48 protein-coding genes (1 of these 48 running past the window's edge) are annotated in these 57,649 nt (G+C 42.3%); 21 read left to right on the forward strand and 27 right to left on the reverse strand.

Translation table 11 applies throughout. From position 1 onward, the window contains the following. On the reverse strand, nt 1-411 hold the start of the coding sequence (locus RMY63_RS03440) for a catalase (RefSeq protein WP_322727354.1). 1,083 nt of this gene lie to the left of the window's left edge; the window shows 411 of its 1,494 coding nt (coding positions 1-411); it begins with the start codon at nt 409-411; its stop codon lies off the left edge, out of view. 305 nt (nt 412-716) lie between these two features. Between RMY63_RS03440 and RMY63_RS03445 the strand changes: the two genes are divergently transcribed. Next, nucleotides 717-1,307 carry a hypothetical protein gene (locus RMY63_RS03445; RefSeq protein ID WP_322727355.1) on the forward strand — a complete coding sequence of 197 codons (591 nt, stop codon included), beginning with the start codon at nt 717-719 and terminating at the stop codon, nt 1,305-1,307. A 54-nt stretch (nt 1,308-1,361) separates the two neighbouring features. On the opposite strand, the gene RMY63_RS41685 is transcribed toward RMY63_RS03445, so the two are convergent. The 7 genes from RMY63_RS41685 to RMY63_RS03475 all read right to left on the reverse strand — a co-directional run bounded on the left by RMY63_RS41685 (nt 1,362) and on the right by RMY63_RS03475 (nt 7,768). Further along, nucleotides 1,362-1,502 carry a DUF6887 family protein gene (locus RMY63_RS41685; RefSeq protein ID WP_416212483.1) on the reverse strand — a complete coding sequence of 47 codons (141 nt, stop codon included), beginning with the start codon at nt 1,500-1,502 and terminating at the stop codon, nt 1,362-1,364. Nucleotides 1,503-1,508: 6 nt separating this feature from the next. Beyond that, nucleotides 1,509-1,727: a DUF6888 family protein gene (locus tag RMY63_RS03450; protein ID WP_322727356.1), complete on the reverse strand. Its 219-nt coding sequence runs from the start codon at nt 1,725-1,727 to the stop codon at nt 1,509-1,511. 263 nt (nt 1,728-1,990) lie between these two features. After that, entirely contained in the window at nt 1,991-3,364 is a 1,374-nt protein-coding gene (locus tag RMY63_RS03455) for an alkaline phosphatase family protein (RefSeq protein WP_322727357.1), read from the reverse strand. A gap of 15 nt (nt 3,365-3,379) precedes the next feature. Continuing rightward, complete coding sequence (gene eboE, locus RMY63_RS03460; RefSeq protein WP_322727358.1) at nt 3,380-4,606, reverse strand: metabolite traffic protein EboE; 1,227 nt, start codon at nt 4,604-4,606, stop codon at nt 3,380-3,382. Nucleotides 4,607-4,752: 146 nt separating this feature from the next. After that, the gene (eboC, locus tag RMY63_RS03465; RefSeq protein ID WP_322727359.1) at nt 4,753-5,685 is read right to left on the reverse strand and encodes a UbiA-like protein EboC; all 933 of its coding nucleotides are present in this window, start codon (nt 5,683-5,685) and stop codon (nt 4,753-4,755) included. 120 nt (nt 5,686-5,805) lie between these two features. Beyond that, nucleotides 5,806-6,714 carry a TatD family hydrolase gene (locus RMY63_RS03470; RefSeq protein ID WP_322727360.1) on the reverse strand — a complete coding sequence of 303 codons (909 nt, stop codon included), beginning with the start codon at nt 6,712-6,714 and terminating at the stop codon, nt 5,806-5,808. A 190-nt stretch (nt 6,715-6,904) separates the two neighbouring features. Beyond that, nucleotides 6,905-7,768, reverse strand: coding sequence for an EboA family metabolite traffic protein (locus tag RMY63_RS03475; RefSeq protein WP_322727361.1), 864 nt, complete (start codon nt 7,766-7,768; stop codon nt 6,905-6,907). A 474-nt stretch (nt 7,769-8,242) separates the two neighbouring features. Here RMY63_RS03475 and RMY63_RS03480 point away from each other — a divergent pair, with 474 nt between their 5' ends. Then, a complete protein-coding gene (locus RMY63_RS03480; protein WP_322727362.1) occupies nt 8,243-9,445 on the forward strand; it encodes a 3-dehydroquinate synthase in 1,203 nt (400 codons plus the stop codon). A gap of 119 nt (nt 9,446-9,564) precedes the next feature. Here the strand turns inward: RMY63_RS03480 and RMY63_RS03485 are convergent, their stop codons facing one another. Together RMY63_RS03485 and RMY63_RS03490 are read right to left on the reverse strand one after the other, a co-directional pair. Beyond that, the gene (locus RMY63_RS03485; RefSeq protein WP_322727363.1) at nt 9,565-9,870 is read right to left on the reverse strand and encodes a HigA family addiction module antitoxin; all 306 of its coding nucleotides are present in this window, start codon (nt 9,868-9,870) and stop codon (nt 9,565-9,567) included. 13 nt (nt 9,871-9,883) lie between these two features. Next, entirely contained in the window at nt 9,884-10,177 is a 294-nt protein-coding gene (locus RMY63_RS03490) for a type II toxin-antitoxin system RelE/ParE family toxin (protein WP_416212484.1), read from the reverse strand. 102 nt (nt 10,178-10,279) lie between these two features. On the opposite strand from RMY63_RS03490, the gene RMY63_RS03495 reads away from it, so the two are divergent. Further along, nucleotides 10,280-10,522, forward strand: a complete 243-nt coding sequence (locus RMY63_RS03495) for a type II toxin-antitoxin system Phd/YefM family antitoxin (RefSeq protein WP_416212485.1) — start codon at nt 10,280-10,282, stop codon at nt 10,520-10,522. Beyond that, on the forward strand, nt 10,519-10,827 hold the full coding sequence (locus tag RMY63_RS03500) for a Txe/YoeB family addiction module toxin (protein WP_322727366.1): 309 nt from the start codon (nt 10,519-10,521) through the stop codon (nt 10,825-10,827). The genes RMY63_RS03495 and RMY63_RS03500 overlap by 4 nt, the downstream gene beginning before the upstream one ends. Nucleotide 10,828: 1 nt before the next feature. On the opposite strand, the gene RMY63_RS03505 is transcribed toward RMY63_RS03500, so the two are convergent. Next, nucleotides 10,829-11,527, reverse strand: a complete 699-nt coding sequence (locus RMY63_RS03505; protein WP_322727367.1) for a YdcF family protein — start codon at nt 11,525-11,527, stop codon at nt 10,829-10,831. A gap of 304 nt (nt 11,528-11,831) precedes the next feature. Between RMY63_RS03505 and ctpB the strand changes: the two genes are divergently transcribed. The 3 genes from ctpB (at nt 11,832) to RMY63_RS03520 (ending at nt 16,856) form a co-directional block, all read left to right on the forward strand. Then, the gene (ctpB, locus tag RMY63_RS03510; RefSeq protein ID WP_322727368.1) at nt 11,832-13,172 is read left to right on the forward strand and encodes a carboxyl-terminal processing protease CtpB; all 1,341 of its coding nucleotides are present in this window, start codon (nt 11,832-11,834) and stop codon (nt 13,170-13,172) included. A 137-nt stretch (nt 13,173-13,309) separates the two neighbouring features. Next, the gene (locus RMY63_RS03515) at nt 13,310-14,278 is read left to right on the forward strand and encodes a glycosyltransferase (protein ID WP_322727369.1); all 969 of its coding nucleotides are present in this window, start codon (nt 13,310-13,312) and stop codon (nt 14,276-14,278) included. A gap of 592 nt (nt 14,279-14,870) precedes the next feature. Continuing rightward, nucleotides 14,871-16,856: an EAL domain-containing protein gene (locus tag RMY63_RS03520; RefSeq protein ID WP_322727370.1), complete on the forward strand. Its 1,986-nt coding sequence runs from the start codon at nt 14,871-14,873 to the stop codon at nt 16,854-16,856. A 329-nt stretch (nt 16,857-17,185) separates the two neighbouring features. Here the strand turns inward: RMY63_RS03520 and RMY63_RS03525 are convergent, their stop codons facing one another. After that, nucleotides 17,186-23,230 (reverse strand): calcium-binding protein, encoded by a 6,045-nt coding sequence (locus tag RMY63_RS03525; protein ID WP_322727371.1) that lies wholly within the window; start codon nt 23,228-23,230, stop codon nt 17,186-17,188. A 450-nt stretch (nt 23,231-23,680) separates the two neighbouring features. On the opposite strand from RMY63_RS03525, the gene RMY63_RS03530 reads away from it, so the two are divergent. Continuing rightward, entirely contained in the window at nt 23,681-27,376 is a 3,696-nt protein-coding gene (locus tag RMY63_RS03530) for an NB-ARC domain-containing protein (RefSeq protein ID WP_322727372.1), read from the forward strand. A gap of 88 nt (nt 27,377-27,464) precedes the next feature. Here RMY63_RS03530 and RMY63_RS03535 read toward each other — a convergent pair whose 3' ends face one another. Together RMY63_RS03535 and RMY63_RS03540 are read right to left on the reverse strand one after the other, a co-directional pair. Then, entirely contained in the window at nt 27,465-28,040 is a 576-nt protein-coding gene (locus RMY63_RS03535) for a Uma2 family endonuclease (protein WP_322727373.1), read from the reverse strand. 159 nt (nt 28,041-28,199) lie between these two features. Further along, nucleotides 28,200-28,409 carry a hypothetical protein gene (locus tag RMY63_RS03540; RefSeq protein WP_322727374.1) on the reverse strand — a complete coding sequence of 70 codons (210 nt, stop codon included), beginning with the start codon at nt 28,407-28,409 and terminating at the stop codon, nt 28,200-28,202. Between the two features lie 143 nt (nt 28,410-28,552). Between RMY63_RS03540 and RMY63_RS03545 the strand changes: the two genes are divergently transcribed. After that, nucleotides 28,553-29,248, forward strand: coding sequence for a response regulator transcription factor (locus RMY63_RS03545; RefSeq protein WP_322727375.1), 696 nt, complete (start codon nt 28,553-28,555; stop codon nt 29,246-29,248). A 621-nt stretch (nt 29,249-29,869) separates the two neighbouring features. Here RMY63_RS03545 and RMY63_RS03550 read toward each other — a convergent pair. Beyond that, on the reverse strand, nt 29,870-30,154 hold the full coding sequence (locus RMY63_RS03550; protein ID WP_322727376.1) for an Npun_R1517 family heterocyst differentiation transcriptional regulator: 285 nt from the start codon (nt 30,152-30,154) through the stop codon (nt 29,870-29,872). A gap of 869 nt (nt 30,155-31,023) precedes the next feature. Between RMY63_RS03550 and RMY63_RS03555 the strand changes: the two genes are divergently transcribed. The 4 genes from RMY63_RS03555 (at nt 31,024) to RMY63_RS03570 (ending at nt 36,716) form a co-directional block, all read left to right on the forward strand. Further along, nucleotides 31,024-31,383: an NAD(P)H-quinone oxidoreductase subunit M gene (locus tag RMY63_RS03555; protein WP_094350943.1), complete on the forward strand. Its 360-nt coding sequence runs from the start codon at nt 31,024-31,026 to the stop codon at nt 31,381-31,383. A gap of 544 nt (nt 31,384-31,927) precedes the next feature. Continuing rightward, nucleotides 31,928-34,198: a protein phosphatase 2C domain-containing protein gene (locus RMY63_RS03560; protein WP_322727377.1), complete on the forward strand. Its 2,271-nt coding sequence runs from the start codon at nt 31,928-31,930 to the stop codon at nt 34,196-34,198. Between the two features lie 148 nt (nt 34,199-34,346). Beyond that, nucleotides 34,347-35,921 carry a CHAT domain-containing protein gene (locus RMY63_RS03565; protein WP_322727378.1) on the forward strand — a complete coding sequence of 525 codons (1,575 nt, stop codon included), beginning with the start codon at nt 34,347-34,349 and terminating at the stop codon, nt 35,919-35,921. A 147-nt stretch (nt 35,922-36,068) separates the two neighbouring features. Further along, nucleotides 36,069-36,716: a hypothetical protein gene (locus RMY63_RS03570; RefSeq protein ID WP_322727379.1), complete on the forward strand. Its 648-nt coding sequence runs from the start codon at nt 36,069-36,071 to the stop codon at nt 36,714-36,716. 472 nt (nt 36,717-37,188) lie between these two features. Here the strand turns inward: RMY63_RS03570 and RMY63_RS03575 are convergent, their stop codons facing one another. The 8 genes from RMY63_RS03575 to RMY63_RS03610 form a co-directional block, all read right to left on the reverse strand. Continuing rightward, a complete protein-coding gene (locus tag RMY63_RS03575) occupies nt 37,189-38,571 on the reverse strand; it encodes a PrsW family glutamic-type intramembrane protease (protein ID WP_322727380.1) in 1,383 nt (460 codons plus the stop codon). Between the two features lie 438 nt (nt 38,572-39,009). Continuing rightward, entirely contained in the window at nt 39,010-39,612 is a 603-nt protein-coding gene (locus RMY63_RS03580) for a DJ-1/PfpI family protein (protein WP_322727381.1), read from the reverse strand. A gap of 624 nt (nt 39,613-40,236) precedes the next feature. After that, nucleotides 40,237-40,689, reverse strand: a complete 453-nt coding sequence (locus RMY63_RS03585) for a nitrate reductase associated protein (RefSeq protein WP_322727382.1) — start codon at nt 40,687-40,689, stop codon at nt 40,237-40,239. An 81-nt stretch (nt 40,690-40,770) separates the two neighbouring features. Next, nucleotides 40,771-41,229, reverse strand: coding sequence for a phosphate-starvation-inducible PsiE family protein (locus RMY63_RS03590; RefSeq protein WP_322727383.1), 459 nt, complete (start codon nt 41,227-41,229; stop codon nt 40,771-40,773). Between the two features lie 330 nt (nt 41,230-41,559). Next, nucleotides 41,560-43,842, reverse strand: a complete 2,283-nt coding sequence (locus RMY63_RS03595) for a nitrate reductase (RefSeq protein WP_322727384.1) — start codon at nt 43,840-43,842, stop codon at nt 41,560-41,562. A 112-nt stretch (nt 43,843-43,954) separates the two neighbouring features. Further along, entirely contained in the window at nt 43,955-45,418 is a 1,464-nt protein-coding gene (locus RMY63_RS03600; RefSeq protein ID WP_322727430.1) for a NarK family nitrate/nitrite MFS transporter, read from the reverse strand. Continuing rightward, entirely contained in the window at nt 45,322-45,786 is a 465-nt protein-coding gene (locus RMY63_RS03605) for a hypothetical protein (RefSeq protein ID WP_322727385.1), read from the reverse strand. The genes RMY63_RS03600 and RMY63_RS03605 overlap by 97 nt, the downstream gene beginning before the upstream one ends. Next, nucleotides 45,787-47,457: a ferredoxin--nitrite reductase gene (locus RMY63_RS03610; protein WP_322727386.1), complete on the reverse strand. Its 1,671-nt coding sequence runs from the start codon at nt 47,455-47,457 to the stop codon at nt 45,787-45,789. It lies immediately after the preceding gene. 809 nt (nt 47,458-48,266) lie between these two features. Here RMY63_RS03610 and RMY63_RS03615 point away from each other — a divergent pair. The 4 genes from RMY63_RS03615 to RMY63_RS03630 all read left to right on the forward strand — a co-directional run bounded on the left by RMY63_RS03615 (nt 48,267) and on the right by RMY63_RS03630 (nt 53,169). Further along, on the forward strand, nt 48,267-48,680 hold the full coding sequence (locus tag RMY63_RS03615) for a ubiquinol-cytochrome c reductase iron-sulfur subunit (RefSeq protein ID WP_322727387.1): 414 nt from the start codon (nt 48,267-48,269) through the stop codon (nt 48,678-48,680). Between the two features lie 201 nt (nt 48,681-48,881). Beyond that, nucleotides 48,882-49,979: an aromatic ring-hydroxylating dioxygenase subunit alpha gene (locus RMY63_RS03620; RefSeq protein ID WP_322727388.1), complete on the forward strand. Its 1,098-nt coding sequence runs from the start codon at nt 48,882-48,884 to the stop codon at nt 49,977-49,979. 227 nt (nt 49,980-50,206) lie between these two features. Next, nucleotides 50,207-51,508, forward strand: coding sequence for a HEAT repeat domain-containing protein (locus tag RMY63_RS03625; protein ID WP_322727431.1), 1,302 nt, complete (start codon nt 50,207-50,209; stop codon nt 51,506-51,508). Between the two features lie 857 nt (nt 51,509-52,365). Next, on the forward strand, nt 52,366-53,169 hold the full coding sequence (locus RMY63_RS03630) for a WGxxGxxG-CTERM domain-containing protein (RefSeq protein ID WP_322727389.1): 804 nt from the start codon (nt 52,366-52,368) through the stop codon (nt 53,167-53,169). A gap of 167 nt (nt 53,170-53,336) precedes the next feature. On the opposite strand, the gene RMY63_RS03635 is transcribed toward RMY63_RS03630, so the two are convergent. Beyond that, complete coding sequence (locus tag RMY63_RS03635; RefSeq protein WP_322727390.1) at nt 53,337-53,489, reverse strand: hypothetical protein; 153 nt, start codon at nt 53,487-53,489, stop codon at nt 53,337-53,339. Nucleotides 53,490-53,746: 257 nt separating this feature from the next. Here RMY63_RS03635 and RMY63_RS03640 point away from each other — a divergent pair, with 257 nt between their 5' ends. Together RMY63_RS03640 and RMY63_RS03645 are read left to right on the forward strand one after the other, a co-directional pair. Continuing rightward, nucleotides 53,747-54,694, forward strand: coding sequence for a LysR family transcriptional regulator (locus tag RMY63_RS03640; RefSeq protein ID WP_322727391.1), 948 nt, complete (start codon nt 53,747-53,749; stop codon nt 54,692-54,694). A gap of 232 nt (nt 54,695-54,926) precedes the next feature. Continuing rightward, a complete protein-coding gene (locus RMY63_RS03645; RefSeq protein WP_322727392.1) occupies nt 54,927-55,103 on the forward strand; it encodes a hypothetical protein in 177 nt (58 codons plus the stop codon). A gap of 72 nt (nt 55,104-55,175) precedes the next feature. Here RMY63_RS03645 and RMY63_RS03650 read toward each other — a convergent pair whose 3' ends face one another. Together RMY63_RS03650 and RMY63_RS03655 are read right to left on the reverse strand one after the other, a co-directional pair. Next, entirely contained in the window at nt 55,176-55,355 is a 180-nt protein-coding gene (locus tag RMY63_RS03650) for a DUF6887 family protein (RefSeq protein WP_322727393.1), read from the reverse strand. A 10-nt stretch (nt 55,356-55,365) separates the two neighbouring features. After that, nucleotides 55,366-55,557: a DUF6888 family protein gene (locus RMY63_RS03655; RefSeq protein WP_322727394.1), complete on the reverse strand. Its 192-nt coding sequence runs from the start codon at nt 55,555-55,557 to the stop codon at nt 55,366-55,368. Between the two features lie 185 nt (nt 55,558-55,742). On the opposite strand from RMY63_RS03655, the gene RMY63_RS03660 reads away from it, so the two are divergent. Both RMY63_RS03660 and RMY63_RS03665 read left to right on the forward strand, forming a co-directional pair. Next, nucleotides 55,743-56,159, forward strand: a complete 417-nt coding sequence (locus RMY63_RS03660; RefSeq protein WP_322727395.1) for a XisH family protein — start codon at nt 55,743-55,745, stop codon at nt 56,157-56,159. Next, complete coding sequence (locus tag RMY63_RS03665; protein WP_322727396.1) at nt 56,147-56,482, forward strand: XisI protein; 336 nt, start codon at nt 56,147-56,149, stop codon at nt 56,480-56,482. Before RMY63_RS03660 ends, RMY63_RS03665 begins: the two co-directional genes overlap by 13 nt. A gap of 67 nt (nt 56,483-56,549) precedes the next feature. On the opposite strand, the gene RMY63_RS03670 is transcribed toward RMY63_RS03665, so the two are convergent. After that, a partial coding sequence (locus tag RMY63_RS03670) for a DUF4157 domain-containing protein (protein WP_322727397.1) occupies nt 56,550-57,649 on the reverse strand: 1,100 nt, incomplete at its 5' end.

Raw genomic sequence — 57,649 nt, forward strand, 5'->3', positions numbered from 1 at the left:
GTCGCGGATGAAGAAAATAGGGGTATTGTTGCCTGTAATATCCCAGTTGCCCTCTTCTGTGTAAAACTTAATGGCAAAGCCTCTGGGGTCACGCTCGGCATCTGCTGAACCTTTTTCTCCTCCAACTGTAGAAAAGCGCAGGAGAACTTCTGTTTTCTTGCCAATTTCAGAAAAAAGTTTGGCTTTACTGTAGCGAGTGATGTCATTGGTGACAGTAAAAGTACCGTGAGCAGCCGCACCTTTAGCGTGGACAACTCTTTCAGGAATACGTTCTCTGTTGAAATGAGCCAGCTTTTCTAGGAGGTGGAAATCCTGGATTAATACAGGGCCACGCGATCCAGCTGTGAGTGAATTCTGATTATCAGCAACAGGAATACCGTCAGCAGTTGTCAATTTTTGGTGTTCAGTCATGGGTTAGAAGCTCTCCATTAAGTTACTCAGATTGCCCACAGTATATTTTAGTCAGTAGATTGACGGAAGCCTACTGATAGAACAATCTAATTCATAGTCATAACGAGTTTATATATAAATCATACTCGAAATGACTATGAATTACAAGAACTTTTTTTGTATTCTTTGGGAGTAATATTTAGGCTTCCGTTCCGAACGAGGACGGGTGAGCATCCTCGTTTGGCTTATGAAAAATTTTAAGGGTAAGTGGTTAAGCGTCAGGTGGTTTTGGGCTTTATAAATACAAGCTGTTGAAAAATAGTTAAATGAATTCACAAAGCATACTGGCTCTTGCAAAACAAGGTGACGCAAACGCGATCGCGGCGCTGATAAATAACTCCTTAAAAGGAAAACGTATTGTTGCTAAAGTCGCCAAAAAAGACGACTGCTTACAAATCATCTTGGAATCGTCACAAGTGCTGAACCAAGAATTGCTAGTCAGTACTATCCGCAAAGGCTTAATGTCGTTAGCTCCTGAATCTGTTAATTACATCAAGATATATGCCCGTCCTTCAGTTGCTAGTCCAGTACTCTGGAGCGAAAGATTTAGCTTAACTAATACAGAAACCCCAACGATACCTGACTTTAGTCCACCAATGAGTGCAGAAGCATCTCAGGATCTCAAAAAAGAGGCTCGAAAGAGAGAAAAAGAAATTAGTTTGGTAGTTTGGGGCTTCTTAATTTTCTTGTTTGGCGGATGCACAATTATAGGAGCTTTGTCTAGCAACTCAACCAGTAGCTCTGGTAATTGCTACGAGCAAGCAGGACAGGACATACTCAAACGAGAAGGTAATAAAGCGTTAAACCGTTCTGATGTTGAACGGTATTACGGCGAAATGAGAGGTCGCTGTGGATGAAGGAAATTTGTTGTTTTGTTAAATATCCTGAAAAATTTTTCAGGATGTTTGTCGCTATCTTTTACCTTGGTTAACCCTCCTTTCTAGTTCTGCTTCAGCCTCTTCGATTGACATTAGCCTTGGATTTGGATTGGCTGCGTGCAGGCGATCAACGTATGTATGAAATGCTTCAGTGTTGCTAGGATTTTGCAACACATAGGCTCATAACTCGGTATCGGACATATCCGCAAAGTTGGTTTGTGTCACTTGGTAACTACCTCTCCATTGGGATAAACTTCTATTTCTATTGTCTTCTCCGACTAGCATAACTATGCGTTTTGTCCTTTCGTCTATCCGCACTAAATTAATCGGTCGGAGTAAATTGCTCATCCTCACCGACATTCGGTAAAAACTTCGCAATTGCTCTAATGTTGGTTCCAAAATTTAACCTCTTATTCAATTTTCAAGGTACTGTCACCCAAGGCGAGGAAACGGCAACTGAAGACATCTTACAGGGCAGCTGTGCCTTGAAAAGGCGTATTGATTAATGAGACAGCAGCACACCGTTTTCGATCCTCTGGCTTGGGTGGGTGCGATCGCGTGCGAGTCGTGATTTACTTTAGCACTACCATAGAAATCCGATTTGATTTTTGAATTCAGCCGTTATGGCGCAATCACCCTGACCAGAGTTTCTCCACTCGCTACTACTGATTTAAATGTTTGAGAATCAACGAGCAAACATCTGTCGCCTCGATTTGATGTTCGTCAACTAGGTGAGTTTGATGGGTGATAAATAGAGGCCCTTCAGATGGAGAAGTGGTGATGTTACCGTGAGAACCACGCACTAGAGAACCATTCAGAGGAATCACATCCATTAAGTAGCGAAAACCCAGTTGTTTCTTAAGTAACTTGAGAGCAATTTTTCCTTGGGGGAATTTTATTTGCGGATCGAGGAAAAGTTCTACAGGATCGTAACCAGGTTTGCGGTGGATATCTACAGTTCTAGCAAAATCAGGCGCTTTTGCATCATCAAGCCAATAATAATAGGTAAACCAAGCGTCAGACCTGGCGATCGCCACCAACTCTCCCGATCTAGGATGATTGAGATGGTAGGCTTGTTTACCCTCTTCATCCAATACCTGCGCTACGCCTTCAGTCGCTTCTAAAAGCGATCGCACTTTCGGGATATATGCCGGATCGTTCACATATACATGAGCAATTTGATGATCGGCAACGGCAAAGGCAATGCTAGCACCAAAATCGAGCAGTTCTCGCCCTAATTCTTCTCGCACAGCAATTAAACCATTTTCCCGTAATACGCGGTTTAAATCCACAGCTTTAGAAACTGGGGTAATACCATACTCAGAAAGAATAATTACCTGAGTATTACGTGCTTGAAAATATTCAATTAAATCGCCACAAACAGCATCAATTTCGTGCAAATCTGCTTGAATCTGTGTTTCATTGTTCCCAAATTTTTGCAGACAGTAATCTAAATGTGGTAGATAAACTAGTGATAATGTCGGGCTATAACGTTCCTCAATCCATTTTGCAGAATTAGCAATCCATTGGCTAGAACTAATAGAAGTTTTTGGCCCCCAGAAATCGAATAGAGGGAAATTTCCTAAATCAGATTGAATTTGCGATCGCACATCACTAGGATGGGTATAAATATCAGGTAATTTTCTCCCATCTGCGGGATACATTGGGCGCGGCGTAATCGCATAATCTACTGAAGAATACATATTGTACCACCAAAAAAGGTTGGCACAAGTGAAGTTTGGATCGATTGATTTAGCTATTTCCCAAACTTTCGGAGCCTGTACGAGTTTATTAGATTGTCGCCAAAACTTCACTTCGCATTCATCGCGGAAGTACCAACCATTAGCAACAATTCCATGTTCATCAGGCAACTTTCCTGTTAAATAAGTAGCTTGAACAGAGCAAGTTACAGCAGGTAGCACTTTTTTGATGGGAACCACTTGCCCAATAGTCGCCCAAGAAGATAAAAACGGCGTATTTTCTCCTAGTAAGCTAGGCGTTAATCCCACGACATTTAGAATAACTGTTTTTTTCATAAATTTAGTTTCTTCTTAATTTGCGGCAAATTCTTTTAATACCCACTCATATTCACGCTGAATAGAAGTCAGCAAATCTATCTTCATTTCTGATGGCAATACATCCCAAGTGTAAGTCTCAATTTCTAAATGGGAGCAAGCATCGTTTGTCTGAAGTAGATGCAAAACAGTAGCAATATCATCTTGGGTAGATTGCAAAATTTGATAATCATGAATAAAAATTGGGACATGAAAGTGAGTCCGCCATTCTTCAGCGAGAGATTGCTCTAAATGTGGTAATGCAGTTATTAAATCAGGATAATGATGGAGTGTACCATTGCTGCAACGTTCGATTACTTGGTGAAGATAGGTAGATTCTGCAAAAGGACGTAAGCGTTCAACTATCAAACTTCGCTTCTCAACTTCATCTGGTATTTTTACTTTAATTGCAGCGCTGATTTGAATTTTGCCAATCTTAATACCTGCCGATTGCAAACGTGTAAATACAAATTGTGGCTGCTCATATTCAACTGAAAAATGACAGGTATCATAGCAAATGCGAACGTGTTCTAGCAATTTAGTCTCTACTAAATCCTGTTCGATATTTAATTTCTCTGATAAATAACTACCACCTATTGGCAATAACCAATTTTGATAGAAATCAATTAATTCTGAGGTATTTTCAATTAAACCATCAGGCTCAGGTTCTAAATCAATATGAAGTATCTTGCCTGTTTCTTCGCTGATGCGAATCATTTCTACAACAACTGATGCTATATTCAAACAACTCTTTTTCAGAACTGCCTCAAAAGTTGCTTGGTCTTTTACCCACCAAGGTTTATAGGATAATGGTAGTGTAGAAATTCCGCCATCAAGTCCTTTGGGTAACAGAGCAGCTAAAATTTTCGCTAAGTTTAATGTATAATTAACCCGTTCTTGTGTAGACCAATCTGGTGCATAAACTTGGTCTTTTACCACCTGTCGATGGAATCCGCCATAAGGAAATCCGTTTAAGGTGAAAACATATAAATCTTGTTGAGTCAGCCAAGCTTGAAATTCAGCTAAGTTATTACTTTCTAAAAGTTGTTTTGCGGCAACATCTGCTAACCTCAAGCCAATACCAAAAGGTTCTGTAGGCGATAAACGTGATTTGAGTTTGGGAATATAGTTTTCTAAATTGGTGAAAACCTCTAGCCAACTTTCACCAGGATGAATATTGCTGCAATAAGTTAAGTGAAAATTATTGTTGTTTGTAATTTTCATTTTCTAGCTCTATCCCTTGTATACGTGTAATCTGTTTTCTTTGGCTTAAGCTTCACAAAATACTTGCTACATATTCATGGGTAGGGGCGCATAAATGTGCGCCCCTATAGCCGATTAATGGTACTACTGGGTGTACACATTCAAATTTAAGTAACAGCAAAGACTTTTGCTAACTTCATCGAAACTGGTAGCAAGATTAGAACTAATAAACCGTAATACAAACCAGCAAAACCAGATGCAACAGTTGCATCTAAGACTATCAGAGATAAAACGCCTATTTTCACAGCATTGCGGATATTTTCAGCTATCGGTTCCCGCGCAGCTTTGATAAAGTTAGGCAAGATTCTAATAGCTAATAAAATAGCGAATGGTAGGGCTGCGATCGCTGTATATTCCTCTAATAATCCTAAAGCTAAAACTGCTGTCAAAACTATTGCAATTAGCAGTAGCGCGAGTACTCCCGTAATCTTCTTACCTCCGTGAACTTCACCCTGACTAATTGCAGTGATAGCAGCAATATAAAGAACAGGAATCAGCGCTAAATACCAACGTTCTCCAATAATTTCTGGTACAGCACTTACACCTAATAATAAGTTACTGCCACGGCACAAACCCATATTTAAAGGGCCGAAAAAAGGATGATGTTTGGCGAGTGAGTTATAGAGGAGGCATGAAAGAGTGATAAAAATAGCGATCGCAGCACTCAATAACGATACTTGAAATGCAGCTATAATCCCGATTATAAACAGTATACTTCCCAAGAAAGTAGCATTTTGACGAGATACGCGACCACTAGGAATTGCTCTATTTGGTCGCTCTTTTGCATCTAATTCGGCATCGAAAACATCATTAAAAACTATCCCACCGCCGTATAAACCAGTTGTAGCTAATAACAACCAAGCTAATGGAATTAGTATGGCAAAAGTTGCTTCACCATTAATTAATTTAGTAAAAATTATTCCAGAACCGGAAGCAGCAAAACCTAGAAGAATATCCGCCCAAGCAGTAACAATATTAGCAGGACGCATCAATTCCAGATAACCCCGCCAGCTTTGAAAATTTAAGCTTGCAACATTCACTTATCTGCCTCCATGCCTAGTAATTTCTCAAAACAAACCGCATATTAAAAATTAATTAGATATTTATGCAATTCCTCTTTCCCAGTACAGACGCGATTAATCGCGTCTCTCCCCAATTTTCTACTCAATCAACACAAAATCTGAAACTGATTTGATTCCTGGTTCTTGTCCCCGCAGCACAGAATTACCACTGAACAACTGACGCTGATCGATAGATTGAGGATTGAGCCAATCTGAAGCTTTCATCTGCCCAGTTTGACTGTAAGCAGCTAGGGCATTTTCATAACAAACTGCTCGTACATGTTCTTCAGGAATGCCCCTATCTAACATCAACTGAGCCGTTTTTGGGACTGCCAAAGGATCGCTAATACCCCAATCAGCACTACTATCTACAATGATGCGATCGCGTCCATACTTACGGACAACTTCTACCATTCTGGCGTTACCCATCTTCGTCTGTGGGTAAATTGTGAAAGCCGCCCAAAAACCCCGTCCTAATACTTCTTCAACAGTTTCTTCGTTGTTGTGATCGATAACTACTTGTGAAGGATCTAAGCCATATTCAATACAGCGATCCATACTCTGACTAGCACCCGCCTTCTTATTACGGTGAGGAGTATGAATTAGTACCAAACTATCGAGTTCTTTGGCTAATGCTAACTGTTGACAAAAGTACTTATCTTCTGATTCTGTCATGTCGTCATAGCCAATTTCACCAATAGCAACAACTCCTTCTTTACACGCATAAAGTGGTAGCAGTTCCATAACTTCAGTTGCTAGCGCTTCATTATTAGCTTCTTTCGGATTTAGGCCGATTGTGCAGTAGTGTTGGATACCAAACTGACTAGCACGAAATCGTTCCCAGCCCACAAGACTACTGAAGTAGTCTTTAAATGAGCCAGCGTTAGTTCGGGGTTGTCCTAACCAAAAGGCTGGTTCAATAACAGCGACAATTCCATATTCCCGCATTACTAAGTAATCGTAAGTAGTACGGGAACACATGTGAATGTGAGGATCGATAAACATCATGGTTTTAATAATTGGGGATTGGGGAAGGTGGGGCCCCCTCTGGGGATAAGGGGTAATGGGGATTGGGGATTGGGAATTGGGGATTGGGAATTGGGAATTGGGCATTGAAAAGAGGCAGAGGGGCGGGGTACTCTAAAACTCTTCTCCTTTGCTCCCTGCTCCCTTGCTTCTTCCCCACTCCCCACTCCCTTCATTTGCAGCTAAAACTGCTCCAAGTCAGATTACCTTGTCGAATGGATGACTGTAAATCTGGGTAATGAGAAAGTAATGCTTGCGCTTGGGGTAAAGGAGACTCAGCACAAGCTAAGGCTGCTGCTTCTTGTTCGTGTATATCCCCATTAACTAGCACATTTTCCAAATCTGTGATGATGGCGCTATCGGCAAACCGCCCTACAGGTCGCCAAAGTTCTGGTGTAACTGAGCGTTTAGCTGCCCAACGTTCATGGGCATAGTCTGCCAACATCCTCGCCAATTCTGGGTTAGCACGCCGATCTAGACCCCAAATTAGATGCAGCGGACTGCCGACAAACACAGCCTTCAGCACCATCTGATTCCAAGCAGCATTATCTAAGTAATTTGCTGGATAAGGGTTACGTAATGCTATGGCTTGAAATACATTACTCATATTGCTGCGAATTCCCTCAGCAGTACGATGGCGATGTAACTCTGGATGTGGTAGCAACGGCAAACTTTGATAAAGGACAACTAACTCCCCCATATCGGCAGTGGAGAAGACTCGATCGAGCGATCGCACATAGACCTCAGCATCATCGTGGGGCAAAGCTAAAAGCAAGAGTGTGCGACCTGCTTGATCTACACTCCAATTACCAGGATACCAGCCGGGAATAACATCTTGTGCTGCTTCCAAGTCCTGGAATGTTAGTTGCAAATCCTGTTTACCTAGATAACGCGGCACAGCACTAAAAGCCGTAAAAAACACTCTCTCAGCAGCACCGCCAGCAATCTGTGCCTGCTTCTGTTCCAACCAAGTAAAAGCTTTCTCTGAAACAGACTTTAACAGCCAGTGATGCAGTAATTTGTTTACTTTACTCATGATAAATTCAGGATAAGTTGCCCAACTTTTTTGTGACAACCAAGTATAAAATATAGCACTAATCTTGATATTTTGGGTTTGAAGCAGTTAGATAATATCCTTCTGAAATCATAACTTCACTGAATCTATAAAAATTTCCTGACTTTAAATAAGATACTGTAAAGATACTATTTTGATTAGATAAATCCTAAAATTATCTTACGGAAAAAATTAGAATTTTATGTAATACTGATCCCTATTACTAACCTCAGATATCAAGTATAACCATTAATATAAATTGTGAATTCATGTTAATTTGAATTTTATCCGTTAGGGCAAGATACTTCAAAAGCATATTAATTTAGCAAATAGATTTGTCTATTAACTCATTTCAATTTTGAATGGCGTAATGGATTGGTTTTGCTTATTTTGCGATTAATTTTAATTGCAATAGTGGAATTTATTTACAGTTACTTAAAAAGTAATAATATTCAAATGGCTACTCAACAAAAAAACGCTCTTAATCTACAATCAATTAACCAATGTGTTCGTGTTACTTTCAATTATGATGTTCACTTCACTAAAGGTCTGTTTCAGTTAGATAATCCTTTACTTGCACAAGCGATCGCCGCAGATGGAGAGACAACCCCAAAACAAGTGCTAGCAGTGGTAGATGGAGGATTTTTACAGTATCAAGATGAGCTGTTAAAAAAATTATCAGTCTATGCTCAATGTTATCAAGATGTACTAACACTGAGCGGTGAACCGATAGTAGTTCCGGGTGGAGAAGTAGTCAAGAACGATTCTAGATTTATAGAGCAAATTCATCAGCAGATCAATGCATCTGGATTGTGTCGTCACTCCTACATCTTAGCAATTGGAGGTGGAGCCGTCCTAGACATGGCAGGATATGCAGCAACAACGGCTCACCGAGGAATTCGGCTGCTACGAGTACCGACAACAGTATTAGGGCAAAATGATTCGGGTGTAGGAGTAAAAAACGGAATCAATGCCTTCGGTAAGAAAAACTTTTTAGGTACATTCATGCCACCTTATGCTGTCTTGAATGACTTTGATTTTCTTACTAGCCTCGACGATCGAGATTGGCGATCAGGTATTGCAGAAGCGGTGAAAGTAGCGCTGATTAAAGATGCAGATTTCTTCGATTTCATTATGACTAATGCTGATAAATTGGCTAATCGAGACATGGACATAATGGAAAGACTGATTTATCGTTGTTCTCAGTTGCACTTAGAGCATATTGCTGGTAGTGGCGATCCCTTTGAAATGGGTTCATCGCGTCCTTTAGACTTTGGACATTGGGCTGCTCACAAACTGGAGCATTTAACTAATTACAACCTACGTCACGGTGAAGCTGTAGCGATCGGCATCGCTTTAGATACAACCTATTCATATTTAACAGGGCAACTCTTGCAATCAGAGTGGCAAAGGGTTCTAACTACACTCAAAAAATTAGGCTTTACTTTGTACGTATCGGCATTGACAGAACAATTAGATCAACTAGACCATCCGCATTGTCTGTTTAGGGGGCTTACTGAATTCCGCGAACATTTGGGAGGAAAATTGACAATTACTCTTCTACAAGGAATCGGAGAGGGAATAGAAGTTAACCAGGCGGATTTGTCTTTGTATAAAGATGCTATTTTAATGCTGCAAGATTGGGAACTTTTGCATTGATTCTCCATTAGTAAGCGATGTTTAACAACAAGCTCGGAGGTGGAGAGTAAGATTTTCTTAACCTCCGCCCAATTGCGATTATTTTATGCAAATATACGGCTTAATTTTTCAAGCGATCGCTACTTCGTGGCTCTAAATTGCAAAATACTTTTTAGTTCCTCTCCTTCTTCCTTGAGAACGTGGTAAAGTTCCCAATTTTGTTGGAGGTTTAACCAAAACTCTGAGCTATTTCCGAAAAATTTTGATAACCTTATTGCCGTACTAGGTGTAATACCTCGCTTTTGATTTACAAGCTCATTTATTCGCTGATAAGGAACGTGAAGTGCATCTGCAAGTTCTCTTTGAGTTATTCCCATTGGGTCTAGAAAATCTTTAAGTAATATTTCACCTGGATGTGATGGAGGTCTATACTTTGGAACTCTCATCTGTTGTTACCTCCTAATGGTAATCGACTATTTCAACTTCTGATGCACCCTGGAGTGTCCATATAAAGCAAATTCGATATTGGTCATTTATCCGAATGCTATGCTGACCTTTACGAGCACCTTTTAATACTTCTAACCTGTTACCCGGTGGAACTTTAATATCATCTAGAGATAACGCTGCATTAATTTGATCTAATTTTCTTTGTGCAACTTCCCAACAGGATATAGGACATTGCTTTCGAGCTTCCTTTGAGTCATTGCCATCAAAAATATCTTCGGTTCCTTGATCCTTAAATGATACTATTATAATTAGCATGATGACACGGTTATCATGCTATCAAAAAAACAAAGTGATTTTTTGTAGGATGAGTAAACTAAATTAAAGTTATCGTGAGTTAAAAAAGTTATGATGTCTTCGCTTCCCGTCAACGAGGCTCAAAATAATTTGCAAGAGATCATCGACCAAGTTGCAGAGCAGGGTAAACCTGTGATCATTCGAGGCGATCGCGGTAATGCGATTCTGCTTGCGGAAAAAGATTGGTCTGCAATTCAAGAGACTCTTTACTTATTATCTGTCCCTGGAATGCGAGAATCTATAAAAGAAGGACTAGCAACCCCAATCCAAGAATGTGATGGGGAGTTAGATTGGTGAGTCAGCAAGCTTCTGAGGAGCCACTTGCAAACCCCAAAGGAGCGAGTTGGAGGTTGATTTACACAAAACAAGCCCAAAAAGACGCAAAGAAATTAGCTTCTAGTAACTTAAAGGAAAAGGCCGAGGAATTACTCGCAGTCCTTAAAGAAAATCCTTTTCAAAATCCTCCACCTTATGAAAAGCTGGTTGGTGACTTATCAGGTGCTTATTCTCGGAGGATAAATATACAGCATCGATTGGTATATGAGGTCATTGAATCTGAGCAAGTAGTCAAGATAATTCGTATGTGGACGCATTACGAGTAAATTATCTCTTCAACCCTCCTTGGTGTTCACAATGAAAACCTTGATGCTCCCAAGCTTGCATATCTACATCAGTAAGTTTTGTCACACTTGAGCATTGCGGTTGAATAATTTGACTTAAAATCGCCCAAAATAAGCTGCGTGTTACATCTAATCCAGTTTTAGTCCAAGATTCCCGATTACCAGGAATACCCAATTCTTGAACAATTTCTGGCTCTACCCAAATACCATGAGCGCCCAAAAGAATCTGTGCCATCCATTTAGCTCTAGGTAAATGACTTGGCGAGGTAATCAACATGACTTTATGCACTCCCCAACGGCGCAGAATTGGAATACCATAATAAAAATTTTCAAAGGTAGAATTCGCACAGTTTTCTAACCAAACGTTTTGTAACTCTGCTAATTCCGCCTGAAAAATTAACCGTATACAAGGATCTGGGGAACCATGAGAAATTAAAATTGGGGTTTGTGGGTGTTGTTTTGCTTGTTGGGCAACATAAGTTTCTCGACGAATACTGCCACCTAGCACAAAGAAGGCATCTATTGGCTTTGAAGAAGCAAAAACTAAGGTTATAGTAGTGAAAACCAGCCAAACACCCAGGACAACGGACAATCCACCACTGAGTTTTTGTAACAATTGCCACAGATTAGTAGATTTTTTTTTAATAGAAATTAATGATTTGATGCTAAATTTGCGTTTCATGACTTAAGTAAGAAAAACTGATTTTATCGCTGTATAACAATACTGCAATTCAGTGAGCAAAGTGCTATCTTATAAAAGTAATCTTGAATGCAAACATGACGCTAATAAAAGTGTCACATGCTCAGGATAGCCTTCCGGAGAAGACTAACAAACTGAGAAATGATTGTTAATAACTAATACGGCATTTTTTGCATCATTAAAATGATCAAGGAACATAGTTGATTCTGGGGTATAAAAACTTAAAAATTTCTGGAAAGCCTGATTGCTAAACTGTCAACAACACAATTATTCCAGCTAAGTATACATGAACCAATCTACGAAAAGTTACTCACCGCTCCAAGTAGCCTTGATTGGTGGAGCGATCGCCACAACTGCTACGATGTCCGTGTTTGGCCCCGCTTGGACTCGTGGTGTCCGTGCTGCTCTAGCCCTACAAGACAGCCCAAAAGTGATAGTTGACCAAGTTTGGCAACTGGTAAATCATGAATATGTTGATAGTAAATTTAATCAACAAGATTGGCAAGCAACCAGGCAAAGCCTGTTGAGCAGAGATTACTCTTCTCGCGAAGAAGCATACACTGCCATCCGCGAAGCTTTACAAAAGTTGGGAGATCCTTACACTCGGTTCATGAACCCCCAACAATTTGAAGCTCTGACTAGCCAAACATCAGGGGAAGTCTCTGGTATCGGCGTTCGGATGGAAGTGAACCAAAAAACTCAGCGCCTCACCGTTGTCGAAGCCATAGAAAATTCTCCGGCCCGGAAAGCTGGGATCAAAGCAGGTGATGAAATATTGGCAATTGACGGCAAATCCACTCTCAAAATGAAAGTGGATGATGCTTCTAAGCTAATCCGTGGTAAAGCCGGTACTCCCATCAGGCTACGGCTAGGACGCGCAGGCCAAAATGCCTTTGATTTGAAGCTGACAAGGGCAAGTATTGAAGTCCCAACGGTACGCTATACCCTCAGACAAGAAGGGAATCGCCGCGTTGGCTATATCCGTTTGCGAGAATTTAGCGCCCACGCCGCAGACCAAATGCAACGAGCCATCCGCGATTTGAACACTAAGAAAGTTGATTCTTATGTCTTGGATTTGCGGGGAAATCCTGGCGGTTTGTTGCAGGCGAGCATTGAAATTGCTCGGATGTGGTATGATAACGGCGGAATTGTCAAGACAATAGACCGTTTAGGCAGCAGCGAGGAAACTAAAGCCAATCGCACATCTCTGACAAATCGTCCTTTGGCAGTCTTAGTTGATGGTAATTCAGCTAGTGCTAGTGAAATCCTTACAGGGGCGCTCAAGGATAATAAGCGGGCGGTAGTCGTAGGTGGTCAAACCTTTGGCAAAGCCTTAGTCCAGTCAGTTCATGAACTCGCTGATGGTTCCGGCTTGGCTGTCACCATTGCCCATTACTATACTCCGGCGGGAACGGATATTAACCACAAAGGAATTACACCAGATATCAAGCTAGACTTGACAGAGGCACAAGAGCGTCAATTAGCTTCTAATCCAGATTTAATCGGAACAAAGAGCGATCCCCAATATGCTCGAGCGATCGCAATTCTATCAAATAACAACTTTGCCCAGCCGCCAGCAAATCAACCGACTCGACCCATGAGCCGCGCTGGTGACTTGAAATTTTAGGTGATTGATTTGTTACCAAATATTCACATATTCCCAAATCCAGATTTTTGGAGTTATGGAAACTGCTGGATATTACCGTTCCAAGATTTTGATTTGGGAATACTAGCTAGTAATCCCATCTCTAAAATCTCAGATTTATGAATCATCAGCCAGTTGATACAACCACCAACACCAGCTTTTTACCAATGGTGACGGTGGTTGTTCCTATTTATAACGGTGAGGCGGATTTACCAAAGTTAATCAATTGTCTGTTGTCTCAAGCTTACCCAAAAGACCGGGTAGAATACTTGTTGGTTGACAATAATAGTAGCGATCGCACTCTCACCATCCTGAAAACATCTGCCGAAAATTGCCCAATTACAATTCGCCCGTTGAGCGAAACCCAAATTCAAAGCTCTTACGCTGCTCGTAATACCGGGATTCGCGCCGCTACGGGTGAAATTATCGTTTTTACCGATGCAGATTGTCGCCCACAACCACAATGGTTAAATGCATTAATCCAGCCTTTTGTCAATAAAGAAGTGGTAATTGTTGCTGGTGAAATTTTGGCACTACCAGGCACAACTCTCCTAGAACAACACGCAGACCGTCAAGAAACTTTATCGCAAAAGCATACCCTTAACCATTCCTTTCGTCCCTATGGTCAAACAGCTAATTTGGCGATTCGATGCATTACCTTCGAAAAAGTGGGTTTATTTCGTCCTTATCTGACTACTGGTGGCGATGCTGATATTTGTTGGCGGATTTTGGGGGAAAACATCGGGTGTTTGGAATTTGCCCCAAATGCGATCGTTCAGCACCGCCACCGCGCTACACTTCAAGAACTACAAAGTCAATGGCGGCGTTATGGACGTTCAAACCGCTATCTGCACGAACTATACGGTGTAGATTTAATGCGAGAGATGACACCCAAAGAATATGGCTATCGTTTGGCACGTTGGTTCTTGAAGGAAATACCAAGAGATATTAAAAAGGCGATTGCTGGTCAAGCCACCCTTGTAGATTTATTAAATACTCCCATTGGTTTGTTCACAGCTAGGGCGCGTACTGCTGGACAAAGAGACGCCAAGCTACCAGAGAATGCCAAGATCATTGCTCGACTGTAACGAAGAAAAAGGGCGGCCGATTAGATATATAAATCTTGGTGTAGAGACGTTGCAATTCTTAGTCTCTACAAAGGTTTTGAAATCATCCAAAATCATTTTCATAGCTGAATTCAGTAACGCCTAAGCAAAAATGCTCTTGTAAGTCCAGAAGCATTGACTTAGACCCTTATTCTTTTTTTAGCTCACAAAAGCGAATGTATCTTAAGAAGTATTTTCAAAAATAGGTAAAGCAAATATGCTGTTATTAGTCTTTTAACTTTAGTACCTTGTATTTAATAAAATAAAAATTTCAGTAGGTAGGGTTTGTTGTCACTTAGCACTTTGGTCGTTATTAGACAAGCTTGTGGCACTAAATAGGGCTAAAAGTTGATTAAGGCTACACAAATTTGATTGCTTCCTCATTATTGAGAGATAAGTTAGTAAATCAAAAAACTAAGTTCTGTCAGATTTATTTATAGAGTGTCCGCTCTTTCAAGTAACCTTCTCTCCTTGCCTGCTCAATAGCGTCTGAAGTCTTGAAGAAAGCATGGGGTTTGTTTTCCCTGCTCTCTTCATTCACAGTTACGCTTCATAGTTTTGTGAGTTGAGCAACATGAAAGTAGATGGATTTAATCAACAGATAGATAAATTGTGCTCACAGATACAGGGACTATTAAAATGCGATGAAACTAAACTGAACTCACAACAGGAGATGATCACAGAGGCTTTCGAGAAACTTAACACCGCAATGGAAGAACTATTGACAGCTTCCGAGGAGTTAAAGGTAACACGAGCGGCAGTAGAGAAAGAGCGCCAGCGTTACCAAGACTTGTTCGAGTTTGTTCCAGATGGTTACTTGGTAACTGATACCAACGGGATAATCCAAGAGGCTAATCATGTAGCAGCAACTTTGCTCGGTGTCCAACAAAAATATTTAGTAAGTAAACCATTAGTTCTTTTTATTGCTCAACAAGACCGCCAGTCCTTTAGCTCTCAAATAAACAATTTGCAGGAGATACTGAACTGGGAAATTCACCTACAGCCACGGAGAGGAACGCCTTTCCCTGCTAATGTGAAAGCGTCTGTAGTATACGATCTTCAGGGGAAGTATCTTGGCTGGCGTTGGCTGCTGTGCAACATCAGTAAACGCAAACAGGCTGAAGAAATGTTGTACCGAGCTTACAGTGAATTAGAAATACAGGTGGCAGAACGGACAGCGGAACTGGTAAAAGCAAATCAGAAATTGCTACATGAAATTACAGAATGTAAAAGAGTCGAGTCACAACTACTGCACCTTGCTTTTCACGATGCATTGACAGGTCTGGCAAACCGCGTTGCATTTATGAACCGCCTAAAACATGCGATAAATTATTCAAAGCGGCATTCAGATTATCTATATGCTGTACTATTTATCGACCTAGATCGGTTTAAGGTGATCAATGACAGTCTTGGACACCTAAATGGAGACCAATTGCTGCTTGCTATTGCAAGTAGACTAGAAATATGTGTACGCTCCATAGATACAGCGGCACGGCTTGGGGGAGACGAATTTACAATCCTGCTTGAGGGAATTCAGGATGCATCAGACGCCATCAAAGTAGCTGAACGGATTCAGAAGGAACTGGCATTACCCTTTAAGCTTGACGGACAAGAAGTCTTGATTACAGCAAGTATTGGCATCGCGTTGAGTTCGACAGTAGACTATCAACACCCAGAAGAACTGTTGAGGGATGCAGATACAGCAATGTACCGAGCCAAGATGCTAGGCAGAGCGCGTTATGAGTTATTCAACTCAGAGATGTATGCTAATGCTCTAGCGAGATTGCAGTTAGAAACCGATTTGCGTCGAGCAATTGAACGCGAAGAATTTCGGGTTTATTACCAACCGATTGTTTCGCTCACTACTGGCTCTATTTTAGGTTTTGAGGCTCTGCTGCGCTGGCAGCATCCAGAGCGTGGCCTGCTTAATCCAGCAGATTTTATTCCCCTAGCAGAAGAAAGCGGACTAATTTTCTCCATTGGCAAATGGGTGTTGCATGAAGCCTGCCGCCAGATGCAAGCTTGGCGGGTATGCCATAGTTCCAACTTACTAAAGAAAATTAGTGTTAATCTCTCCGTCAAGCAATTTTCTCAGCCAGATTTGATAGAGCAGATTGAGCAAATTTTGCACTCAACTGGCCTTGATGCTAGCACTCTAATCCTAGAGATTACTGAAAACACAATTGTGGAAAATGGCGATAAGGTAACTGCCGCAATCTTACAACTTCGAGAGATGGGCATTGAGTTATCAATTGATGACTTTGGTACAGGCTACTCCTCATTAGGTGGTCTTTATAACTTTCCGATTAGTGTGTTGAAAATTGACCGTTCTTTTATCAGCCTGATGGGCACTAATAGTAAGAATTTAGAAATTATTGAGATAATTGTCACCTTGGGACACAAGCTAGGTGTGGATGTGCTTGCCGAAGGGGTAGAGACAAAAGAGCAACTATTACTTCTAAGAAAGTTAAACTGTCAATATGGCCAGGGACATTTTTTCTCAGTTCCGTTAAATAGCTCGGCAGCAGAGGCATTAATTATGGAAAATCCTCAATGGTAAGGGTTATTAAAAAAAATCGTAATTGATAATGACACTCTTTTTCTTCTCATAGCAATCATGAATCATTGCTGAGAAACAATATTCCTGACTCTTTAAATAAGTTAGGGTTCTGCGGGTTAAAATTATCATAAATCAAATACGATTGCTAATAGCAACTTACGTTAATTAGTTAATTGCTTATTTTTTTGTATCCAATAATATAACCATTTCCAATTAAATGGAGTAGGAGCGTACAGCTAGCTCTGCGCTCCTACCCGTGTACTTGATTCAAATAAGAATCGCTACAATTCCCTCCTACACCTTGCAAGCAAGCGAAGAGAGAATAATTGTCATCCTAGATTTGCAAAATCCCACAGACCAAGGGTATTTGCTTCTACTCCAATTAGTGTGGCTAAGAGTTCACCATCCTTTTTACTGATTAGAGTATCGTTGAGATTAGTGCCAATGCCTTGGGTAATAGTAAGCTGTTCAAAAGTCAGACCATTCGATAATCCCAGATAATCGCTACCGACTGTAAAGTTGAAAATGGCATCACTTCCAGACTCACTCGCTAGCACAAACAGATCGTGGCCGCTGCCGCCGTATAATGTATCTTCACCTGTTCCACCATTTAGAATGTTGTCACCACTACCTGTAAGATAGTCGTTGCCACCCCTGTTGTAGATCGGCTCCAAGAGATAATTATCTGCATCCTGCTGTGGTATATCAGCATAAAGCAGGTCGTTGCCAGCACCACCCTCTAGTGAGTTATTACCAGCACCGCCGTATATCTGGTCGTCACCGTCATTACCAAAGAGATAATCATCTCCCTCCTCCCCTTTCAGGATATCGGCATTGTCACCACCCTGAAGATTGTCATTACCACTGCCTCCAGCAAGGGTGTCGTTACCTTCTTGACCTAAGAGTTGGTCGTCACCCTCGCCACCGATGAGTTGATCGTCGCCCAATCCACTCTCTAGGTAATCATTATCAACGCCACCATCAAGAATATCGTTGCCTGCGCCACCATAGAGTTGGTCGTTACCTAATCCAGCTAGGAGTTGGTCATTGCCTAACCCGCCTTCTAGGTAGTCATCGCCAGTACCTGCATCGAGAATATCATTACCTTCTTGACCAGAGAGTAGATCGTTGCCATAATCTCCCAAGAGATTGTCATTTCCGACTCCACCATATAAGTTGTCATTATCAGCACCGCCATTGAGGGTGTCACTACCGTCTTGACCGTAGAGGAAATCATTACCGTTGCCTCCGATCAGTTGGTCATCACCCAATCCACCTTCAAGGTAATCATTGCCAACATTGCCATCAAGGGTGTCATCGCCATCCCGACCATATAATTGGTCATTGCCGTCGCCACCATCTAATTGATCGGTGCCAGAGCCACCATCTAAGTAGTCATTACCAGTCTGCCCTAGCAGCTTATCAGCATCACCGCCCCCATAGAGGAAGTCGTCGCCGATGCCGCCATCGAGATAATCACGCCCTTGCTGTCCGAAGAGTTGGTCTTCACCTGTGCCCCCTTCCAGGCGGTCATCGTCATTGCCGCCATCAAGGTAATCCTGACCTGCTTGACCGTAAAGGCGATCGCTACCATCTCTACCATAGAGATAGTCATCTTCAGTACCACCATCCAGGAAGTCAGCGCCAGTGCCACCATCCAAGATATCGTAGCCTTGCTGACCGTAGAGGCGATCGTTACCTTCATTTCCATTGAGTTCGTCATTGTCTAACCCGCCATCAAGGTAGTCATCACCAGTATTACCGTTAAGTAGGTCATCACCAGCTTGACCGTAAAGGCGATCGCTGCCTTCATTGCCATTGAGTATGTCATCGCCCGATCCACCATCGAGGTAGTCATCACCCGCTTGCCCTAAAAGGAAATCTATACCAGTACCCCCGTAGAGAGCGTCATTTCCCGCTCCACCATAGAGGTTGTCATCACCAGCTTGACCGTAAAGTTGATCGTTACCGTCGTCGCCATAAAGTAGGTCATTACTATCACCTCCATCTACGAGGTCATTGCCTAACCCGCCATCTAGAGTGTCTTCACCGACTTGACCGTAGAGGCGATCGTTACCTTCGTTACCATCAAGTCGATCGTTACCGTCACCTCCATCCAGCAAGTCATTACCCAACCCGCCATTTAGGGTATCTTTATCGGCCTGACCATAAAGTTGATCGTCCCCGTCTCCTCCATTCAGGTAGTCCTTGCCTATGCCACCATCAAGGAGGTCATCACCTGTGCCACCTTCGAGATAGTCATCGCCTTCCTGACCATAAAGTTGGTCATTGCCATTGCTGCCATAAAGTTGGTCATTGCCTGCGCCACCTTCGAGATAGTCATTGCCAGCATCACCACTTAAAGTGTCGCTGCCGTCTTGACCGTAAAGTTGGTCGTTGCTTTCTCCTCCATAGAGGTTGTCATTGCCAGCTTCACCTTTGAGGAGGTCTTCATCGGCTTGACCGTAGAGTTGATCGTTACCGTCTCCACCGTAAAGGCGATCGCTTCCTGTGCCACCATCGAGCCAGTCATTGCCAGCTTCACCGTAAATCAGGTCATTGCCACCCAAGCCACTGAGAATATTGTTTCCAGCGTCGCCGAAGAGTAAATCTTCAAATTCTGAACCTTCTAGATTTTCTATGGCTTGGAGGCGATCGCCTTTGGCATCTCCAGCCCAGCCTGTGCCCGTTGTGAGACTAACAGATACAGGTGTCGCAGAGGTGAAATAGGAAGCTGTGTCACTGCCTTCTCCACCATTGAGATTATCGGCATCCATACCGCCAACGAGGAAATCGTCACCGTTTTCGCCAGAGAGAGTGTCTTTACCACCTTGGCCAAAAATGATGTCGTTGCCATCTCTGGCGTTAACAACGTCATCGCCATTTCCAGCGTGAATAATATTAACTTTGGTATCGCCGATGATTTCATCATTGAAAGCAGAACCGATGACGTTTTCAACGTTAAAGATTTGGTCAGTATCGCCAAAACCATCCTTAGCGTAGTTTTGCTCTAAGTTGACTATGACTCGGTTAGGATCGCGGCGATAGCTGACGGTATCAATGCGATCGCCTCCGTCAAGGGAGTCATTGCCAGCATTGCCAACTAACAGGTCATTCCCGACTAAGCCTGAGATACGGTTATTTAGGCTGTTGCCAATTAAAACATCATCAAATCCAGAGCCAATGATATTTTCTAAATTTCGTAAAGTATCTGTAGTGCCAAAGCCATCTTTAGCTGTGCCTGGGGCGATCGTAAAGTTTGGTTCTGTATCGGTAGGTATAAAGCTGGTTGTAACTATGGTTGTGTGGAAAGTTCCACCGGGATTTTGGTAGTTCTGTGCTTCATTAATATTTACAACTACACCACTGGGTGAGTTGTCGTAGCTGACGGTATCGATTTCAGTATCACCGTCAATTAGGTCATTGCCTGCTTCACCCAGTAGTAGGTCATTGCCAGCATCCCCAAACAGCTTATCATTGTCAGCACCGCCGTATAGAGTGTCAGCATCAGCCCCACCGTATAGACTATCAGCCTCAGCCCCGCCCGCTAGCTCGTCATTGCCAGCATCACCTTTGAGCAGGTCATAGCCGTCTTCACCGAAGAGATTATCATTCCCGACACCGCCATAAAGACGGTCATTGTCTATACCTCCGTAGAGGCGATCGCTGTCGTCACCACCCGTTAGTTCGTCATCGCCAGCATCACCATAGAGAGTATCAGCGCCTTTTTCACCGGAGAGTGTGTCATTCTCTGCACCGCCACTGAGAGTGTCATTGTCTATACCCCCGTAAAGTTTGTCGCTGCCAGCACCACCTTCTAGTTTGTCATCGCCAGCATCACCTTTGAGAATGTCATTCCCAGCTTCACCAAAGAGTTTGTCATTCTCTAAACCGCCACTGAGAGTGTCATTGTCTGTACCCCCGTATAGTTGGTCGATGCCATCACCACCTTCTAGCTCGTCATTGCCAGCTTCGCCATAGAGAATATCATCACCCTCTTCACCAAAGAGTTTGTCATTTCCAAATAGGTTGCCATCACTTGCGTCACCATAGAGGGTGTCGTTTTCAGTACCACCATAAAGAGAATCATTTCCAGCATCGCCATACAGGACATCTCTAGCAGCTTCACCAGCAAGAAAATCTGAATCGTCTCCTCCTCGCAGAGTATCACTTCCGGCTTCTCCAAATAGTAAATCTTTCTGAGAACCACCGTATATTTCGTCATTACCTTGATCGCCATAGAGCGTGTCTTCGCCAGCGTCGCCGTACATGATATCTTTATCATCACCGCCATCAAGAATATCGTTACCATCTCCACCACGTAAGGTATCTGTACCCTCATTTCCTGACAGTTCGTCGTTTTGGTTTCCGCCTTCGAGGATATCTTTGCCAATACCGCCATTCAGAACATCGTTACCATTTCCACCACGGAGGGTATCGTCTCCAGTTTCTCCGAACAATAGGTCATTGCCATTACGACCTTCAAGGATATCGTTGTTATCGCCTCCAGCAAGAATATCGTTAACCGAACTACCGTATAGTTTGTCGTTTCCTTTACCTCCTTTCAGATTTGCTGAGATACTTGTATCAATGGTGATAATATCGTTACCCAAACCGCCATCAGCGATAATTTTGTTTTTGTTTTTGTCAGAAATTGGATAAGCTTGTTCAAGTCCAAACGCAGAAACTAAAAGTTGAGTGTCAGTTTGTTTGACTTTAAAAGTTTCGCTGCCATCAGTAATATTTCCTACTTTCCGCTCTCCAGCGCGATTTCCAATATTTAGGAATAAAACATCTCCTGAAAGCGTCGCTAAAATAGGCTGTGTCGGTTCACCACCACTGCTATTATTTGAACCACCAAACTCCCATAACGTCACGCGTGGACTTTCAACGTTGAATAGTATGGCCGAAGGAGCTTTTGGTTTATTTTTCTTGTAGATTGATGTGAGTTTCTTAACGCCTTTATCAAAAATTTTAAACCCATCTCCTAAAATACCCGCATCTTTAGTAATTTTCCTAAAGTAGTCGGTCGCTGCTCCCGCCGCTTGTAATTGGAAATCCAAATACGCAGTTGCTGCACCCAGTGCATCAATCCTTGCTGAGGCATCTAAATAAGCATATGCAGCCCCACTTGTCGTAAAGTTTAAAGTCCGTGCTTTCTTTTGTTCTGACTTAATAAATAAATTTGCTTCCAGACCAATGTTTCCACCACCTTGGATTTCTGCTATATTTTCAGCCCCTAGTTCTACTCCAACGCGAAATTCGCCAAAGAATTTGAGTTCAGGGTTTTCAGTACCATTAACATCTTTGATATAAAATCCTGTACTATCGTATCCAAAACCAAGGTCTATCGAGCCACCTATCTTTGGGCCAAAAGTCACTTTAAGTGCAGGAACTACGATAGGAATTTTTACTACTTCTGCAAAGCCTGGAGATGTTATTAGCGAAACTTTCGGCATCTGATATTCAAATAGTTCAACATTAGGTTGACCAAAGAATAATTTAGCTGCGGTTTGTGTCTGCAAAACAGGTAATGTAAAATTAGATATGCCACCCAATGTATCTTGCAAATCTTTTGGGAGTAGTGAGCCTTGTGAAGGAGTATCACTTAAAAATTGTTTGTCTTTGATATTAAATTTCAAACTACCAGGAAGAGGAATATCACCATTAGAAGCTTTTTTGACTTTTTCAGTAAAAGTTGATATTTTTTTGACTTCACTAATGAGTTTAGTAAGTTCTTCTAAGCCAGTAATTTTGAATTTTTCTTGTAATTGTTTTGGTACATTATTATTTGCATACCTAAGTAAGTCAATAACTGATACAGAATTATCTTTGTCTAAGTCTAGAGTTGATTTAGAAATCCCCAAACCATTTGGAATATCTTTTGTAATAAACGGGATGTCTTCCGTCAATCCATCAATAATTTTACGTACTGGATTTAATGCTAAATCTACATCCGAAAGTACTCCACCAATAAAACTGTTTTGACCAAGTAATGAACCAAGTTTTAAATTATCTAAAGTTGCACTACCTTGATTTGAGTTTAACGACCAGTTTAAATTGAGGTTTGCAGAAACTGATGGTAATTTACCATTAATTTGTGTTTTTAATTGTTCACCAAACTTGAAACTAGAAAAATCGTCAGAGATATTATTACCTTTAACACCATCAATGCCCAAATCAAGTTCTTGCAATATCTCCTGGATTTTCTCATTTGTTAACCCAACTGTAAGCTGGCTATTGGCATTATCTATAGCCGTGATTATCTTCTCAGATTTTTCATTTCCTAAAGGTGTTTTCAGGGTGTTGAAAACATCTTTGATAATACCTAAATTTTGTTCTGCTAATTCGATATTAAATTCAAAGTCAGCCATAACTCTAGTCCACTAATTATTTTGATGATTTTGGTCAAATTAACTCAGTATTTGCAAGTCGTTATAGATGCATTTCGAAGCCGATCGCACCCCTCCCAAACCCCGATAAATTAAGTGCGATCGCATCCCAATTCCCAACCATTAGTCAGAAAAAACCAGCGAACGAATAAACATCGTCGCTCACAACTGCTATGGCTCAATTAGATGAAAAATTTATCGCACTCAATACCTTCTGGTGTTTGGGTAAACACTTTATCTGTGTTTAATCATTGGGCAGATTCCTGTACTACAACTGAATCACATCAATACTTTACAGCCTTGTATAAAGTTTGACGGTCAGAAAAGGTCGGGAAAAGGTCGGGTCTTTTTGGTAGATTTACGTAAACTTTTTGGAGAAATAAAGTTTATGGTGAGAAAATCTTAGTTAGCCTGGTATTGCTACGGAAATAAATGACGGTAGAAGAAGCGATCGCACTCGTTGAGCGATTATTGAAACGGGGACGCTTAACGAGAGCGCAAGAGATTGTATTCCGCTACGCCTGGGAAGGGAAAACTTACCTAGAAATGGCGCAAGAAGTCACTTATGACCCAGGTCACATCAAAGATGTTGGTTCACAACTATGGCGATCGCTCTCTGAAGTTTTAAATGAAAAAGTTACCAAGAATAATCTGCACGGAGTCTTAAACCGAACCGCACAACAGTTTAATACTACAAACACCTCCCCAATCTTCACGCCTCGCATCGATTGGGGTGAGGCGATCGATGTTTCCCGCTTCTATGGACGTACCACTGAATTAGAAACTTTGAGCCAGTGGATTGTGAGCGACAGCACTCGTGTGGTGACACTCCTGGGTATGGGTGGTATGGGCAAAACCGCACTCTCAGTGAAGTTGGCAGAACAATTACAGGGAGAATTTGAGTATGTGATTTGGCGATCGCTCCGGCAGGCACCTTTTTTCCATGACAAGCTGACGGAATTCATCAAAATTCTTTCTTGTCAACAAGTTATCACATTACCCGCTGACCCTCACGAGCAAATCACCTATTTAATCAAGTATCTTCGTAAATCTCGCTGCTTGCTGATTCTGGATAATTTTGACACTCTGTTACAGCATGGCAGGCAAACAGGTTGTTACCGTGAGGGTTATGAATCCTACGGCGAACTTTTGTGGCGATTGGGAGAAACTCAGCATCAAAGCTGCGTTCTGCTCACTAGTCGGGAAAAACCTCCCCAAGTCGCAGCTCTCGAAGGTGACGGTTTGCCAGTTCGTACCCTTGCTCTATCAGGATTAGAAGTTGCAGCCGGAGAAACAATTCTGTCCCTCAAAGGGCTATTAAGTACAGACAACGAAACCCGCCAACTAATCGAATGTTACCGTGGTAATCCCCTAGCGTTGAAAATTGCAGCAACTTCAATTCGGGATTTGTATGAAGGAAGTATTTCCCGCTTTTTTATTGAAGGTACAACGGTCTTTAATGGTATTGGCAATCTCATAGAGCAGCAATTTCAACGACTTTCCACCCTAGAGCAGCAAGTCATGTACTGGCTGGCGATTCACCGGGAAGCAGTTTCGGTGACAGAATTGCAAACAGACCTAACACCCACAGTTCCTAAATCTAGGTTAATGCAAGTTCTGGAGTCTTTATCTTGGCGTAGCTTGATTGAAAGCAATACTGCGGGATTTACACAGCAACCAGTAGTGATGGAATACGTTACAGATTGCTTGATTGAGCAAATCTGCCAGGAAATCGTCACGGAATCGCCGCGATATCTGCTCAGTCATGCCTTAATGAAAGCCCAGGCAAAAGACTATATCCGCGATAGTCAAATTCACCTGATTGTGCGGCCGATCCTGGATCAACTACAAATCACTCTTGGCTCTACTCGTCAGCTTGAGCATAAAGTTGGCAGATTAATTAATAAACTGCAAGATCAAAAACTCCATTCACAAGAGAATGGGGCAGGGGAGCAGAGGAGCAGAGGGGCAGAGGAGCAGGGGAGAATAATTAATAACCAATGCCCAATCCCCCATGCCCAATGCCCAGATACAGTTGGTTATGGTGGCGGCAACCTGCTGAATTTGTTGGCTCAATTAGAAACCGATTTGACTGGGTATGATTTTTCTCGTCTCAATATTCGTCAAGCAGATTTGCGATCGCTTAACTTACATCAAGTCAACTTTACCCAAACAACATTTCGAGAGTGTGCATTTGCTGCAACCTTTGGCGGTATTACTAGCGTTGCTTTCAGTGCTGATGGGCGGCATCTTGCTATCAGTGATAGTAACGGTGGAATTTATATCTGGAATGCCAGTAATGGTAAAGAACTTTTTATCTGTAAAGAACATAATAGTTGGGTTTGGTGTCTTGCCTTTAGTCCTGTGCATCCAGTCTTAGCTAGTTGCGGTCAGGATCATACAATCAAACTTTGGGATATCACCACAGGTAAATGTCTGAAAACTTTCCAGGGACACACCAGCATAGTTACATCCATCGCCTTTAGTCCCGATGGTCAATTCCTGATCAGTGCTAGCTACGATCGCACAGTCAAACTCTGGCATCTTGCTACAGAAAAATGTGTGCAAACACTAGAAGGACATACTACCTCTGTTTGGAGTGTAGCCTTTCATCCCACAGGTAAAACCCTAGCAAGCGCTGGTGAAGATAACACAATCAAGTTGTGGAATCTAGAAACTGGATGCTGTGTACAAACCCTGAGCGGTCATCAGCACTGGATAAAAGCGATCGCCTTTAGTCCAGAGGGACAAAGGTTAGTCAGTGCCAGCTTCGATCGCACCGTGAAACTCTGGGATGTATCTACTGGAGTCTGGGCATGTTTGATGACATTACCGGGACATACAGGACTCGTAACATCCGTAGCATTCAGTCCCCAAGGTGATCGAGTCGCAAGTAGCAGTTATGACAAAACTGTGAAGATTTGGGATACCAACACCGGCAAATGTTTGGATACGCTCAATAAGCATAGAAACCGGATTTGGTCAATAGCTTTTCATCCCCAAGGACACTTAATTGCCAGTGGTGGAGATGACCATGCAGCTAGAATCTGGGAGCTTCAGACTGGAAAATGTACTAAAACCTTACAAGGGCATAGCAATATTATTTATGCGTTAGCCCACTGTGAGCAACAAAATCTCCTTGCTAGTGGACATGAAGACCAGACAATCAAACTTTGGGATGTCAACCTGAATACCTCACACTGCTTAAAAGCTGACCTCCAGCCTTTTCGAGTCCTCCACGGACACAGCAATCGTGTCTTTGGTGTTGCTTTCAGTCCCGATCAACAATTGCTTGCTAGCGCCAGTGCCGATCGCACTATTAAACTTTGGAGTCCCTATACAGGACAATGCCTCAAAACCTTGTATGGTCATGGTAGTTGGGTCTGGGCGATCGCGTTCAGCCCAGACAGTAACTTACTTGCGAGTGGCAGCTATGACCACACAGTTAAGATTTGGGATATGGGTTCTGGTGAATGTTTGCAAACACTGCTGGGACATCCTGGTTGTGTATTGGCGATCGCTTTTAGCCCTGACGGCAAAACTCTCTTCAGTAGTGGCTATGACAAGATCGTTAAACAGTGGGATATTGAAACAGGCATCTGTCTGAATACTTGGGAGGCAGATTCTAACCGTATTTGGGCAGTTGCCGTCAGTCCTGATTGTCAATACGTTGCCACTGGTGGTGATCAGCAGACAATTAAACTGTGGGATATTCACACCGGAAGATGTCACCGGATATTCCAGGGACATACCGGCCAAATTGTCTGTATTCTATTCACCGCCGATGGTAGCCGCATGATTAGCGGTAGTAGCGATCGCACCATCAAAATTTGGCATATAGCTACTGGAGACTGCCTTGCTACACTAGACAATCACCAAAATTGGATCTGGTCGCTCAGTCTGAGCCAAGACGAGCAAACTCTCCTCAGTGGTAGCCAAGATGAAACCATCAACTGTTGGGATCTTGCCACAGGGGAATGTCGGCAAACTTTGCGGCCAGCCCGTCCCTATGAGGGCATGATTGTTAATGCAGCAACAGGGTTAACGGAGGCAGAGATGTCAACTTTAAAAGCTTTGGGGGCGGTAGAGGTGAATTCAAGTTGTTCAATGCCTACCAACTTTCGCTAAATTTAAGTCCCCCACCAAAATCTCCGATTTGGTGGATTGGAATTAGATGGGGTTGAAGCCGAATCTTTATTCCAACCTCCTGCCTTCTTCACAGAATTCCTTGTAAATCCAAAACAAAACCTGGTAGTACCTCCTCTCCCGATAACAGATTTGGTGAAAGTAGCACTTCCTTTTCTTTTCCTTGGCAATAAATTTCTACCTGCTTTCCTTTAGGGTCAATCAGCCAGCCCAAGCGCGTACCATTCTCCATATACTCTTGCATTTTGTCTTGGAGAGACTTAAGCGTGTCAGATTCGGAGCGCAGTTCTACTACGAAGTCAGGACAAATGGGAGGAAAAGTCTTTCTTTCTTCAGAAGCCAGTGCTTCCCACCGGTCTAAAGGAATCCAAGCCGCATCAGGCGATCGCAAAGCTCCATTGGGAAGCTGAAACATCGTTGAAGAGTCAAAAGCTTCTCCAGTTCCATCTTTATCTGTCCAAGTTCCCAGCCGTTGGGTTAATCTGCGGTTTCGGCTACCAGTTTCTCCACCAGTCGGTGCCATGACAACTAATTCTCCTAATGCAGTGCGTTCCAGTTTAGCATCAGGGTTGACTCGACATAGTTGATAAAACTGCTCAGGAGTGAGATTGATTAGTGGTTGTAAGTTCAGGGTAATAGCAGTCATCTTGCAGTTTCTCCTGTCTTGATTATCACTATTATGGTTAATCTGCTACCAGATTGGAGGCCAACCTTCCCTAACTGCGGCTATAAAGATATCTCTGAGCATGGCTTTCACTTTCAAAACCATATTTTGCCCGTTGCAGCGTTCGGATGATGGCATCCTCTAAACAAATGGCAACTTGATTGCTTCTATCAACTCCCAGTCAAGGAGATTAATTCCAAGTTGCTCTAATTGCTCATCATACTTTGCTAAAATTTCGGACTCTGTTTCATCCCACAGTTCATTCTGAGGTGGTTCTTTTCTAGAAATCTCGCCTAAATATTCTTTGGCTATTCGACTATCTCTGGCAATTTCTTCTAGTGACCATGCCATAGTGTTTTTGTGGAGAAAGTTACAATTAGTATACTTTACATACTGGTACTTATAGACATGGCAATATCTTCCCTTCTATCCTTTTGTTCAATGCTTGTCAACTTTCGCTAAATTGGAAAAAGGTAAACTTAAGGGAATTTTAAATGTCAGCACAATTGTTACTGGTGGATGATGAACCAGGGATACGGGAAGCCGTGAAAGACTATTTGCAAGAGAGCGGTTTCAGCGTTCAAGTCGCCAGTAACGCCCTTGAAGGTTGGGAATGGATGCAGCTGAATACACCTGACTTAGTAATTTCCGATGTGATGATGCCTCAAGTCGATGGCTATCAGTTCCTGAAGCAACTACGGGAAGACCCCCGTTTCCAAGCACTCCCGGTAGTATTTTTAACTGCTAAGGGGATGACAGGCGATCGCATTCAAGGCTATCACGCTGGTGTTGATGCCTATCTACCCAAACCCTTTGATCCAGACGAGTTAGTAGCTATAGTCGAAAATTTGCTAGCCCGTCGCGCCGCTAAGGTGGCAAGTACGGGAGATGACGCTGAAACCCCCGATCTTGCTGAACTAGCCAATCAGATTGCCCAAATTAAAGCATTGTTAACTCAAAGAAATGCTATTTCCCAATCGCCAGCCCCTTTTAAAATTGATTTGACTCCCAGAGAACAAAGTGTTTTAAATTTAGTCGCAGAAGGGTTGATGAACAAAGAAATCGCCCGTCGTTTAGAAACCAGCGTCCGCAATGTCGAAAAATACGTCAGCCGTTTATTTAGTAAAACCGGCACCAATAGCCGTACAGAGTTAGTCCGTTTTGCTCTGGAACATGGTCTTGCTAAATAGGCATTATTGGGCATTGGTCATTTGTCATTGGTCATTGGTCATTTGTCATTTGTCAGGAATTATTATTCTCTCCTGCTTCCCCTGCTTCCCCTGCTTCCCCTGCTCCCCTGCTCCCCTGCTCCCCTGCTTTCCCTGCTCCCTTATCCCCTAGTCCTGGGTAATTGGTAATAGGTAACTGGCTACTAAACCATAACCTATTACCAGTAATAGATAAAACATAAGTATTTCAGCAAATCAGGCACTTAGCTTCAGCAAAAAGCTAAAAGAAAGGTTATTTATTTTTACTTTGGTCTTTTAGTTTTTCATTTGATTTGCGCCTGTTGTCCAATTCCCCATCTGTAAAGACACAGGGTTTTATTATTCTGCAATGTTTTGATAAAAACTCGGTAAAATGCACCCGGCTGAATTTGCTTTTAGATTCTACCAGTACCCTTTGCTACAAAGTTTTTAATAGCGGAAACTGTTCCTGGGACTTTGTGCTGCTAAATAAGACTTTCACAAAGTAGAAATCAAAATATTTTATGAAATCTACTGACTGCTTAGTTTTTATGGCAACGGGGGTATGGGATCAACATTTAATTTGATGCCCAATTCACGTTTTTCACTACTTAAATTACACCTTTAGATTGGAGAATTTTCAGCGACATTACGCAAGCGCATTAGCTGACGTCGCATTTGAGGCGAGGCTTTAAACTCAGACACTTCCTGGGCTTTAACAGACGCTTGTAGCGTTTCTAGAAAGTCATCAGAACCTTCGGTTAAAGCATCAAGTAACACCTGTAAGAGTTGCTCGCGATCGCTCAATAGACTCTTTTCCTCAATCAACCGGAATTTGAGATGTATTTCACACTCATAAACACCTACTTCGAGATTATTTATCTGGCGTGGTAATGCTTTGGAGTTCATAGCTTATTGAGATTCCTTTACTTGGTTGTTATGAGGGTAAGGAGGTAGATGTCCCGCAAAAATTCTTTATATCCCTTTTGAATCCAAAGTGCTTGAATTAAGAATTTTTCTTCATCAATCACCTTTGTATTCTATTTCACTCTCCTGTGGTGTATTTTCGAGCTAGATTTTCAGTGTCTAGATTGTGACGTTTTTGTGCCAGATGTAGCTTATGGTAAGCCATAACTATTATTCAGTTTTTAAGATTCTACACAATAAAGTTTCTGTAAGAAGTTGTTGAACCTTTTTAAAGGTGTTTACATCAACTTTATATGAACGTCAATAACAGGTTGACTTGTTACTCTAATTTTAGTGTTTATACGTAAGTAAAACCGCTTATTTTTTTTGAGTTTATTAAAGCCAGCAGTCGATGTAGCGCTATTGCGTGAAATTACTTGATGTACGTTTTTTGCGATAGAAAATTCCAAAGAAATTGATCGGCATAATTATTAATGTCAAAACTTTTGTTCTCCCAAAAAAAATGTACACAGAACAAATTATTCCTCCCAAGCGCCTATCCATACTGTCTTCTGGGCTTAGTCGAGTAGAAAAATTTTAACAGTAGGTCAGATTACTACACCAACTGAAAATACTCAACCCATTAATTTTTACAGAAAAATAATTTGACTACTGTCAGTACTAGCAGTTAAATATATCTTCAACTCATAACAGAAGTAGCAAACTCATCAGTAAAGGTGATATTTTTACTTATGCCCATTCAATATACCCTTTTAAAACAGCATTCAAAGCTTTTAAATTTAGAGCATTCAAGCTTGGATATAACGTCTACAATAATTTCAGTGTAATCCACGCAAATCTTACACCTTTTTATGGATAACCCGATGCTGCTCAAGTCCACAACCCGGCATATCCGCATTTTTGCAGGTGAAATTGACCGGGATGGCGATTTAGTTCCTAGCCAACAAGTCTTAACCTTAGATGTTGACCCAGATAACGAATTTAATTGGAATGAAGATGCACTGCAAAAAATTTATCGAAAATTTGATGAACTAGTAGAAGCATCTAGTGGTGCAGACCTCACAGACTATAACTTGCGCCGTGTGGGGTCAGACTTAGAGCATTATCTGCGATCGCTTCTGCAACTCGGCGAAGTCAGCTACAATCTTTCTGCCCGTGTTACTAACTACAGCATGGGCGTCCCTCAAGTTGCCATTGACGATAAACAATAACCCGCATTTCTCACAAGCTTGAGGGGCTTCAGAGGCAGAGGGGCAGACGGGAAAGAACTTGTTGTACGAGAACTCTCCTCTGCTCCCCTGCCACCAACAGCAGTCCTCAAGAGATTTTTAGAGTTACTGCATTTATCAAGTACTTTTGCCAAAATTAATATTTGCTATTCTTAATTCTTAATTAAAGTTAATTCTTGCTATCCTATTTATAAACTAAATAAATACCAACATTATCTGCCTGTTAATGATGGGATAATTTACCAAAAGCAAATCGCGCAGTTATGCTTGGGTTATGCTGTGGTGACAGGGTTGGAGTTAGTTGCTTTGGCGATGGAGAGTCACAGGGCAATAGAAGCTATGATTAGGCTGTAGGGTTGAGTTGGGAGCGTATTTTTTGGATCGGATAAATATTAGCACCTGCTGTCCGTCAGCTAAAATCATCATCTAAAGTCTGGGTATGTCAAGTTTAAGAAAGATGAGCGGTCTAGATTGTCCCTACTAATGCTATTAAAGAAATTGCCAATCGCTGATCGGTGCGAAAACTATGGAAAATGACGCGGCAACGCTCTACTGTCCAAACGAAAATTGTCAGGCTGCCAACCCCCTGATTCACAAGTTTTGCCAGCGATGTTCCACGCCCTTACCCAAAAATTATCTCTGGGCTGTGGTAGATAGCCCAAGTGTGGGTAGCCCTGGAGAAATATTAGCCGATCGCTATTTAATCCTTGATAAATTTGTTCTTTTAGATACGAAGCCCGGTTTATTAGCGCTAACGCCTGAGTTAGATAATTTGCAGCCTCTAAAAGCGTACCTGAGACTGATTCCCTACCGTTTACACGTACCGCAGGTATATGGAGTGCTTTTTGTTGCTGACGGATCTTCGCACCGAGAAATATTACTCTTAGAAAAACCGCCACTATTACTAGATGACACTACCCAACAAGTACATTTGGGAAGCGAGTTAACCACCGCTTGGCGTGATGCAACATCAATGCGCCAACTAAATTGGTTATGGCAAATAGCTCATCTGTGGCAACCTCTGGTAAGTGAAGGTGTTGCTTCTAGCTTACTTGACTCTGATGTATTACGGGTAGAAGGATCGTTAGTACGTTTGTTGGAATTGCGTTTTGACAGCGCCACATCACCAGAATTGCCCCAATTAGGTGAATTTTGGCAGCAGTTGGTCAGCACTGCCAAACCAGCGATCGCAGAATTTGTTAATAGCGTTAGCCTTGCTTTAATTCAGGGAGAGATTAATTCAACCGATCAATTAGTCGGAGTTTTAGATCGGGGACTGGCTGGGTTAGGGCGATCGCAAACACCCACGATCCAAATTATCACCAAAACCGACACCGGGCCAAGTCGTCAACGTAACGAAGATGCCTGTAGCCCTCCTAGTGGAACTCTAGTGAGCAAACCACCCCAGCCAACAGCTTTAGCAATAGTCTGTGATGGCATCGGTGGACACGAGGGCGGCAATGTCGCCTCAAATTTAGCCATTGAAACCATCCAGCAGCAGGTACAACAACTCACAAAGGTTCCCTACGACCACATAGATCCTTCACTGCTGCTGAATGACCTAGATAAGGCAGTGGCAATGGCCAACGACAAAATCAGTCAGCGCAATGACGGTGAAAATCGCCAAGGGCGTCAACGTATGGGCACGACTTTAGTCATGGCATTGCCTGTTGCTCATGAAATGTACATTACCCACGTTGGCGATAGTCGTGCCTATTGGATTACACGCCACGGCTGTTATCAAGTTACCCTCGATGATGATGTCGCCTCCCGCGAAGTGCGACTCGGTTATGCCATTTACCGCGATGCAGTACAACAGAGTGCGGCTGGTTCTCTAGTCCAAGCTTTGGGGATGGGGTCTAGTACTTCATTGCATCCCACATCGGGACGGTTTATGCTCGATGAAGATGCTGTTTTTCTGCTCACATCCGATGGTTTGAGTGACTTTGATCGGGTGGAGGAGTACTGGGAAACAGAAATTTTGCCGATTTTAGTTGGGGAAGCAAATATAGCAACTGTTGCCGATAGATTAATCGAAATAGCTAATACTAAAAATGGACACGATAACGTCACCGTCGCTTTAGTTCACTATCAAGTCCAATATTGGGAACCAGAAATCACCATCCAAGCAGTGATTCCCCAGAGTTATTCTGCCAAAACTGTTGATTTAGCATCCAGGGCGACAGATGCGACAGTTTTAGGCAGCCCAAACCATAAAACTCAGGTGCTTCCAGACACTGAACATGCTAAAACTCGTCAATTCCCCCTACAGTGGATAGTTCCATTATTATTTGTGGTAGCAGCAGGTTTTTTAGGATTGTTTGTCAAGCAACTGCGATCGCCATCAGGGGCTTCTCCAATTTTTTCCAATCCATTACAAACTCAAAATCCTAGCATCGAAGCGACACCTACAGTGCGATCGCTAGCTAATCTTTCTCCTGGTTGGGTAATTAAAACCAATAATGACATCTCTTTGGGAAACAACCAATCACTCCCTGGTGGGACTTTTTTAGAAGTTATTGAGAAAAAATCAAATCCAAATCCTGCTTCTGGCAGTTTTTTGCTGTCTATGCGAGTCTGTGCCAATAATAAAAGTACCCAAACTCCAGCTAATCCTAATAACCCAGCTGTAACTACCTCAGTGCCACCAAATTCAAAACCTTTACCAGCAACAGTATTGCTAAACTCCTCCCAAGTCAATCGTTTTGGCGTTGTTTTACAATCAGACGCACCAAATCCATGTAGAACTGTTACGCAACCGCCAGTTACCGAACCATCTGACACCAGTTCAACTTAATCAAATACTCGATAAACTGGTAAAAACCTGGAATAATAACAGGTAACAATTAGAGTAAAAAACTTACAAGGTCAAAAAAGTAGAAAATTTTCACTTTGGATAATTGTTATTTGAAATTATTTTTTTTAGCTTTTAGTTTAATGAATCCATGCAATCCCTGAATTTGGCGATCGCCCGTCTCGTAAATACTGGCACTGACAACTTCGCCATTTGGGTGGTCAAGGCTCCGTATCCCAGTGGCTACGTTTTACGTGACTGTGTATGGCCTGTTGAACTAACCCAAATCTGGCAAGAATGGCAGCAGATGTTTGCTGGTCATGGTCGCCTAGATATTTCCCCAAACTCAACATCTCAAAAGGCCAACCCATTCCCTATAGATTGGATTTCACCCCCTTCAGGGCAAACTACTGGCCCCTACAGCAGTCGTCTGATGCAATATTTGGGAATGAATTTATGGCGCTGGGTATTCGACGGGCAAATTCTTGGTAGTCTAGAACGCAGTCACGGTATGGCTATGGGTGAGCATACACGTTTGCGCTTTCAACTAGAAATTCGCGACCCGGATCTGATCGCTTTCCCTTGGGAAATTATGCAGCGCCAGCCTGGTCAATCGGCGATGTCTCTGTCGCAAGATTTACTATTTAGTCGCACCACCACCGAAGTCGACGCGTTACCGTATTTGCGAACTGACCAAGCTTTAAATATCCTGCTGGTTTTAGGTCATGATGACAAACTGCAACTAGAACAAGAAGCCGCTATCTTACAGCAAGCTCTTGCAGATACGCCTGGTAATGCCCAAAGATATGCACCTTGTATAGTGAATCAACTCATCCAACCAACTCCACAACAGTTGATTGATCAATTAGAAACCAAAGAATACAATATTTTCTTTTACGCTGGACATGGTTTGCCAGACCCAGACGGAGGGTTACTGTTTTTGCGACCAGATATGCCCCTCAATGGCATAGAATTGGCGCAAGTATTGACCCGTACAGGTGTAAAACTAGCAGTTTTTAACGCCTGTTGGGGCGCACAACCAGCTGCGATCAATCATCAAGCTATCCCTGCCAGCAGTTTAGCAGAAGTATTGATTCGTCATGGAGTACCTGCGGTTTTGGGGATGCGCGATGAAATTGCTGACCACGAAAGCCATAGTTTTATTCAAGCCTTTACCGAAGCTTTGCGATCGCACAAGCCAATTGATGAAGCCGTAGCACAGGCTAGGCAAGAGTTGTTAACACTGTATAAATTTAATCAACCTGCTTGGACTTTGCCTGTTCTCTACCTGCATCCAGATTTTAATGGCGAACTCATTAAGAATCTGGATGAAGGTATTACGGAACTACCAGATACAGCCATTCCTGATGCAGGTTCCTCGCTTCCAACTGCAAGTTTACGATCGCTCACTCCCAAAGGTAAAACCTGGTTACTGCGTTATGGAGTTACCCGCATCGGCCGCACGAGAGACAATGATATCGTCATCCCCGAACCATCTGTATCCAAACGCCACGCCGAAATCTTTTGCCGCAACACTCTTACTGATGCTACACTGATGCGAACTTATTATTTGCAAGATTTTTCCACCTATGGGACAACCTGGTTTTTAGGTCCTAATGGCTGGCAACAAATCCTCCGAGAGGAAGTCCCTTTGAAATCGGGAATGCAGTTAAAGTTTGGAAGTGCTAGAGGTGAAACCTGGGAGTTTGTGATTGAAGACTCCTAGCAGAGCTATTATTTAAACGAATTTGAGTCTTTAGCATCAGCTTTTAAAATCTGGTTTTTTTGGAGAAAAAATCAACTTTTTTTGCGGAAATCTCCTCTGAGAACTTGTAGCTGTCAATACCACCAAATAATCATCAGGTAACAAAATATGGCTCACAAAATTAATGGCTCAGACGCTTTCTCTTCTTTGCCATCTCAAGTAGATTTAGAGTTATTAGAAGCGTTACTAGAACCAGAGGATGCTAACTATCCCTGGAATCCAGGTGATGATGAATCAGAAGCTTATTTTCAGGAACTAGAACAACAGTTCAGCATGGAAGATTTGCAGGGCGTTGAACTAATGAGGCGATCGCAAGATTTTTACGGACATCTAGATACACTTTGGTCTAGTATTAATTCTACGCTTGACCATAATGATAACCGACAACAGGCAGTAGTGCTTAACCTTCAAGAAACATTACGTACTAATTTTTCCGCCTGTGTCCCCCAAATATTGCTCAACACCATTGCCACCAAAGCTGCTGAGATATTTGCGGCTCGCCAATTAATCAGCGAGCAACTGGTTGAGTGCGTTCAGACAATACTACCAACTTGGGGAACAGAGGATTTGATCGTTTTGGCTCGTCCTTTTGCTTACGCTATGCGAAGTAGCGAATCGCAAAACCCGGTATCTGCACTCAGTAATCTTCAAAATAGCGAGTGGACAGCTTTATCAGAAGTAGATAAAGCAAAGGTTAGTTTAGCGATCGCTTCTTATGCTTTTACTGAACTTAACAAGTCTCAACCTGAACTATGAATGGTGAATGGGGACTAGGGAGTAGGGAATAAAAAAGTTTTTATTACAGGTTGTGTTCGTGTAACTCGCGCTTTGCGTTCACTTTATTCAGAGGTGTCTTTTGCAAAGATGTTGGTTTCCCTTACGCAAAGATATAGAGTCAAAAATCAAGACTTTTGCAAGAAGAAATTTAATGATTTTTATTTTTGTAAGTATATTTACCCCATAATAAGTTAAAAGGTACGCTGATTTTCAAATTAGGCCATCTATCTTAAGAGGTAAATACTCAAGTATTGGTCATTGGTCATTGGTCATTGGTCATTGGTCATTGGTCATTGGTCATTGGTCATTTGTCATTTGTCAGGAATTATTATTCTCATCCTGCTCCCAAGATGAAGTTAAAAGTCAAAAGTTAAAGGGCAAGCATAGAGCTGATCAAGTCTTAATTCTTTTCTTTTTACTTTTAGCTTTTGACTTAGTAGCCCCTGCTCCCCTATTTTGGCCCAAGAAATCGGGTAGCAAAATTTTGCGATCGCGTTGGTGACAGCGCCCGTGCCTTGAGAATTGCCGCCATCAAAAAGGCATAAGATAACACTCCAACAACTACCAACAGTAAGGCATTGATTGACCCTGTAGCATTCCAGAGAGCGTGGAGCGCAGAGGCACTCAGATAACCAATAGACAGAATTTGCCAACTTCTACTAGGTTTGAGGACAGCCAACCCGACAAAATAACCCAGGTAGCCACTATAAGCCATGTGTCCGGCTACAGAGCCTAAAATTCGCGGAATTAACAGTTGTAAACCTGCCAGTTGACCAGCAGCCCCTATACCCACCTGTTGCGTGACATTTTGAGTGATATCAGGCACATACTGACCGAGGGTTTCCAAGAGAGTGAAGCCAACGGCAGAAGCCGTTCCCAGGAGAATACCATCTAGAGGTTCCCAGATGCCGATGCGTTCTCGCCAAGGTGAAGACAACATTCTACCGATGGCAAAAGCCCCTAGTACAGGTAATGCCTTGAGTAATTCCTCCATTAACCCAGCGCCAAAAAACATCCGCACCAGTAACTCTGTGAAGGTGATAGATTCTTGGGGTGTGGGCAAGCTTCCAGGCAGAACGCCGCGAAATACGAAGATAAATAGATCCAATAGTGGACTGAGCAAAATCAGGATTGTACCCACTGACGTAGCCATTAGCACCCACCAAGGCTTCTGTTTACCGCAAAGTTGGTAAACAAAATAGTAGGCAGCGAAAGCGATGTAACTTGCTACAATCACTTGATTAGCTTGTGGCCGACCGACTGTAGCGAACATCAGCACCACAAAAATTACGGTCAGTATTCCCGGTACAAGGTAAGCTTTGCTAGTTAAATCTTTACCAGTGGAAATAATCGGAAAAAGCTGGGTGAAGCTAACAGAATCTGGCTGCTTTAATTGCGTGTGGTTGTGGTAGTTCGTCGCCGAAGGCAGTGGTGTAACTTGGTTCAGTGTCGTCGCCGGAGTCAGTGAGGTATACTCGTATTCAAAAATGTATTGCGGCCCATCAGCACCTAGAGAAATGCGATCGCCCGGGTGCAATTCCTGACATTCATATAAGCGTTGTCCATTCAAATAAGTGCCATTAGCACTATTCAAGTCACAAAGCACCCAGCTAAATTTGCTATCTGGGGATGGAGAAAGGGGACGAACCACTGCATGACGACGAGATACCATTCGGTACATCATGGCATCCAAGACAACTTGGCAGCTGGGGTCGCGTCCAATTACCATCTCTTTACTGGGGGGCAGCGAGTAGCGAGATTCTGCTCCCAAAGCTGCCCCATTACCAGACACTAGCCGCAGAAATGCATTATGTCTTGCGTTTTTGCCTGTCATCGATAAGAAGTGCGTTTCTAAACTAATTCTTCACATAATTTGGCAGCAGGACTAACCTTAGCCACATTAGCAGCAGCATTGCTAAATCCACTATAGCTTCACTTACTGCTAAGAAATTTAAAATTATTGATGCAAAATTTGAAATTGTTTCACCTCATGTAAAGAAGTATTCCATTTGCTGAGAGTTTGTCCTCAAACTGGCTTGTTACGAGGATAAATCAGATTGTCTCAATGCTGTACTTTTGACATCGTAGCTGCAAATTAAACTCACTGCAATTTATTAAAAAATAGTATTTTTTACTGCATTTAGTTCCATTTCAAAAATATATAATTTTCAGTCGTCTGTTGTTAATTGTTTTTGCCAAAGCTCTTTTGGTGTTGGAAGTAGGGGAAGAAACTGTTATGAAGATTGAAGCAAAAGATTTCCGGTATCTTGTCTCAAACAACTGTAGTCAGTTCTGGGTGTTCAATCTTAGTTCCAAGTACTGTGAGGAATTCTGCTAGCCAATGCGGGTGAGCAGGCCAAGCTGGTGCTGTCACCAAGTTACCATCAACTATTGCCCGATCGACAGAGATATCAACATAGATCCCTCCAGCACTCCTGATATCTGGGCTACAAGCAGGGTAGCCAGTACATCTCTTACCTTGCAGTACATCAGCAGCTGCCAATATCTGCAAGCCGTGGCAGATGGCAGCAATCGGTTTATTCGCTTGGGCAAAGTGACGGGTGATTTCTAATACTTGCTGATTCAGGCGGATGTATTCTGGTGCTCGTCCTCCGGGAATGACTATGGCATCGTAGGTTGCGGCTTCTACTTCTGCAAAGGTAGCATTTAAAGTAAAATTGTGTCCGGGTTTTTCGCTGTAAGTTTGGTCTCCTTCAAAGTCATGAACTGCTGTCCGCACCTTATCGCCAGCTTTTTTGTCGGGGCAAACTGCATGGACAGTGTGGCCTACCATTTGCAACGCCTGAAAAGGAACCATTACTTCATAGTCTTCTACATAGTCTCCAACAAGCATCAAAAGTTTCTTTGCAGCCATATTTTTTTACCCTCATCTTTTGTCAATAGTTGTTTATAGTGCTTGCCAGGTGCGTAACGTGAAGTAAATATTGAAATCACTCTGGCAATTCATGGAGAGGAGAGATAAACCTCTGTTTTATGCAGATGAGGTACAGCTTAACCCCACTTTTATTGGAAAACGCTATATAAAGTAAATATTAGTTTAGAGTCAGCTATTTTAGGCGTTAGCATCCCCATGAATTTTTGATACATTACAACACATTTAGTTTTGTAATGTCATTAGACCGAAAAGTTTTCCAGAAGCCTCATCAGTCCTTCATTTGCACTTAGGAGTACAAAGAGCTAAAATTAGCTTTTAATCTGCCTTTCAAAAACTTTTGTTGTGGGTGAACGAATAGAGCGATGTCTACGACAAGCCCCTAAGAGCGTCTACGCAAAACTGTCATAGGACATTAATAGACGATGAAACCTAGACACAAAGAGACTTTTCACCCAGTCCCCATTACCCCTTATCCCCAGAGGGGACCCCACCATCCCCAGTCCCCAGTCCCTTGCTATAACAGTAGACCAAAAAGGTTTGCGATGCCTGCGGCGGGCGTAGCCATCGCTCTGTAAATTTTTTCTTTTAAAGACTATTGTCTAATTAAAACAGATGAAATTCTGCGATCGCTCTAGGAAAATTTTTGTTTTCATGTCCTGGGTGGCTGAGTTTAATCAAGGCAAAACGCTGTAAGGGTGTTAAACCTGCCCAATTTTGCTGTGTTAGAGTTACACCTATTTCCTGAGCTTTTTCCTGAAGGCTAGCTGGTACAGTGGCAGAGTCTAGCCATGCAGGATGAGGCTCAATGGGCAATTTTGTAGCTGGTATACCTGTGCGTTGTATGATTAATTGCTCGATATACTCGCGGTAAGACTGAATTTCCGTTTCTGTAGTGCAAGGTAATTCCACTAAAGCTTGACGCTCATCTGTCGTCATTTGATTCCAATCAGACAATTTTAGCTTGATGCCACAGGTATCTAATTTACAACGCACCTGCATGGGGATGCAGCGCAGGGAATCAACAAAGTCTGCTTCAAATTGAAAGAAATCTGTCATAAGAAAGTATTTAAAATTAGCTCATTATGCTGTCGCTTTCTGCCTAGTTGTTGAGCGTAGTCGAAACACTGCCCCCTTGAATTAACTTGCATTTTTGGAATTACTGAGACGAATTATCAAATAACTAATTGATAAGGCAAGAATAGCTATACCTAGACCAATTATATCAATACCTCCAATTTTTTCTAAATCAAGAATAATAATTTTTCTGGCAACAGCAATTAAAGAAGTAACAATAACTAATTCAACTTGAAAAACATGCCTTCGTAAATATGCTGTAATATTTTCTAAAATTTCTAAAGCGATTAAAATATTCAAAAATAGCCCAAATATTTTATATAATGTTGTGTTAAACTTGGCGTAAGGGGTTGTAAATAACTCTTTGACAATAAATATTCCCAAATCTCCGATCGCTACCAAAATTACGATCACCATAAAAATAGATAGAACTTTAGAAACTAGCACCTCTATGTTTTCAACGATGTGCATGAAGTTCTCATCTTTGGTAGCCCCTAGAATTTCCCTCAGTAACTTTTTCATTCGCTGCACCCAATTTTTAAATAAAAGAAAATCCCATAGATAAATCTAAAGGATTAAGAATAATTCGTAATTCGTAATTAAGTTTTGCAACTCTTTGACCTTGCCAAAAAACTTGCTGATGACCGAATAATTACTAATTCGTAATTAATGGACAGAGTATAACTCTAGTAAAACCTATAATTACTAGAATTTCACTTCTCTAAATATACTAATTGGTAACAGTCAAAATTAGAGAGTTAGAAAAAATGATAATAACTATTGACTATTGATTATTGACGAAATTACCTATTGCTGGTTATAAATTACTACTTTTGATCTCCACTTTGCAGCTTACCATTGTGAAGACTGGAGTTGATAATCTTTGATGGGAACCTCCACCGAAATTGGTATTAATTGCACAGCACAGGCTTTTAATTCTGGTTGCAGCGAATCGGGGCAAGATTCTGGATGGGTGAGGGCGTTGGCTTCGGCATTATCTGCCCACAGCGAACCCCAGTGCATAGGGACAAAAACTGTACCAGGCGCGATCGCTTTTGTCACTTTAGCAGGAAACTTTGCTTTACCCCGACGCGATCGCACTTCCACATACATACTATCGACAATACCTAACCGAGCAGCATCACGGGGATGAATTTCGATAAACGGTTCGGGATGCATTTTAGAAATTTTTTCAATTCGACCGGTGCGTGTCTGCGTATGCCAGTGTCCGTAAAGTCGTCCATTAGTTAGCACAAACGGATAATTTGGATCTGGTGGTTCTGCCAATCCCTTGGAGTAATATGCCCCAAATCGAGCGCGTCCGTCAGGGGTGTGGAAGTGGAGATTGGTGTAGAGGCGTTTGGAGTTAGGAGTTTGGAGTGAGGAGTTTGGAGTTTGGAGTGAGGAGTTTGGAGTGAGGAGTGAGGAGTTTGGAGTTGAAGATTCTAATTCATAACTCCTAACTCTTAACTCATCACTTTTTTCAGGATGAGGCCATTGAGTCGGGCCTTCTGCTTGCAATTGCGCATGACTGATACCTGTCATATCGCAGGGGCGATTTTTAGTTAATTTGACAAACTCAGCGTAAACTTCGGCGGAGTTAGCAAAGGCAAATTCTTTCTCAAAACCTAATCTACGTCCAACTTCGGCAAAAATTTCCCAATCGGCTTTCGCTTCTCTTGGCGGTTGGCGAAATGCTGAACACAGAGTTACCATCCGTTCGGAATTTGTCATCACGCCAGTTTTTTCACCCCACTGGGCTGCTGGTAGTAAAATGTGAGCGTAGGTAGAGGTTTCTGTGGGATAATATGCGTCTTGGTAAATAGTGAAAGGCGATCGCAACAATGCTTTTTTAGTCCGCTCTAAATCTGGCATACTCACAGCTGGGTTGGTAGCCGCAATCCATAGTAACTCTACAGCGCCATTTTCTAAGCCAGTAATCATGTCCCAAGCACTTAAACCGGGATTGGGCGAAATTTGTCCTGGCTTGAGTCCCCAAAACTCTTCAACTTCTGCACGGTGCTGAGGATTTTTCACCGTCCGATAACCTGGTAATAAATGCGCCAAACCTCCGGCTTCCCGACCTCCCATCGCGTTCGGCTGACCAGTCAGGGAAAAAGGGCCAGTTCCAGGTTTGCCAATCTGTCCAGTCATCAGGTGCAGGTTAATGATCGTTCTTACCTTAGCCGTCCCTTCTGAGGATTGATTCACACCCATTGACCACAAAGACAGTACTCGCTGTGATTGACCCCATAAGCGGGCTGCTGTTTCTAAATCTTCAATACTGATCCCACATTGACGAGCCACCACTTCTGGCGGATAGTGGCGAATCACCTCAGCATAAGCCGGAAAGTTGCTGGTGCAGTCGTCCATGAACATCGTATCAATGTAGTTCCAGCGCATCAACAAGTGAGCGATGCCGTTCAATAAGTCGATATCTGTACCGGGACGAATCGCTAAATGCAAATCAGCGGCTTCTGCAGTTGGTGTACAACGGGGATCAACCACAATCATTTTGACTTTGCGGTTCTTTTTGTGATACTTCTCCAGTCGATTGAAAACGATGGGGTGACATTCGGCTGTATTAGTACCAATTAGAAATGCACAGTCGGTTAACTCCAAGTCATCGTAACAGCATGGCGGCCCATCGGAACCAAAGCTTTGAATGTATCCAGCCACCGCACTAGACATACATAAGCGAGAGTTGGCATCAAAATTATTAGTACCCAGACAGCCTTTCATGAGTTTCTGGGCTATATAATAATCCTCGGTTTGAAACTGACCGGAACCATACATACATAAGGCTTCTGTCCCTTGGGTGAAGCGGATAGTTTGAATGCGCTGCGTGATGATATTAAAAGCTTCATCCCAACTAACGCGCCGAAACTCTTGATCTAAGGAGTCTCGCACCATTGGGTAATGTAATCTATTTTTATCTAAAGATTCTGCGATCGTTGCACCTTTGACGCAAACCATACCCTGGCTGGATGGATGGGCTTTGTCACCCCGCACCCGCCAAGTTGGATTTCCTTGGCTATCTCGATTAGTTGCTTTGCCAAGTTGGGCTGGAGGTGAAACTTCTAAACCACAGCCAACACCACAGTAGGGACAGAGAGTTTTGGTAAATTCACTCATGGCAGTTGTACCATTTTGTTATTTTGATTTTGCAACCTCAGATGTAGCGACGAGGCTCAGATCCCCGACTTCTTCAAGAAATCGGGGATCTTTTTGTTTACTCTTCAGTTGATTATTCTTCAGTTAAGAAGATAGGGTTTTTCCTTGCGGTTTCTGGTAATTCACCTTCAAATGCAGTGGCAAAGGAACTTTTTGGTTCTTTGAGGAAAAAGGCACACATAAAAGCGCAGACTAGTGCAGCTAAACCCATTGTGGAAAATAGTGTTGGAGCATCAGTTAAGCTGAAAATTGTCAGGTAAACTACGCCGCCAAAATTACCGTAAGCTCCCACATTACCGGCAATTTGTCCAGTGGCTTCTTTCTTAATTAGGGGGACGATGCTATAGGTTGCACCGCAGCCAGCTTGGGCAAAGTAAGCGGCAAACATTGTAACTGCGATCGCTAGCGGAATGGGCCAGCTACTACTAATAAAATGTGCCATCAAATAGCTAACACCAATGCCAGCACTGATAATTGTCATTGTCCACTTACGGGAGTTAAATTTATCAGAAATTAAACCACCACTAGGACGAGAAATCAAATTTAAGAATGGATAGGTAGCAGCAATCATTCCAGCGACAACATGTTCTAAAGCAAAAGTTTTTTCAAAGAATGCCGGGAGCATGGAAACAACTGCCAATTCGCTGCCAAAGTTAGTTATATAAGTGAATTCGAGTAAGGCTACTTGACCAAATTGAAAGCGTTCAGATGGAGCGTAGGTTTTTCTACCAATTAGAAGTTCTCGATTTATCTGCCAAGCTTTGTAACTTTGGTAAGCAAATAATCCTGCTAATAGTAACCAAGTCAGATACATTTGGCTCAAAGTTAAAAAGTGAATGTTCTTTTGTTCCAAACGCCAAGCTAATAAACCCAAGGCAAAAATTAAACCAAAATTTGAGAGAATCATCGCCCAAAAACTTTTGACGCTGGTTACTTCTAAAGCTCCATTTTTCTTTGGTTTCTTATAGACTTTACCTGTGGGCGTATCTTGGACACTGTTGTAATAAATTACGCCGTAGATAGCTGCAATAATCCCTGTAAATGCGATCGCAAACCGCCAGTTAGAAGCACCACCAGCGAAAAAGCTTGTAGAAACTGCAATTATCGGCAAGGCAAATTCTGCACCAAAAGCCCCAAAGTTACCCCAACCGCCATAAATACCTTGGGCAATTCCCATCTCCTTCGGCTGAAACCATTCGGCTACCATGCGGATACCCACAACAAACCCAGATCCGACAATTCCCATCAGCAAACGACTGATGACTAGTTGATTAAAATCTTGCGCAAGCGCCGTTGCCAAACAGGGAATAACCGCAAACATCAGCAGGATTGAGTAGGTGATTCTGGGGCCAAAACGATCCAGAAGCATCCCAATAATTAGTCGTGCAGGAATTGTGAGGGCAAGGTTACAAATGCCTAAAGTTTTGATTTGTTCTGGTGCTAGATGTAGTTCTCTGCCAATGGTTGTAGCGAAGGGGGCAAAGTTAAACCAACAAACAAAGGTGAGAAAGAAAGCAAACCAAGTCTGATGTAATATCCGGTAGCGATCGCTAAATGAAAATAAGTTTTTAAGCATTCTAATCTTTCTAATTGAATAAAATACAGAGAAGATGAGCCTTTGAACTCGGAAGTTGCACCTTTTAACTCGAAGGTTGAGCCTTTTATCTCGGAAGTTGCACCTTTTATCTCGGAAGTTGAGCCTTTGAGCTCGGAAGTTGCACCTTTGAGCTCGGAAGTTGCACCTTTGAGCTCGGAAGTTGCACCTTTTATCTCGGAAGTTGAGCCTTTTAACTCGGAAGTTGCACCTTTGAGCTTGGAAGTTGCACCTTTTATCCCGGAAGTTGAGCCTTTAAGGTTGAAGTATGAGTTTTGCCCAATGCCCAATGTCCCATGCCCAATGCCCAATCAGTTACTAACTACTAAGGTTTCGTGCTTGAGTTTTGCCCCAAAGTTTTTGATGAGTAAGTCTTGTAATATTGGCTGCAAGTCTTCGCATGGTATGCCTTTGGTGACGCAAGTTCCCAAATGAGCGTCTTTGCCAACTTTGCCACCCATATATATGTCAACGCCTTCCAAGGTTTTGCCATTTTTGCGAGTTTTAGTTCCCATCAAGCCGATGTCTGCAACTTGGGGTTGTCCGCAGGAGTTGGGGCAACCTGTCCAGTGAATTCGCACTGGATTGGTGAAGGTTAACTCTTCTTCTAGGGCTTTAATCATCGCCAGGGCGCGGTTTTTGGTTTCGATGAGGGCAAAGTTGCAAAATTGTGCGCCTGTGCAAGATACTAGCGATCGCGTCAGCAAAGCTGGAGCAATAGAAAATCTTTCCAGCAAAGACTCTGTTAAAAATGTTGCTAGACGCGAGTCAGCTATATTCGGGATAACAATGTTTTGCTCAACTGTAAAACGAATTTCACCAGTGCCGTAAACTTCTGCTAGACGGGCAATTTCAAACATATCTTCGGCATACAACCGACCGACAGGAATGTGTAAACCTGCGTAATTTAATCCTGCTTGTTTTTGTTTATATACCCCGATGTGGTCGCGTTTTTCCCAGTCGATTTCGTCTTTTGCTGCTGCGGATATTAATGATTTACCCAAACGGCTTTCTACTTCTGCTCGAAACTTTTCTAAACCCCATTCATCGATTAGCCACATCAAGCGCGATTTTTGCCGATTAGCACGCGGGCCATGGTCTCGAAATACTTCCAAAACCGCTCTACATACAGCTACCACATCTTCTGGAGCCACCCAAGCATTCAAAGGAATCGCCGCCTCACAGCGTTTAGCTGAGAAAAAGCCACCCACAAGGATATTGAAGCCAAAGACTGGAGATGAGGGAGATGAGGGAGATGATATTTGTTTACTTGCTTCCCCTGCTCCCCCTGCTCCCCCTGCTCCCCCTGCTCCCTCATCTCCCCCACTCCCCACTCCCCATTCCCCACTCCCTTCCTTAAATGCTGGCACAAAAGCCAAATCGTTAATTTCAGCATGAACTGAATTGTCTCTTCCACCTGCGATCGCAATATTAAACTTCCGTGGTAAGTTGCTAAATTCTGGGTTTCCTTCCCCTTTATTGGTGAGCATATCTTGAATTTGCTGTACCAACTCTCGCGTATCGTACAACTCATCTGCATCTAACCCCGCCACAGGATCGCCTGTAATGTTGCGGACGTTATCCATCCCTGACTGGACGCTGGTTAAACCAACTGCGTGAAATCTATTAAAGATATCTGGTAAATCTTCAATCCTAATCCCCCGTAATTGAATATTCTGTCTCGTAGTAATATCAGCGCAACCATCATCACCGTAACGCTGCACTACTTGGGCCAAAACACGCATCTGGCTGCTTGTGAGAATACCATTAGGCATCCGCAACCGCATCATAAACTTGCCTGGGGTAACTGGGCGAAAAAACACGCCTACCCATTTGAGTCGATGATCGCGATCTGTTTCGTTCATCGCCTCCCAACCCAAGGCGGCAAATTTCTCTATCTCACTCTTGATGGCGAGTCCATCTTTTTCTGCTTTTAATTTCTCGAACTTATTAAGACTAGTGGTAGTTGCTGTGTCTGTCATAAAGCTGAATCTCGTTGCAAATTACTGATATGATCGGGAACTGTGGTCGTAATTTCCCAATACCAATCAATCCGTAGTTACATCAGATGCTGTATCTACGAGGGTTAGGGAATAAAAACTTAATCTTTAACTACGGCTGATTATTTTTACTCAAGAACATTCCAACGCGAAACTTCAAATCCGTGGTTAGTTAAGGAAAACTTGTCGCCATTTACATCTTGGGAATTTGTCAAGCAGGTTTAGATAATGTTCATGTAACAATTTCGATACTCATAACTTTAAGGCGAGATTTTTGTTAAAATCGTATAAAATGTTACGTTTTTTGGGAAACTTTGCCAAAAAAGCATGAATATTATGCATTTTTTACATTAAAGTCATCAATGAACGATGTAGAACCCTTAATCAACGGTATTTTAGATGACTGAAGTAATTTTGGATCGCCATAGATTAGATATCTTGCAAAACTTCCTAACACCCCACCCCTTAATCCCCTGCCCTCACTAAGGAGTGACAAAGCATAGCTTTGGCGAGGTGGGGTTCTTATTTGTGATTTATGCAAAAGGTCTATTAATCTAAAATCTAAAATTGAGCAGCAGATGTTAAACCGCGTCCACCTTGAAAACTGTAGTTCTTTCTGTATGAAAAGAAAAAACCCTCATCCCCCAGCCCCTTCTCCCAATATTGGGAGAAGAGGAGCCGGAAAGAAGTCCTTCTCCCTACTTGGGAGAGGGATTTAGGGTGAGGGCAAAAACTACGGTTCTCAACGTAGATGAGGTTTAGCTAAAATATTAGACATTATTTCAGCAGCTATGAAACGTCGTGATTTTATTAATTGGGTAGGTTTGGGTTGGATTGCAACTTCTCTACCTGTAGCGATCGCAGCTTGTTCTTCTCAAACAACTTCAGCATCTAAAGATTGGCAAACAGTAGGTACATCGGCAGAATTAGATAAAACAGGTCAATTGCTGGCAAAAAACTCACCTGCTGGGCCTGTGCTGGTAATCGGCACATCTAAAGCCGGAAATCTAACTGCTGTTGATCCTACGTGTACTCATGCAGGTTGCACTGTAGAATGGAAAGCTGATGCTAAAAAATTCGCTTGTCCCTGTCATGGTTCAGAATATGCAGCCGATGGGAAAGTGCAAAAAGGCCCAGCAACAGAAGCACTCAAAACTTACGCCGCCAAGATTGAGGGTAATTCGGTTGTAGTCAAGCCAACCTAGTGGAGGCAGAAGATTGATAATTCAAGCAGGGTATTGTGAGTAATATTAACCAGCTTTTGGTGCAAGCTTAGGCAGCATGTGATCCAGCTGATTGGTCATCGCTAATTCAATATAAATTGTTATCTTCATATCTTCATAATTATTTATATGAAGAGGTTAATAAGGTGTTGACAAACATCTACACGAGTTTTATTGTAAACATTGTACTTCCGCCTCCGGGCGATCGCTCAGGTTAGTAAAGCGTTTGTCCACAATATACCTCTGCCACACCCCTTGATTTTCAAAACATCCTTTAAGGTGTATATTATGGGACAAAACCAAGCTTTGTTGAATGATTGGCATATTGTTGCAGATGCAAGAGAATTACAACCTTTGACGGTTTTACCAAAGCGACTGCTCTCTGAAGACATAGTTTTATGGCACAACGGCTCTACAATATTTGCTTGGCAAGATTTTTGTCCCCATCGAGGCGCGCGTCTTTCTTTAGGAAGGATTGAAAAGGGTAATCTTGCTTGTGCCTATCACGGTCTACAGTTTAATACCGAAGGTAAATGCGTATTACTGCCCGCGACTCCTGACCAGCCGCCTCCAAATAGAGGGTTTATCAAAACTTACCATGTGCAAGAGAAGTACGGAATTATTTGGGTGTGTATGGGTACACCAAAACGGGACATTCCACACTTTCCACAGTGGGAAGATTCAGCTTCTCGTAAGATTCTATCTGGTCCTTATCGAATCCAAGCAAGTCCTTTTCGTGTACTAGAAAATTTTATAGACCCTGCACATTTTCCCTTTGCTCATCATGGTACATTTGCGACATCAAATCATCCAGAAATAATTTTTGATGAATTGAAAGCAAGTAGTAGTGGGATTTGTTTGGATTTTAAGTTCTGGTTCAAAGATTTCTTAGTCGAAAACAATGAAGATGTTGTTGTAACTTTACTTCCTTGCCGATATGAAATTTTTCATCCTTTGGTTGTATATTTTCAAAATGGTATTGGGACAAATGATTACCTCAGTATTTACTGTGCTATAACACCAATCGATGAGAATGAAAGTCAGCTATGGTTGCTTTTTGGAGTAATGTTTGGTGAAGATGTTACTGATGCGAGTTTTCTAGAATTTCAAGCCGCAATTTCCAAGCAAGATACTCGAATAATTGAATCACAACGTCCTCAACATTTCTCTCTAGATTCACAAAAAGAAATACATCTGCCAAGCGATAGACTATCCCTCGCTTACCGAAAATGGCTTTTTGAACAAGGGATTCTAAATTCAAAGGTACAATACCGGACTTGATATTTCCGCAACAGTGTTTTGCCCATCTTCTAAGTTTGAAATATGTAAGGTAATCCTGTGAGGATATTGTTCCTACAGTTTTGGCATCAGAATGTTTATATCAGTTGTAGTCAAGCCAGCTTAGACAATTCAAAATTTAAAAATTCTCGTGTACTAAGCTTTCGACCTGCTGTCAGATGATAGATTAATCTCTGCTCATGAGTACTAGATAATTCAAAATTTAGGGTATTGTGAATAATATCAACCAGCTTTTAGTGCAAGCACAGGCAGCATATTATGCAGCTGATTGGTCATCGCTAATTCAAGATTTGCAACAGTTAATTTTAGGGGCAAACTCTGGACATCCAGAGATAGTTAAAAATCGAGAATATCTCCTGAAATTAGCACTTTCAATTTTAGAGATGGGGGATTTTCAACAACGTTGGGAAATTACCAAGGTGTTGACTCATCTGGGAAATATTGCTATCCCACCGCTCATTGAAATATTAGAAGATGAAGATGCAGAAGAAGAATTGCGCTGGTATGCAGCAAAGACTTTGGGCGAACTTCAACACCCAGAAGCGATCGCGTCAATAGTTGAATTGTTGAAAACTGATGAAGATGAAGAACTCAAAGCGATCGCAGCTACAGCACTGGGACAAATGGGTACTGTTGCTATTGCTTCACTAACTGAACTTCTATTAGATGAAAATACACGATTGTTAGCAGTGCGATCGCTTTGTTGTATTCGGCAACCAGAAACCATCACGCCTCTGTTAAGTGTAGTGCAAGATCCACAAGCAGCAATCCGCGCCGCCGCAATTGAAGCCATCAGCAGTTTTCATGATCAACGTGTACCGCCAGTATTGTTAAAAGCTTTGGATGATACAGCCGCCACAGTCAGGCGTGCAGCAGTGCTTGGTTTAGGTTTTCGCCCCGACTTAGACCAAGCATTAGATTTAATAACGAGACTGCAACCCAAACTTTACGACTTTAACCTTGATGTTTGTTGTGCAGCCGCAGTTACCCTTTCTCGGATGGGTAGTGATAACGCTGCCAAATACTTATTTGATTTGCTGATTTCACCCCAGACACCGATAACGCTGCAATTAGAAACCATCCGCGCTTTAAGTTGGGTAGGAACGTTATCAAGTTTGGAATATTTGCAAACAGCACTGAATCAAAGCACTTCCGAGACAGTATGGGAAGAAATTATCACAGTTTTGGGACGAGTGCAAAAACCGCAGTTAACTACACCAGCGACAGAAATATTACTGCAAATACTGCGATCCCAGCATCCAGCCACAGAAATTGCCAGCATCAAAAGTGCGATCGCTTTATCTTTAGGACAGTTAGGCGAAATGCAGGCAATTGAACCATTGATTTCGCTATTAGGCGATTCTAATGCATCGGTGAGACTACATGCGATCGCAGCACTAAAAAATTTGGATGGAGAAGCCACATATCAACATTTGCAGCAGTTAGTAAATAATGATGCAATCACACCAGATTTAAAACAAGGAATAGCGATCGCTTTAGCCGAATGGTAAATTTCAGTGTCAACTTTTAATCGCGTAGTGTCTCGTTGGCGCAGCCTCTCGTACAGAAGAGAGGACTAAAGTCCTTATTACAAACCTTTAATTATTTACGCCTTCCTATTCAGCTGACAACAAAAGTATTCCTTAAGTCTAAAGTAAGACACTCCTGGAGTATGAAGTTATAAGTTCTCAAGTGAAATAGTATTGTGAGGTATTCTTTATAGAGTCTCAACCGCTAGCAGCATCTGGCTGTTTAAAGTTTTTAGTTCTTTTATATCCAAATAACTAAAAACTAATGTCAATAAAGTAATTATATTTACTGAGATCACAATCCTGCTTAACTTAGCGATCGCTTGTGCTTCTTAGATAGATAAGTCGTTTTATCTAATTACAAATTTTAGAACGTTGAATTTTCTCACAATTATAGACTAACCTAACTTCAATGCCAAATTAATTCCTGCGATATAAGTGGTTTTACTCTTATGGTATAAGTCCGGCGAAAAGCTAACACTTATGATGCTATCTAACATTAACAAAATAATTCACAATAAGTAATTAAATAAAAAAATTAGGATAGATAGAAATAAATGTACTAATATTTATTTCGATTTTTAACAAGCAACTTTATTCGTGAGTTATTAATCCTGAAGTAGTAATTACTGATTATGAGTTATTTTGCTTAATGTGACGAATAGCGAGTTGTTGTGGTATTTTCAAATCATTTCAACTTTTTCATAAGAAGCTAAGTAAAACACTCTTCAATCTGCCTCGTGATAATTTACCTAATTTACCAGTGGATTGAAGAGACAATATTGCTTTTGTAAATCAATCAACCAGACAAATCTCGAAAATAAAAGGAACCATAAGTTATGAAGCCTTTCGATTTATCTAAAACCGTTTTAGCTACTGTATTTGCCATCAGTTTCGCTTCTGTATCCTTACCTCCTTCAGTTTCCGCCCAAAGTGGAGGCTCCGGCAGTGGAGGCTCCAGTGGTAGCACTGGAACTGGGACAACAGGCACTGGAACTGGGACAACAGGCACTGGAACTGGAACAACAGGCACTGGAACTGGGACAACAGGCACTGGAACTGGGACAACAGGCACTGGGACAACAGGCACTGGAACTGGAACAACAGGTACTGGAACTGGAACAACAGGCACTGGAACTGGGACAACAGGCACTGGAACTGGGACAACAGGCACTGGGACAACAGGCACTGGAACTGGAACAACAGGTACTGGCACAACAGGTACTGGAACTACAGGCACTGATAGCACGGGTACTGGAACTACAGGCACTGGAACAACTGGTACTGATAGCACAGGTACTGGCACAACAACAAGTCCTGGAGCTACAGGTGGTGGCACAACGGGCACTGGCACAACAGGTACTGGCATAACGGGCACTGATAGCACAGGTACTGGAACAACGGGTACTGATAGCACAGGTACTGGCACAACGGGCACCGATACCACAGGTACTGGCACTGATGCCACAGGTACTAACAGGAATACAGTGGTCACAACTTCTGAAAGAACTAGCGATCGCGGTTTCAATTGGGGTTGGCTAGGTTTGTTTGGTCTAGCCGGTTTAGCAGGACTACGTAATCGCGAAAAAGTCCGGGCTTATAGCGATCCTGATGAAGTAGCAGGTTCTCGCTCCAGAAAATAGTATTTACATTTACCACTCTAAGAGGGCACAGACGTAGTTTGTGCCCTCTATGTCTTTTGCAAATCTGACCAGAAAGAAAAAGGTACAGAGCCAATAAATTTATTTATGGGGTTTAAAATTTTTGACTTTTGACTTTTGACTTCCCCGTACCCCTGCGGGGAAGCAAGCTACGTGCAGCGTCCCGTAGGGAAGGGGCTGACGCGATCGCAGCTGTATCCGTAAGTTGTACAAAACCGACCTGACCAACGGTAACATTCAGGTAATTGAGAATCGTTTAAAGCTTCCAAAACTAAGGCTGAACTATCAGCTTCTGTAATCACACGAGAGCGCCTCAGAGCGATACCGTTAAAAATATTATCTAAAAATTTATATATTTCAGCAGAAAATAGTCAATTATTTTTTTGGCGAAATTTACCGAAAAAATCGTTGTAAAGCGCATCATTGACGACAAAGGCGGTAAAATCCGATTTACTTAAATGTAAATCAGAGAAAAAAAGCTGTAACAAACTCTACTAAATTGTGGATAAAAATCCGTTAACTTTATAAAACTGATAAATGTAATTCAGGCTACATAAAAATGCGCCTAGAGCAGTTGCAAGCCTTTCTAGCGATCGCCCAAACCGGCAGCTTTCAACAAGCAGCGCGAACATCTGGTGTTACCCAATCGACGATTAGTCGCCAAATTCAAGCATTAGAAGCAGATTTGGGGATAGAACTGTTTCACAGAAGCACTCATGCCAAACTGACGCTAGGAGGTGAACGTTTGTTACCCCGCGTCCGTAAAATTTGTCAAGAGTGGCAGACTGCTACAGAAGAATTAGCCGATTTAATCGCCGGAAAGCAACCAGAACTTTGCATTGCCGTGATTCACTCCCTATGTGGATCTTACTTACCACCAGTGTTGCAAAAATTTTGTCATGATTATCCAGATGTGCAATTGCGGGTGACTTCATTGGGAAGCGATCGCGCCCTGAAAGTCCTCAAAGATGGATTGGTAGATTTAGCAATTGTGATGAATAATCGCTTTTTAACCACCAGTAGAGAAATGGTGGTAGAAGTACTTTATGATGAACCTATAGAAGTTTTAATCGCAACCAATCATCCCCTGGCACAATATGAATGCGTCTCTTGGTCGGAGCTAATTCGTTATCCCCAAGTAGTTTTTAAAGATGGTTATGGGATGCAACGCTTAATCCAAGATAGATTTGAGCGGATGGAAGCTACACTCCAGTCGGCTTTGGAGGTAAATACCCTAGATGCCTTCCGGGGAGTCGTGCGCCAAGGAAAATTGATAGCTTTGCTACCTCAATCAGCATTATTGGAAGCTCGTCTTGACCCTACCCTGGCAATTCGCTCCTTAGCCAGTAATAATACTAGTGGTTTAGCAGATGGTTCCAGTTTAACTCGGCAAGTAGTTATGGTAACAACTCAAGACCGTCTGCAAATTCCCCCCATCAAACATTTTTGGCAACTCGTGCTAGAAAATATTCCACTGCAAATTGACCAGCAGCGATCGGCTTCTTAAGCATCATTATTAAGGAGGCAGGAGCCAGGAAAAAGCGATCGCACTCATAATACAATTCACCCAAAGTCTAAATTTTTAGGAACCCGATTCTATAGTATCAGGCGATCGCACTTCAAGACCGATCGTTAACGCACGCTACAATACCCCTCTTCTGTCACTTTCCGGCAGGGTGATCGCGCTTAAGCCTTATGAGGAAATCAATACAAGCTATACTATTAGAAAAAAATTGGTCTTGTATTTGTTATTAGAAAAGAATCGCGCGATGCCTGCGGCGGGCTACGCCTACGCTTGCTATACAAAAGCTCTAGAATTCAGAAATGGTAAATGTTTTCGGAGAGTGACAGAAGCGTCTCAGGAAGCGATGTCTGACGACAAGCCGCAAGCGTCTACGCATTCCCAATGGATGTAAAGAAACATTTCTGTTTCTTAGAAGAGGGATACAGCGTATTTCAGGTAAATGAAGTACACTGTATCTACAAAATTAGCGATCACCAACTCGTGTTTTGATCAGCTGCTCTAGTTGGTTGAGATCCTCTTCATTTAGTCCACCGATTTGTCGAATTACACCAGGCTCGTTGTGCAATCGTGCCATATATATCCGTAAAGCTTCTTCATCCTCTCGGTGGGTAAGTACATAAGTTCTGAGTTCTTTTCGACTCATCTGTTGAAAGTCAGGCTTCTGTGTCATCATCAAACTCCCAATTTCCGTTTCCTTTGATAGTGATACCGATTGTGTCGCCAGCCAGAATATAAATTTCCTTACGCTTTTCGTCGTAGCGGAATAGGTGGATATTGGTATAGAAGTTAGACAATGTTTGGCAGACTCGCACACAGACAAGCATTTGCTCGACAGTTGGTATCATCTAGGATCTACTTCCATCCGCAGTAATTGCTTCCCGAACTTGCCAGCATTATAATCCTATCGTATGTGCGATCGCACTTGACATTCAAGACAGTCGCTACAAAATGAGCGATCACACTTCGCTAATGCACCCTACAAGATCAGGCGATCGCACTAAAATGTTAAGTAAATCAGAAAACGTTAACAATGCCAGCTAAAGATAAATTTCATGCTGTGGTTAGAATTGCTTTGGAAAAGGAGCAGTGGAAGATAACCGATGATCCTCTGCGACTGGAAGTTGGCGGAACTAAGTTTGAAATAGATTTAGGTGCAGAGCAACTGTTAGCGGCAGAGCGAGGTGAAGAAAAAATTGCAGTTGAGATTAAAACGTTTCTGAGTGATTCACCACTAACAGATTATCATGCTGCGTTAGGACAGTTTTTGAATTATCGGCTTGCCTTAGAAATCAGCGATTCAAATCGCATTCTCTATTTGGCAGTGTTTATAGGTGTTTATGAAGCTTTTTTCAAGCGGGAATTTGCCCAAATATCTGTAGAGAGATATCAGATTAAACAAATTATTTATGACCCAATTCAAGAGGTAATTGTACAATGGATACCCTAGAGTCTAATCGCCATATTATTCAGTCGTTGTTGACGACTTATGCTGCTATCCCAATAGCGAATGGTCAGATTGATTGTTACACTGTTTTTGATACAAAACAAGACCATTACATGGTTATGAATGTGGGATGGGATGGTCATCGGCGAGTCTATGGTTGTGTTTTACATTTGGATATTAAACAGGGAAAAATTTCGATTGAGCAGAATATGACGGAAATGAGAGTGGCTCAAGAACTTGTAGAGCAAGGGGTTCCAAAAGATGACATTGTTCTAGGATTTCAATCTCCTGAAATGCGGGAATATACGGGTTATGGAGTTTTTTAACGACAACATCGCGATCGCACACACGTTTTCGCACTCTACAAGAGCAGCGATCGCACTACAATAGCTACTAATAAGCTCTGGGTTCTCTGTCTGATGGACAATATTTATTTGATGGCTTAATTTTCCGCCATTTTTGAGGCTCGTAGGAAGTCACTTTGTTGTAATTAGTGGCAAGCTTGCTAAAGTTTTTCAAAATAGTCTTATCCTCGCCTTGTTGCTGCATCAATTCATAAGTCTGATTCAATAAGGCATACTGATCCTGAGCAAGGAAATATTGACCATCAGTGTCAAGACCGTCGCTGCCAGGGTCCCAATCTCGAAGTTGGGGCGAGGGACCGATAAAAATATTGGCAGGACTCCACAAAAAGAAGGAACCAGTAATTTCTTCTTTTTCCGATTGATTTAGATCGGTATTACGTTTTTTTTCTGTTTTTGCTTCGTCAATTTTGTTTATAGCTGTAAGGACTTTCTCATAGTCTTTTTTCTCGTCTTTAGAGGTGTTTCGAATTTTGGTATTACTAAGAAAATCTTTTGCCGTCATTGCACCATGTTTAGAATAATCTTGTCCCCACCCACGAAGATCATCAAGTCTGGGAAGTAAGCGGATATTAACTAGCTGCTCAAGAGTGACCTTATCTTTATTAGGAATGAATTCTTTAGCAATGGCATTGTCTTTATACTTCTCTAAATTGCTATGTGGAATAACGTGATGAGCAGTCAGCGCTATTTCCGCAGCAGGTACAGGATTAGGGTTGTAATCCCGTTTTTGTAGCATAGTTTTTCCACCCTGCTGCACCACATGGGTCAACTCATGTGCCAACAACTCCTGTCCGCCCCTACTCCCAGGATTATATTCTCCTTGGCGAAAGAACACATCTTGTCCCGTCGTGAAAGCACGCGCCTGAATTGACCGATTCAACTGGTCAGATTGACCATCGGTGTGAACCTTCACCCCACTGAAATCTGCGCCAAATGCCTGTTCCATCGGTTCACGGATGTTGTCTGCGATCGCCTGTCCACCACCTCTTGCTTGGTTAATGGACGCTTCCAGGTCTGGCGCTGCATCCATCCCAGCCCCACCCTGACGCTGCACCATCGGCTTCATCTGTAATTCTTCCTCATCCTCTGGCACTTCTTGGCGTTGCAATGTGCTATTGTCCAGAGATT

The sequence above is a fragment of the Nostoc sp. ChiQUE01b genome (genome assembly GCF_034531255.1).
Lineage (GTDB): Bacteria > Cyanobacteriota > Cyanobacteriia > Cyanobacteriales > Nostocaceae > Nostoc.

Excerpts from the sequence above, each read along its gene's own strand:
- RMY63_RS03445 (WP_322727355.1), top strand. The coding sequence starts at position 717 with ATGAATTCACAAAGCATACTGGCTCTTGCAAAACAAGGTGACGCAAAC.
- RMY63_RS03455 (WP_322727357.1), bottom strand. The coding sequence starts at position 3,364 with ATGAAAAAAACAGTTATTCTAAATGTCGTGGGATTAACGCCTAGCTTA.
- eboE (WP_322727358.1), bottom strand. The coding sequence starts at position 4,606 with ATGAAAATTACAAACAACAATAATTTTCACTTAACTTATTGCAGCAAT.
- RMY63_RS03470 (WP_322727360.1), bottom strand. The coding sequence starts at position 6,714 with ATGATGTTTATCGATCCTCACATTCACATGTGTTCCCGTACTACTTAC.
- RMY63_RS03475 (WP_322727361.1), bottom strand. The coding sequence starts at position 7,768 with ATGAGTAAAGTAAACAAATTACTGCATCACTGGCTGTTAAAGTCTGTT.
- RMY63_RS03480 (WP_322727362.1), top strand. The coding sequence starts at position 8,243 with ATGGCTACTCAACAAAAAAACGCTCTTAATCTACAATCAATTAACCAA.
- RMY63_RS03485 (WP_322727363.1), bottom strand. The coding sequence starts at position 9,870 with ATGAGAGTTCCAAAGTATAGACCTCCATCACATCCAGGTGAAATATTA.
- RMY63_RS03495 (WP_416212485.1), top strand. The coding sequence starts at position 10,280 with ATGTCTTCGCTTCCCGTCAACGAGGCTCAAAATAATTTGCAAGAGATC.
- RMY63_RS03505 (WP_322727367.1), bottom strand. The coding sequence starts at position 11,527 with ATGAAACGCAAATTTAGCATCAAATCATTAATTTCTATTAAAAAAAAA.
- ctpB (WP_322727368.1), top strand. The coding sequence starts at position 11,832 with ATGAACCAATCTACGAAAAGTTACTCACCGCTCCAAGTAGCCTTGATT.
- RMY63_RS03515 (WP_322727369.1), top strand. The coding sequence starts at position 13,310 with ATGAATCATCAGCCAGTTGATACAACCACCAACACCAGCTTTTTACCA.
- RMY63_RS03520 (WP_322727370.1), top strand. The coding sequence starts at position 14,871 with ATGAAAGTAGATGGATTTAATCAACAGATAGATAAATTGTGCTCACAG.
- RMY63_RS03525 (WP_322727371.1), bottom strand. The coding sequence starts at position 23,230 with ATGGCTGACTTTGAATTTAATATCGAATTAGCAGAACAAAATTTAGGT.
- RMY63_RS03530 (WP_322727372.1), top strand. The coding sequence starts at position 23,681 with ATGACGGTAGAAGAAGCGATCGCACTCGTTGAGCGATTATTGAAACGG.
- RMY63_RS03535 (WP_322727373.1), bottom strand. The coding sequence starts at position 28,040 with ATGACTGCTATTACCCTGAACTTACAACCACTAATCAATCTCACTCCT.
- RMY63_RS03540 (WP_322727374.1), bottom strand. The coding sequence starts at position 28,409 with ATGGCATGGTCACTAGAAGAAATTGCCAGAGATAGTCGAATAGCCAAA.
- RMY63_RS03545 (WP_322727375.1), top strand. The coding sequence starts at position 28,553 with ATGTCAGCACAATTGTTACTGGTGGATGATGAACCAGGGATACGGGAA.
- RMY63_RS03550 (WP_322727376.1), bottom strand. The coding sequence starts at position 30,154 with ATGAACTCCAAAGCATTACCACGCCAGATAAATAATCTCGAAGTAGGT.
- RMY63_RS03555 (WP_094350943.1), top strand. The coding sequence starts at position 31,024 with ATGGATAACCCGATGCTGCTCAAGTCCACAACCCGGCATATCCGCATT.
- RMY63_RS03560 (WP_322727377.1), top strand. The coding sequence starts at position 31,928 with ATGGAAAATGACGCGGCAACGCTCTACTGTCCAAACGAAAATTGTCAG.
- RMY63_RS03565 (WP_322727378.1), top strand. The coding sequence starts at position 34,347 with ATGCAATCCCTGAATTTGGCGATCGCCCGTCTCGTAAATACTGGCACT.
- RMY63_RS03570 (WP_322727379.1), top strand. The coding sequence starts at position 36,069 with ATGGCTCACAAAATTAATGGCTCAGACGCTTTCTCTTCTTTGCCATCT.
- RMY63_RS03575 (WP_322727380.1), bottom strand. The coding sequence starts at position 38,571 with ATGACAGGCAAAAACGCAAGACATAATGCATTTCTGCGGCTAGTGTCT.
- RMY63_RS03580 (WP_322727381.1), bottom strand. The coding sequence starts at position 39,612 with ATGGCTGCAAAGAAACTTTTGATGCTTGTTGGAGACTATGTAGAAGAC.
- RMY63_RS03585 (WP_322727382.1), bottom strand. The coding sequence starts at position 40,689 with ATGACAGATTTCTTTCAATTTGAAGCAGACTTTGTTGATTCCCTGCGC.
- RMY63_RS03590 (WP_322727383.1), bottom strand. The coding sequence starts at position 41,229 with ATGAAAAAGTTACTGAGGGAAATTCTAGGGGCTACCAAAGATGAGAAC.
- RMY63_RS03595 (WP_322727384.1), bottom strand. The coding sequence starts at position 43,842 with ATGAGTGAATTTACCAAAACTCTCTGTCCCTACTGTGGTGTTGGCTGT.
- RMY63_RS03610 (WP_322727386.1), bottom strand. The coding sequence starts at position 47,457 with ATGACAGACACAGCAACTACCACTAGTCTTAATAAGTTCGAGAAATTA.
- RMY63_RS03615 (WP_322727387.1), top strand. The coding sequence starts at position 48,267 with ATGAAACGTCGTGATTTTATTAATTGGGTAGGTTTGGGTTGGATTGCA.
- RMY63_RS03630 (WP_322727389.1), top strand. The coding sequence starts at position 52,366 with ATGAAGCCTTTCGATTTATCTAAAACCGTTTTAGCTACTGTATTTGCC.
- RMY63_RS03640 (WP_322727391.1), top strand. The coding sequence starts at position 53,747 with ATGCGCCTAGAGCAGTTGCAAGCCTTTCTAGCGATCGCCCAAACCGGC.
- RMY63_RS03650 (WP_322727393.1), bottom strand. The coding sequence starts at position 55,355 with ATGAGTCGAAAAGAACTCAGAACTTATGTACTTACCCACCGAGAGGAT.
- RMY63_RS03655 (WP_322727394.1), bottom strand. The coding sequence starts at position 55,557 with ATGATACCAACTGTCGAGCAAATGCTTGTCTGTGTGCGAGTCTGCCAA.
- RMY63_RS03660 (WP_322727395.1), top strand. The coding sequence starts at position 55,743 with ATGCCAGCTAAAGATAAATTTCATGCTGTGGTTAGAATTGCTTTGGAA.
- RMY63_RS03665 (WP_322727396.1), top strand. The coding sequence starts at position 56,147 with ATGGATACCCTAGAGTCTAATCGCCATATTATTCAGTCGTTGTTGACG.